Here is a 56,489-nt window from a genome sequence, read left to right on the forward strand (position 1 = left end):
CGCTGAGTTCGGAATAAGACATAGGGCAGCACCGTACCGGAAAGGTCAGGTGTTGCACTCAGTTTTTGCCGCCGCCCAAGATAAAAAACGCACACCACCTCAAACTGATATTCAGTGTTCGCAGTTTTGGCTATCGACTGCGCCGCTCAAGCGTGTGCTGGTAATAATCACGTCTGAACTCGTTACTCATGGTGCAGGCATTCGCCCACTCACTCTTCACGCAGGGAAGCGCTGAAATATGGACACCGCACCAAACCCATTACCTGAACACTGGGTATTCGATTTTACCGCCCGACAACTGCGTGCTGCGCACGTCTGCATTGACCTGACCTCGACCGAATCGCTTCTGATCAAAACGCTGATGCTCAGCCATTCCAGAATTTGCAGTAAACAACAGCTCATTCTGGGTATGGATAAAGATATACACCGCTACAAGGGTCTGGAGATGTGCTTGAGTCGCTTGCAAAATAAATTCAAAGACGCCTTGGGTGAACGTCTATTCAAGTCCGTGCGCAACTGTGGTTACTGCCTGGTGCAAGACCTGAAACCGGTTTTAAATACGCCCGTGTGCTCCATCTAGCCACTCCGGCGTTTAAAACCCCTATGTCTGCTGGAAAAGGCACAAAGCAAAAAACCTCAAGGCCATCTGTGCCCACTGCGATAGCATGGGGCCAACAATCAATGAGTGCCGCGTGATGCGGTGACGATCCATGAACATCCCTGACCTGCCAAGCAAGACATTTTGACAATGCCGAAAAAACCACCTGAAAAGCCTGCTCCAGCGACTGCTGCGGATATAGAGCGCTCAATCCAGGCCTTGAACACGATGGCAGAGCGCCTGTGGGGGGATGGCAGAGAGGCTGAGGCCAAAGCCCTGCTCGATGCGTTGGATGCATTGAATAGAGCACTGGACAGAATCCGGATTGGCGAAAGTCGTCGGGTGAAAACACTTCACTGATGCGCCTTAGCAATCGAGTCAAGGTTCAGTTAGAGATATCGCATAGAGGGATATTTCTATCGCTTGAAGCCTGAGTGCTGACTTTTTTCTCTCGGCGCTGGCTGATCCACTGATCCACCTGAGCAGGAAAATCAGTGGGCGATTTGCGCCCAACCTTTCTGGCCAGATCCAGAATCGTTTGCTGAGCCAAGGCTTCTTCCATGCGTTTTTGCGCGGTTAACATGGCCGCGTGAACCGAGCAATGGCCCTCTAGCGCCCAGTCAGGCGCAGCCCCCTCGAACAGTGCGCAGCGACCGCGAATTTCCTTGCAGTCAAAAATCTTCTTCTGCCCGTCGATGGCATTGACGATGTCCAACAGGCTGATTTCGTCGGCAGGTCTGGCCAATTTAAAGCCGCCGCGCACTCCTTCAGTGGCGACGACCAACGCTGACTTGGCCAGCTTTGTGAAAATCTTCGCCAGATAATCCACCGGCACGCCCTGCAACTCAGCGAGATCCCGCACGCTGGCCTCTCGACTCTCGCCCCGATCCCCCACCAGAAATATCAGGCAGTGAATACCGTACTCAACCCCGGCGCTGTAAAAGGACATGGGAATCTCCGACTAATTTAGTCGCAAATACTAACTGCGATTCGTAGCTTTATCAATTTCCCAATCAGCCTTTCAAGCCTTGAGAGGCCGTGTTTTCGTGCTAAGAGAATGATAATTCTTGCCAATTTTTGTCTTGGCAGCACAGATAAATTACTTGCGCCAAGTAACTACGACAAATATAGTCGCCGTTACTTGGCGTGGATAACACACGCTTTTCACCCTGAACGTGCGCGATCACCGCGTGCGTTCTCCTTATGCGAGACGCACCCAAACATTCGCGGGTGACTCTCTGGAGTGACACATGAAAAAGCAGATTTTGATTCTTGGTGCGGGTTTTGGCGGGCTGTGGGCGGCGTTAAGCGCCACTCGGTTGCTCAGCCTGCATGGCTGCCACGATGTCGAAGTGAGCGTGCTGGCGCCTCAGCCGGAGTTACGCATACGCCCCCGCTTTTATGAGCCGAATGCCCATCAGTTGTTTGCGCCTCTGGGTGAGCTCTTTGATGCGGTTGGCGTCAATTTCATCTCAGGCACCGCTGAACGTATTGATGTTGAGCCTAAAACGGTCGCTTACCGTGATGCCTTGGGCGCCATAAAGACGCTTACGTACGACAAGCTGGTACTGGCGACTGGCAGTCGCCTCGCACTGCCCGATACGCCGGGTGTAGCGCAACACGCCTTCGACGTGGACCAGATTGAGCAAGCCATGCGCCTGGAGCAACACCTCCAGCGCCTGGTTGATTTGCCAGAGAGCAAAGCCCGCAATACCGTCGTGGTCGCGGGTGGCGGCTTTACCGGAATTGAAACCGCGACTGAAATGCCCGCTCGCCTGCGTGCGGTCTTGGGTGAAAACGCGGAAATTGAGGTCATCATCGTCGACCGGGGATCGAAAATTGGCGCCTCTTTAGGGACTGAAATCAGCCAGTCGATTGCTCAGGCGTGTGAAGCGCTGAGTGTGAAATGGCGCTTGCAGACAACCGTGGTCGCCGTTGACGAGCACGGCGTGACACTCAGTGACGGCCAACGTATTGAGGCCAATACCGTTATCTGGACAACCGGAGTACGGGCCAGCTCGTTAACAGCTCAGATTCCTGGCGAGCGCGACGCCTTCGGCCGTTTACATGTCGACGCCAACCTTCAAGTTATTGGCCAGCCGGATATTTTTGCGACGGGCGATGTCGCCTATGCCGCCACCGATGACCTTGGCAATCACGCATTGATGACATGCCAGCACGCCATCGTTTTAGGCCGCCACGCAGGCCATAACGTTGCCGCGCAGATATTGGGCGAACAGCCGATCATGTACCGTCAGCCCAAGTACGTTACCTGTCTGGATTTGGGCGGCTGGGGAGCGGTGTATACCGAGGGCTGGGATCGCCACGTGGTATTGACTGGTCAGGAAGCCAAAGCGCTCAAAACACAGATCAACACCGTATGGATATACCCGCCAGCAGCCAATCGCGAGGCTGCGTGGGCAGCCGCTGACCCTATGATTCCTATTGTGGCTTGAACAAACGATCCGAACACTACACCGGCTAACCCGGATCCAGTAACGGGTTAGCCGATAATCGCAAATCAACATGAACCCTGTGACGCTATCGACTAGGCTCTGTACGAAATGTATCTGCGCTCGATTATGCTGCGTTGAAAACAGGCTCGTGCGCGAGTCCGATCGGAATGCTCATTAACACACGTTAAGTCGTGCGCGACCCCGGCCGTTCCTCGCCTGTTTTCGCCTTGTCTAACCTTCGCTCGAAAACATTTCGTACAGACCCTAAGCTAAATCGAGTTTGTTATTTAACGCGCATTTGTCAGGATGACTTCGTCAATGTCGACACCCTCAACCGCTATAGCGTCACTGGCTAAAACAATAGCGTCAGCATTCACCTTATTAAGTGTTTTGCAACCCGCTCATGCCAGTGAGACCTCACTTGATTCAAACGCCGAAAAGAGCCAGTGGTTAGTCTTGGTGAGTCCCTTTGCGTGGGCGCCATCCATGAAGGGCCACGTAGAGCTAGGAGGCGTTCATACCAAGGCAGACCTCAGTGCTAACGAGATACTTCATAACCTCGACTCTGTATTCATGGGCAATATTGAGGTCACCAATCGTACTGTCGGATTTTTTATCGATGGGGTTCATGCAAAGACCAGCCAGTCCGATAGAGCCTTCGGCCGAAAAGTTGGCCTTGAGATCACGCAAACTACTTTTGCGGCGGGCGCTTACTACCGTGCCTACCAATACGAACTGGGGGGAAACACCGTTTTTAATGAACCTCGAACATGGCGTTTGGAACCCATGCTCGGGGTGCGCTGGACAAAATTGTCGACCTCTGTAGATGTCGCCTCTCTTGGCTTCAGTACCCATAAAAAGACCCATTGGACAGACCCGTTTGTGGGGTTACGCAGTCAAATTGATTTGAACGATAGATGGACGTTGTCCGGCGCTGTCGACACGGGTGGGTTCGATACTTCCTCGAAGAAAACCTATAACGGGCAGGCTTATCTCGGATACAGGCTCTACCTGTTGGAGAATCCAACCATCATTCGTTTTGGTTATCGTGTGTTGGCTCAAGATTATCGAACCAAGGATTTTACAGGCAAGACATTCAAATACGATGTCACTCAGCGCGGGCCTGTATTGGGTGTGTCCATGCGTTTTTAACGCCTGTTAAAGGAGCAAGGGAATGAAAAAAAAACATCTGAAAGTTATGACGTTGGCATTGGCAGGCTTACTGACTTGTGCACAGCTCGCACAGGCCTGCACACGTCTGGTTTACCTTGGGGACAATCAGACGGTGATCACCGCCCGATCCATGGACTGGAAATCTGATGTGGGGACCAACCTGTGGGTTTTCCCCCAGGGCATACAACGCAATGGAGAAGTGGGCCCTGACTCCATTAAATGGACATCCAAATACGGCAGTGTCATTGCCACCGGTTACGATATATCAACAACAGATGGCGTAAACGAAGCGGGGCTTTCTGCAAACTTGCTGTGGCTCGTTGAGTCAGAATACCCGCCCCTCACCAAGGGCAAGCCCGGCTTGAGTATTGCTGCGTGGGCTCAGTATGTACTGGACAACTTCAGCTCGGTTGCTGAAGCCGTAAAGGCTCTGGAAACTGAACCTTTTAACGTGGTGACTGCAGCGGTACCGGGAGAAAGTCGCTTGGCAACCCTGCATCTATCCATGTCGGATGCCTCAGGCGATAGCGCTATTATTGAATACATCGATGGCAAGCAAGTCATTCACCACAACCGCGCCTACCAGGTGATGACCAACTCCCCCGCCTTTGCGGACCAACTGGCGATGAACGCTTATTGGCAATCCATTGGCGGAACGGTGATGCTGCCTGGCACTAATCGTTCAGCTGATCGATTCGCTCGAGCGTCCTTCTATGTAAACGCAGTGCCTCAATCACAGGATCCACGCCTGTCATTAGCCAGTGTGTTCAGTGTTATTCGCAACGTCTCTGTACCCTATGGCATCACCACACCAGGGGAGCCAAACATCTCTTCAACGCGCTGGCGCTCGGTGATTGATCACAAGCAGGGCCTCTACTTTTTTGAGTCAGCTATAACGCCCAACACATTCTGGGTGGATCTTAAAAAATTGGATTTTTCAAAAACCACAGGGACGGTCAAGAAGCTGGATCTAGGTCCCAATCAAAGCACGATTTATTCAGGGGAAGTATCGAGTCAATTTGAAACAGCGCCCGCCTTCAAGTTCGAGGGCGCTTAGGTAAGTTCACCTGGGTTGATACAGGCTCCCCGGCAAAATGAGTCGCCAGATTCTCAAACGTCAGATCCAGCATTGCCTGAACGGTAGCCTCAGTAGAGCTGGCCATATGCGGTGTCAGCACCGCATTGGGCAACGCCAACAATGCCTTCGAGACGTGCGGCTCATCGCAAAACACATCGAGCCCCGCCGCGAAAATCTTGCCGTCGCGCAGAGCCTCGACAAGAGCATCTTCGTCCACGATGGAACCACGCGCGATATTGATCAACACACCACTCTGGCCTAGCGCTGCCAACACAGACGCGTTAACCATGCCGTGAGTGCCAGAGCTAGCACTCGCGCATACCACCAGATAATCGACACTCGCCGCCAATGCGTGCACATCGTTGCACCACCGGTAGGGCACGTCAGCCTTTGGAGCCCTCCCCGTATACGCAATGCTCATGCCGAAAGCCTGGGCCCGTGACGCCACTGCTCTGCCTATACGGCCCAAACCCAGGATACCCATTCGCCCGCCAGACACCCGCGCAGTCATGGGATGACGACCGCCTCTCCATTCACCTCGTCGCACAAACTGATCAGCGCTGATCACTTGGCGTGCAGCACACAACAACAGGGCCATGGCGAAATCCGCAATATCTTCGGTGGATAGACCTGGAGTATGCGTAACACAGATATTGTGGTCGCGAGCAGCCTCAAGATCGATGCCCTCGTAGCCGACACCCAACACCGATATGATTTCGAGCGCAGGCAGTCGAGTGATTTGCTCACGCGTCACGGTCGACTCGCCGGTTGCCACAATGCCACGCACGAGTGGAGCCAAAGACAGGACTTGTTTTTCGTCAAGCTGAGAGTGCACGTAGCACTCAAAATGCTCATGCAGGCGTTCCATCAAGCGATGGGGAAATACTGATAGCAGTAGTAGAGTTGGCTTCATCGCGCGCTCAGCTCCAAGCAGAATAGAAAGTAGGCAGCACAGTGCGATGCCATGCTGCCGTCCAACGAAGAGGTGGGCTTATTCAAGCACGCAGGGATCGCGGCGGATTTCCTCGCGCGCCATGGCTTCCCATAAAAACGGGAACCCATTCCCATCGGTGCGCTTGCCCGTTGCGAGCACAACGTGGTCGGGCAATGGCGAGCCTCCGCCGAGCGCCTCAACGTGCCAGGCCAGACGGCTGCGCCACTCCAGCGTGATCGCACGCAAATGCGCCTGACGTATGCCGTTGGCCACCACCAACACACCATGATTGGCGAGCAACGCCCACTTGTTCGGACCCAGTGCGTCCACCACGGCGCGCCCCAACTCGGTGTCTTCAACCGTGCCACGATACTCGTCATAGAGCACCGGATCGGAGTCAACCAAAGCGGATGTCTGATCGTAAACAGGTGGGATACGCCCTGCCGCAGACCATACCGACCCCCACTGTGGATGATTGTGGATCACTACGTGAACATCACTGCGAGCGGCGTGTAGATCCATATGCAAGTTGATGGCCGGGGTGATATTCCACTCCCCTTCTATCACCTTGCCCTGCTGATCGAGGCGCACAATATCCGAGGCGCTAACCTCCCCCCAGGTCAACTCCCATGGATTGGCCAAGTAAGTGCCGTCGTCCTGGCGCACAGTGATGTGACCGGCAATGTGATCGTTATAGCCCTCGCGAAACAACACGCGGCATAACAACGCTAACGTCTGTTGTGGCGTCAGTTCCGGCAGCAGCGCATGTCGACCCGGCTTGGGTGTGAATCGAGCCAGCAAATCCTGATTCAACTTATCTTGCAACATAGCTATTCCCCTGAGGCACCCACGAATACGGGTGATCCACCCATTTATGAATCACGCGCGGCAAGCCCCGCGAGCGAATACCGAAGCACGCTGCATGCGCCGCTGGTGCGGTTGATAGTCCAGGATGGCGTTGTGGAGCACGCTGCGGTTATCCCAGATCACCATGTCACCGACAGTCCAGCGGTGGCGAAAACCAAATTGGATCTGCTGACAATGGCCGTGCAGGTAGGCAAGAACCGCATCGCTTTCAGGGAGGGCCAGGCCGTCGATATGGGTGGTATAGGTCGGGCTCAAATACAGCGCCTTACGCCCTGATACCGGATGTTTAATCACCAACGGATGCAAATGCCGACGGTTCATGTTGATCACATCGAGATAACGCTCGTGAGTGACAACATTCTGGCGTAGAGCAGCGGTCATGGGGCCATTCATATCGTGCCATGCGCTCAGGCCATTGAGGTATTGCTTCATGCGCTCGGACAGTGCGTCGTAGGCGGTGGTCATACTGATCCAGCACGTGTCGCCACCCACCGGCGGCAAAATTTGAGCGTGAGTCATGGTGACGATTGGCGGGCTGGGTAGAAAACTCTCGTCGTGGTGCCACATATCGGCACGATCACCGAGCTTTGAGTCGATAACGGTTATCTGCTCAAAGCCGTTGCCCAGGTTGGGATAGAACGTGTGAACTTCAGGCTCACCAAAATGCCGTGCGATCGCAAGGTGTTGCTCTGGCTTCAGGTCTGGAACATGCAGCACAAGCGCTTCATGCTCAACCAGTGCCGCCTCAATCGCGGCCAGCGTGACTGGCAAATGGATTGAACTCGGATCCAGATCAAGCACTTCAGCGCCAATGCGGGTGCCTAGAGAATGGACAGTCAAAGATGACGACATAAGCAATCTCCCTTTTTGGGGTAGAAAAGTTGTTCTTTTTATGGCGCAATCACTGCGCGTTTAGTGGTCGCCTAATCGACAGACTGATCATACTGTCGTCAATGCTACTGTTACACTCGCATTTACCTCACCAGTTGCTAACTAATAAGTTACTGATTAATAAAACAAAAATTTAATATTTGGCATGGCGATAGATTCACCCTCGGATTCCCATGAACAAAAAAGACAGTGAACCCGTCATCGACACTTGGCTAACACCCGAGCAACTTCCTGCACTACGCAAGCGGCCAACTCAGTCGCGCTCACGCGCACTTGTCGACGCTGTAGAACAGGCATGCCTGCGTATTTTGGATGAAGGTGGCGAGCAGACGCTGACTGTCGCCCGCATCTCGGAAGTTTCAGGCGTTGCGGTCGGTTCGATATACCAATACTTCCCCAATAAAGACGCCATCATCACCTTGCTCTACGAGCGCGTTCTCGATCAGGAGTCCGAGCATCTACTGGAGATGCGTGAGCGCTTAATTGGCGTGCCGCTGGCGTCGGCATTGCGGAATATTTTCGCCAACATCATTCGTGTCGAAACACGCCTGTTCAAATTGAATAAGGCCTTCCACTTGCGTTACCACTCTGTACTGCACTTGGGAATGTGGCGCGGCTCTTACCGTACAACCGTTGAATTCATCGAAGCGACTTGGCTTCCGCTTCTGCATCTGTACGAGCATGAGATCACCACGAAGCACCCCGCCTTGGCGGCTTATTTGCTTGGTCAGGGGTTACGCAGTGTCATCCAGTCGGTCTTGGAGGATGTTCCAGCGCAACTTGAACATCCGGCCTTGGTCGACAGCTTGGTCGCCATGGCTCTGGGCTGTTTGTGTCCACCGTCACTTGAGTGAAATAGCAGACCGAAAGCCATATCCAGCCATTAATAACCAGATCGACGCCCGGCTTTAACAACGCACGGCCCACTACCAAGCGTGCAAAGCGCCATAACGATAATTATTAGAACAACCTCACGCCTTGCATGTGAAGCTGGCGCATCAGCACATAAATATGACCGATTTATTGTCAGCGGATTTTTTTCAGCCTATCTTGAACAAAACCTATACAAGCTTTTGTACTTGTACAACTCCTTCATCTGTATCCCTCTAGCGCTAAAAACCATAGCGCATCGAGAAACTTCGGTGCCCCTGCTCCGCCGGTGCAAACTCCGAGCGTGCCGCCAAAGTGATGCAGTATCAGTCCTTCACATCTGTGTACTTCAGGGAGTAAGGCAATGACTCGAATTCTGCTGTTACTGGCACTGCTGCTCAGCGTCGCGAGCTGCACCAGTGTGGATGTCGACCGGTATGCGGATCAGCAACCGGCATTCAATCTCGAGCACTTTTTCAGCCAGCCCGTAAAAGCCTGGGGGATGTTTCAGAAGCGCAATGGTGAGGTTGCCAAGCGTTTCGAGGTCAACATCGTCAGCCGTCGCGAAGGCAACAACCTGATTCTTGACGAGCGCTTTGTATACAGTGACGGCTCTCGCCAGCGCCGCGTCTGGACGTTGACACCCGAGGGCCAAGGGCGCTGGAGCGGTCGCGCGGATGATGTGGTGGGTGTCGCAAAAGGCCAAGTCGCTGGCAACACGTTGCACTGGCGTTACCGCCTGAACCTGCCAGTCGGCGACTCTACCTACGAAATGAGCATGGACGACTGGATGTATTTGATGGACGAGGACACGTTGATCAACCGCACACGTATGTCCAAGTTTGGGGTAGAGGTTGGTCAGGTCACGTTGTTCTTCCGGCGCCAAGGCGTGGGAACGAGCCAATGAACCGAATATGCACCATGACTTCGCTAGGCGACGGTTATCGCGCGCTGGTGATCGGCGCCAATGGAGCCCTCGGCACGGCATTTTGCGAACAACTCAAACAGGATCCGCGCTGCACAGGGGTGCGCGAGCTGGGGCGTCATACCATTCCCCAATTGGACCTTGAGCAGCCAGAAACGATTGCCGCCGCAGCCACCGAATTGGCAACCGAGGCGCCGTATCAACTGATCGTACACGCCGCCGGCCTGCTCCATCGCGACCGGATAAAACCAGAAAAAAGCTTCAGCGCAATCGAGCAGGAAGCACTACAGGCCGTGTTCCAAGTGAATACACTGGGGCCAGCATTGGTGTTACGCCACTTTCTGCCGCTGCTCGAACCTCGGGGAGCTATGGCGATGCTGTCTGCAAAGGTCGGGAGTATTGGCGACAACCGTTTGGGCGGCTGGTATGCCTATCGCGCCTCCAAGGCTGCGCTGAACATGCTGATCAAGACCGCTGCCATCGAGCTGGCGCGCACCCGTCCGCAGAGCCGCTTGATCAGCTTGCACCCCGGCACAGTTGTATCGGGGTTGTCGCAGCCTTTTCGCGGTGCTTTCAGCGCCCGGCCGGCAGACGTTGCCGCGGCCCAGTTACTGAACCTGATTGACCAGTTGACGCCAGCCGACAGCGGCCAGTTCTTTGCCTACGATGGAGAACGCCTGCCCTGGTAGGCAAGGAGTAAAGCATGAACCTGCAAACCCTCACCGAACATGCTGTTAACAGCGAAATTCGCGAGCTGGAGCTACTGTCTCTTGAAGGTGGTTTTTATCTGGTACGGATCCGCCTGGATGACGGCCTGTTCACCTTGTTTGATGATAGAGCCAAGCCGATGCACTTGCGTTCGATTACCCAACTGCGTGACTTGCTGCAGACCGTACGGGCATTTCCTTGCGTGCTGGTGCAGCAATGCGCGCACGACGAAATGTGTGGCCGGGATACAGGTTCTGTCGAAGAGATGCGCATTCCTTTTTCACTCACGTAATTCGAAATTACCCCTCAAGCAATTAGACGATCTTGATAACGACCTTGCCGAAAGCGCCCCTCGCCAAGTGTTCATAAGCTTGGCGTGCCTCTGCAAATGGGTAGACCTTGTCGATGACGGGTTTGATTGGGTTCTCGTTGAGAAAGGCGTTCATACGGTCGAATGACGAGCGTGGCACAACTGCGATGCCACGAATAGTCGTCTGCCGAAAAATCAGCGGCATCAGGCCAAGCGCGGTGGTCTGCCCTGTCAGGAAGCCGATTTGTGCGATCTTGCCAGCGGCCTTGGTCGCTGCGATAGACTGGTTCAGGCCATTACCACCGGCAACGTCCAGAAGCAGATCTACCCCTTTGCCGTCGGTAAGCTTCAGCACTTGCTCTTCCCAGTTCGGGTGGGCCCTGTAGTTAACCCCGGCAACTGCGCCCAGTTTCATGGCAGCCTCCAGATTCGCGTCATTGCTGGATGTGACAATGACGTTGGCACCTAACGCGGTAGCCAGTTGAATAGCAAAGATCGACACACCGCCAGTACCCTGCACGAGCACGCTATCTCCAGCTTTGATCTGGCCGTAGTCCACGAGTGAATACCAGGCAGTCAGCGCGGCGATAGGCAGTGTCGATGCTTCTTCGTCCGACATGTTATCGGGCGCGCGCACAGCGCTATCCTCGTGAATGATCATGTACTCGGCCAGCCCGCCTGGCAGCGGCGAACCAAAGCAGTAGTCGGGTTCGTCCGGGCCGGGAGCGCCATCAATCCAGCGCGAATACAAGTGCGAGTTGACCCGGTCGCCTACGCTAAATCGGCTTACGCCTTCACCAACAGCCACTACGGTTCCTGCTGCATCACTCACGGGTATCAGCGGTTTAGGCACCATGTGTGGCTCGTAAATACCGTCGACGATGGCTTTGTCGCGGAAGTTAAGAGAAACGGCGCCCACTTTAACCAGCAACTCCCCGGCCTTGGGTTGCGGCGTGGGGGTTTCACCTAAAACTAAATTATCGAGACCAAAATTATTCAGAAGCCAGGCTTTCATTTCGTTTCTCCTTAGAACCACCGACCACTCCCCTGGCAATTCTCGCAGAGCGGCATCGACACGGGTTATATCAGCCACCAAGGCATCGTCGTCAATGAGTCAAATGCCTACGTGCAATGTGGCGTAGCCGGTTTTGGCATTCTTCAGGCACCGGGGATCACGCTGGAGCGGTATCTGGCTGACGGGTCTTTGGTGGAGGTCCTTGAGGACTTTCGGCCAAGACCGCGCCCGGTATCCGTGTTGTATCCGAGCAGAGCGCATCTTGCTCCGCAGGTACATGCTTTTGTCGACTGGGTGAGTCAGAGGTTTGCGCTTCTTTATCCTATGTGGCTTGAACAAAAAAATATTGGGACATAGGCTCGCAGTGCGCCAACTGCAGCGTCAGGGGGGGCCTACCCTTAATAGAGTGGGCATTTACACAGAGGTACCTGTATCAAGAAGGCTAGCCGTTCGTCGAAGTTTGTAGACGACTGGTCTAATTGATTTTAGACTCCACACACTATGAAGAAACCTGTTAATGAAATGCGTGAACACATCCTTAATGTCGCTCGGGCGCTAATGACCCGCAAAGGCTACACCGCTGTGGGTCTCAACGAAGTCTTGAGCACGGCGGGTGTTCCTAAAGGGTCGTTCTATTACTATTTCAAGTCCAAAGAAGAATTCGGCCAAGCACTACTGCAAGAGTACTTTGAAGAGTATCTGTCACGTATCGAACCGATTCTCAAGCAACAGGCCAGTGGTGCTGAAAGCCTCCTGCAATACTTTCTTTACTGGAGTGAAACCCAGCATGACGACTCCGTCGACAACAAATGTTTAGTCGTGAAGCTCGGTGCTGAAGTCTGCGATCTCTCTGAAGTCATGCGTCAAGTGCTGGAAAAAGGCACTGCCCGGATCGTAAATCTGATAACAGCTACCATCGACCGCGGTGTCGAGGATGGCAGCATCGTTGCCTGCGATAGCGTTGCGCTGGCTGAGTCAATGTACCAACTTTGGCTGGGCGCATCATTGATGGCGAAAGTGAACCGCTCTACTCAGTCATTTTTATCTGCGCTGACCATTACTAAAAGCCTGCTCGGTTGAGCGGCTTTTTTTTACCCAAAAAACTAGACGACTGGTCTACTAAAAGAGTTCGCATATGATTGATAACACTACCCACACTGATCTGTTCAAACCTACTCAATTTGGAGCGATCAAACTCGCCAACCGAATCGCTATGGCACCGGTTACCCGTAGCCGCTATGCCGAAGATGGCATCCCCAATGAGCTCCACGCTACCTACTATGCACAGCGTGCCTCAGCTGGACTGATCATCGCGGAGGCGACCAACATCTCTGCCCAAGGCCGAGGTTATGCAGCTACGCCGGGTATATGGAGTGATGAACAGACTGCTGGTTGGAAGAAAGTCACCGATGCTGTACATGCCGAAGGCGGGAAAATTGTGTTGCAGTTGTGGCACGTAGGCCGTTTCTCCAGCGTTGAATTACAGCCCAACGGCCAAGCGCCCGTGGCACCTTCAGCGATCAAAGCGCAAGGTAATACTTACACCACAGAGGGCTTCGTTCCGGTGTCCATGCCACGGGCGCTGGAAACCGACGAAATTCCCGGCATTATCGAGCAATATCGAGTAGCTGCACGCAATGCCAAGCATGCTGGTTTTGACGGGGTGGAAGTCCATTCGGCCAATAGTTATCTGCTCGACCAGTTTCTGCGTGACTCCACTAACCAGCGCACTGATCAGTACGGAGGTTCGATCGAGAACCGGGCGCGCCTGACGCTTGAGGTCACTCGAGCGGTCATCGAAATCTGGGGCAACGACCGTGTCGGTATACGCCTGTCGCCAGTAACCCCGGACGCGGGCAACACGCCTCCTGACAGCAACGTCATGGGTCTTTTCGGGTATCTGATTCCCGAACTGAACACGCTTGATCTGGCCTACATGCACTTCGTTGAGGGCGCTACGGCGACCAGTCGCGAAGTTCCCGAGGGCATTGATATGGATTCCCTGAGCGGCCTTTTCAAAGGGCCTTACATCGGTAATAACAACTACGACCTGGAAATGGCGATCGAGCGTCGCGCTCAGAACAAGATTGACGCCGTGGCCTTCGGCCGTCTGTTTATCTCCAACCCCGATCTGGTGGAGCGTCTGCGTCGCGGAGCAGCCCTGACAATCGCTCCGAGAGAGAGCTACTACGGCGGCGGTGCCAAGGGCTACATCGACTGGCCGAATGCCAGCTACTGAGGAGCATGGAACAACTCAGCATTGCCAGGATGAATGGAGATATTGAGTGGCTCCATCGGCCTGAGTACGAGTGCCCTGTACTAAGGGGCTCACTTATGATGAGTTCATGACGACGGTCGATGCACTGGTTATGGGCTGCCTGCGTCCACCGGCATTTGACTGACGTGAGGTGCATACAGCCGTGCAAAAGGCAATTCAGTCATCGGAATCGGCTGAGTGCGGAAGTGGTTTTGACCGGATCCGGTACTAGAGCGATTGAAGGATTTTTAACCTTTTGAGCCAACCTGAGGAATCAGAAAGCCACCGAACGCTGACAAACCGACGTCGCCACAATCTTGCCGCGCTTAAGCACCATCAGGCGCGTGGGCAAGTCGAGAATCACATCACTCACCGAACACGTATCCAGCAATACCAAATCAGCAGAGGCTCCTGGCGCCAATCCATAATCCTTCAGCCCCAGCGCTTTCGCAGGATGAGTGGTGAGCATCGACAACACGGTGGCCTGGTCATCCGCGCCGCCCAGGTGGCAAGCCGGTATCGCCAATTGCGCGATGTTGAGCAAATCGCCGGTGCCAAACGGGGTAAACGCGTTTCGGATATTGTTGGTAGCAAGGCACACATTCACCCCGCCGTCACGCAGTGCCCGTACCGGTGTCAGGGTACGGCGCACGTTATGGCCGTCGCCGCGCGCACCGAGGTGCAAGTCGGTGGCGGGCAGGCACATGACGCTGATGCCAGCATCACGAATCAAGGCAATGATCTCCCTCTGTTTGTGCGGCGGCACGGCGCTCAAGCTGGTCAAGTGACCGACACACACGCGACCTTGAAAGTTTTCCTTGATTGTCTTGCGCGCGAGATACTCAATAGTCATATGCTCGGCGTTGTCGGCGAAGTCCTGATGCAAGTCGATGTCCTTACCGTACTGCTTGGCCAGGTTAAATACATAGTCAATGTGTTCATGGGCCGAGTCATCGTTGTAAGGAATACCGCCCACTACATCTGCGCCTTTCTCCATGGCCTCAACCATCATTGCGTGCATGCCCGGTAGTTTCAGGATCCCTTCCTGAGGGAAAGCCACCACTTGAATGTCAATGATGTCACGCAGCTTATCGCGCAGCTCCAGCACCACATCAAAGCCTGTGAAGCCTTGCACCGGGTCGAATTCGGCGTGGGCGCGAACGTGGGTGGTGCCGGACTGCACTAATGCACGTAGTGCTTGAGTCGAACGCTCGAGAATGTCGTCGCGAGTCAACGTGGGTTTGAGTTCGGCGGTAACCGCTATGGCCTCTTTTAATGTGCCGGAGCGATTGGCCTTGCGGTGCATGATATTGGCTTTTTCCAGGTGCAGATGCCCTTCGACAAAACCCGGGATCAGCACGTGGCCGTGGCCTTGGATTTCCTGCACGGCTTGCGCAGAAATTGTCGGCGCGATCTCGACAATTTTGCCGCCAAGCACCGCCACGTCCATCAGCGGTTTTGAATCGTCGATGCGTACATTACGAAAGATTAAATCCATGATGTTGTCTCGCTACATTGCTGCCCTCAGGCGCATCGGTAATAAACAAATCGTTGACAGCTCAACCGTTGGAACAGCCGTTGCCCATCACTCGGTATTCAAGAATGTGTTTCTGTCCCTTGGAGTCTTCGTAGGTCATACGCACGGGTACCACGGCGCAGACGTTCGCGACTTCGCTCATGGAAATGACGTGGGCGATGTCCAGGTGCTGGGAATAGCTGTATTGCTCAACCGGTAGCGGTTCTTCAGCCATCGCCCCAGCACAAAAAAAACTGAATATCAGTACAAGCAGCGCTTTCATGTTCAGATGCCAACTTTCAGGTTTCGAGGAAAGTGAAGCCCGGCAGCTATGCGCGCCGGGCCCATGGGCCGAGTGATTAAAACGGTTTGGTCGGCAGGTACTTGCCATCCAGGGTGATCACCGCGCGTGATCCGCCGTCCGGGTCATCAACCTTCTTGACGTCGAGTTTGAAGTTGATGGCGCTGATGATGCCGTCGCCAAATTTCTCGTGAACCAGGGCCTTGAGCGTGGTGCCGTAGACCTGAATCATTTCGTAGAAACGGTAGATGGTAGGGTCGGTGGGAATACCGTTGCCGATGCTGCCGCGCAACGGGATGCTTTGCAGCAATAACGCGGCATCTGCGTCGAGGCCCAGGGTGTCGGCAACCACTTGGGCAGCATTGGCCGGCAGTGGGTGTTGGCCGAGCAAGGCTGCGGTGACGAAGGCTTCATGCAAGCCAGTACCTTCGGCAATCTGAGCGAACGACAGGTCTTTACGGGCTTTGGCTAAAAGGATGACGTCGGTCAGGGCCAGGCGAGTGTTTTGGCTGATTTGTGAATGGATCATGGTGGTATCTCCGTGGGTTGAAATTAGGGTTAGTGCGAAGCTGCGCAGACGGTCGGGCTTTCGGCCAGCGGCACGAACTTGCCGGTGTCGCTATCGAAGGCCTGGATGCATCCGCTTTCGATGTCGTAGACCCAGCCATGCAGGGTCACGCGCTTTTCTTCAAGTGCGAGGCGTACCGAGGGATGAGTTTGGATATTGGCTAACTGTGCGATGACGTTTTCGCGCACCATCGAGGCGACTTTGGCATGTTGGTCGACATGCTGACGGGCCTCGTTGACCACCCGCCCGGAATCGGCGTAGCGCAACCAGCCGGCCACGGCGGGCATACTATCCAGGCATTTACAGGTAGCGATGGCGGTCATGGCGCCACAGTCCGAATGCCCGCAGATCACGATGTCGCTGACTTTCAAGGCTGCGACCGCGTACTCCACCGAGGCTGACACACCGCCCGGCTCAGGGCCGTAGGACGGCACGATGTTGCCCGCGTTGCGGATGACGAACAGGTCGCCCGGCTCACGCTGTGTGACCAGTTCCGGCACCAGCCGGCTGTCCGAGCAAGAGATGAACAACGCACGTGGGCTCTGCTGGTTGGCCAGATCTTTGAACAGACCGGCACGTTCAGGAAATGCATTACGTTGAAATTTAAGGAAACCGTCGATGATGTCTTGCATGGTGACTCCGTGGGTTCGCGATGCGATAAGGCAAAGGTTACGGAGCTAGTGCTATAAGGTAAAAGTCTGATATATGATCAAAGCCATCAGATAAACTTATAGGCAAACCATGCTAGCGCGCCATATTCAGTATTTCCTTGCGGTCGCGGAAAATCAGGGCTTTACCCGTGCTGCGGCAGCACTGCATGTGTCGCAACCGGCGTTGTCGCAGCAGGTTCGGCAACTGGAGGAAAGCCTCGGCGCACAGTTGTTTGATCGTTCTGGGCGCAAAACGCGCCTGACCGATGCCGGGGAGGTTTACCTGCGTTACGCATTGCGGGCGGCGCAAGAACTGCGCGAAGGCAAGCGTGCCATCCACGATGTGGGTGATCTGAGTAGAGGAACGCTGCGGATAGCGGTGACGCCAACCTTCACAACCTATTTGGTTGGGCCGTTGGTGGAAGCCTTTCACAGCCGTTATCCGAACATTACCTTGAACGTGCATGAACTCGCTCAAGAGCACATGGAGAACCTGTTGCTGACGGACGAACTGGATGTGGGGATTGCGTTTGACGAAGTGCATGCGCCCGACATCGTTGCCTATCCGTTGCTGGTTGAAACGCTTGCTTTGGTTGTTGGTAGTCGACATCCATTGGCCGGGGAGCGAGCCATCGATCTGGAGACGCTAAATGCGCAATCGCTGATTCTGCTCAGTAAAGCATTCGCCACACGCGAGCAGATTGACCGCTACTGCAACCAACACGGCATCCGCCCGCGGGTGGCGATGGAGGCAAATGTAATTGGTGCGTTGATTGAGGTGGTTCGCAGAACCACACTTGCGACCTTGCTACCCGCCGCCATCGCGCGCGAGCACCCAGAATTGGTATCTGTTGAGTTAGGGCCGCATCGGTTAGAGCGCACAGCCGTATTGATGCAGCGTAAGAACGTATACCAATCCTCGGCTGCCCGAGCGTTTGTGGCGCTAGCCAAGGAAATGGCTGGTGATTTGACGAACAGAACAAAGGAATAGCAGGAATACGAAGGGCATTGATTTTGCGCGTAATCCCTACTATGCCGCCGTATCCCCAGCTAGTCCTAAAACATATTTTTATTGAAATCAAAATAATGACCGCTTGGACTTACTCATATCCAATACTTGGGATAGCTACCTGGACTGCATATGTTGCTCAAACACCAGGCCTCCAAAGCGCAAGCCCTGAGGGGCGGCTCCTCGCTGCTAATGGTTTATGGCAAGGAAAGCGCCAAAGCCTGATCGACCCGAGCCGGGTCGATCAGGCGAGTTATCTAGAAACTCCATTCCTCGGCTTGGACGACTCGGCAGAATGGCCCTGCTAACGTTGCATTATGGTGGGCAACGATGGCCTCTGCTTTGAGTCCTTGAGTATCAGAGCAAGTATGTCCGTTTGCGATGAGCACGGCATCAAATCCGCAATCGCGGGCGGCACGGCAGGTACTGTCTACGCAGTATTGAGTTTTCATGCCTGTAACAACGACGCCGTCACACCCGCGCTCGCGTAGCAGAGTTGCCAGGCCAGTCTGAGCGAAGGCATTGGGGCGTTTTTTCTCGAAAATCACTTCGTTACCCATTAGCTGTAACTCTTGGACAAGCTCGGTGAGCGGGCTACCCGGCTCAATCGGAGACCCTGCCGGACCTATATGCCGGGCAAGAAAGATGGGCGCCCCTGATTCCTGCGCACTCCTCATGAGCTCATTCAAGGTATTGATAAGTGCTGGACCTCCCAAAGGTTTGTCCGGGCCGTGAACAAGTCCTACCTGCATGTCGAGAATCAGAAGTGCATACATGTGCGTTTCCTTACGTCGGTGCCAGCAAAAACCGGGGCAAAAAAAAGACCCGGTCCATTACTGGCGGGTCTTTAGGGATTGTGTGCTGGTTTAACTCACATAACCTCCCACGACCCGCGCGTGGCGTACTCATGAGACTGACCTTAACTTTGGGGGGACGGTCTAGCAAGTGAACATGCTCAGAAAAAAAGTCATTTAATACGTTTGGGCTCACCGACCTCTTTGGCCGCAAGCGGACCGAAGCTGTGAAGCCATATAAAACTCTCTCCTGCAAAAGACGATTCTCCCACCGAAAACAGCTAGATTACGGAATCTGATCCTCAAATCGCAGGCACAAAAAAACCCCGTAGACCTTGATCTACGGGGCTTTCGAATGTGGAGGCCGAAGCCGGAATCGAACCGGCGTGGGCGGATTTGCAAGCCACGAGAAAATATTATTGATTTCAGACAGTTACAAGAGTTTTTTGCGGGCTTCGGGTATTGGCTCCACGCTAAAAAGCCTAATCTAGAGCCGTCGAAATTTTGGATGCGGAACAGTTTTGAAGCGCATTAAAAACTAAAAATGACTACCTTGGAAATATAGAATACAGAAAATCAATTCACCGACTCACGCCTGAATCTGTTGACCAATGCATCTATCAAACACTTGTTGCAACGGCTCAAGAACACAGTTGTAAGCAGCGATATTTGCGTAAAGCCACTCGTCATTTTCGACGCCCCACCAACTGATTTCAAAACCTGCGTTCATCACGAGATGTTCAAAAAGGATACGCTGCGTGCGGCCGTTACCTTCACGAAACGGGTGTACCACGTTGAGGTCAGAGTATGCGTCCGCGACTGCGACGATCAGGTCTGAACGACTCATGCCCTCAAACCAATTTGCCGAGGCCATGCCCTTAAAAATCTTGCCTGCTTCCTTCTCCATGTAATCCGGCTGACAGAAGCGCGTGTCTTGCTTCGAAATGCCGACAGTCCGAAGCTCCCCGGCACAGTCATAAAGATCGAAAAACAGAGTACGGTGGATTTTTTGAAGTGAAGCCAAGTTATAAGGTGGGGGGCTGAACTCGAGGGTTGCAGCAGCTACGGCCGAGAGCATCTGCTCAACATCGTTTAATGTTGAGTCATCTCGAATATCGAGCTTATTACAAAGAACTGTCCAGCCAGGATAACAATAGGAATCTTGACCGACTCCGTACTTATCTGAAATTACGCCCGTGTCTTGGCAAAAAACTTCAGTACGTCTTCACGCGAAGGCAGCTTGCGTTCGGTGTCTGCAATAGTCACTTTGAACCCTTCAAGACGAAGGCTGGCCGCGTAGTTGGATTGGCGCGTTTTGACTGCGTAGGCTTTCTTGGCCTCAAGGCTGATGGTTGCCATTGAACTGAGCCTCCTTGAGCTGTGTGTAGGCAGATTGTAGCCCAATTTAGCCGGAAGGTGGACCAACCATGGGCATCAAACAGTGGGCCGAACCCACCTAGCCATATGCTTTGGACTAAACGATCCGCAACCACGGCCAGCGCGATTGATAGCTTGTAGCTTTTTGATGGAACAAGTCAGGCTGGATATTTTTGGGGTTGGGTCGCAAATAACCCATTGCGACATCATCCAACCCATAAGGCGCATACACCTCACCCGTGACTGGGTCCAGGCCGATGCAGGTACCCGCAACGAGATATCGGTCAATCCCGTCCTTGACCGAATCAAGCTGAGGGTAAACCCTGCCAAAGCGTTCGCCGTACCAGAGATGGACACGAGCCTGATTTTTGATATCAACCTTTGCGTCAAGATCCTGGAAAAGCTGATGGATACGGAGAATAACGTCGTTCTCGGCCTCCCAGGACAGATCCGTGTCGAAGTAAAAAATGTCGTAGTCCTTCACACCTGATTCTGGTGGCATATTCGAGTGGTGATTCCACACGGCCTGGAACAAGCAGCCTGCCGTGAGCATGCATTGGCTCAGCCCAAGCGAAGGCAACCGCTCTGCAATCTGCACGTTGATCGGATTGGTCATCGCTATCGTGACCAAGCGCTCAGGAGTCAATTTCACTTAAAGCCCTCGGGTTCAAAATACGGCACGCATTCCACGCTAAGGCATTCAGCATAAAGCAGCCCCCCAGATCGCGGCCCTGCTGAACTTAACCAGGCCTTTGTTGCACTTTTTATAACCTGGCGCTACCCATTTGCTTTCGCTGCAAAATCAGCGAACGGGTTTGACTGCCCGAGCACATACAGGCGCATAGGCGCCCACATAACGAATGCAGGCGCTTTTTTTACGTCCGCATATCCGGTTTGTTCATTTTGGCGATGTCCATTTGCAGAGCATTTTTTAGCAGTGCCATGGTCGTGACTTCATTAATGGGCCCCCATAAACCATCCGGGTAATGGGCCTGTGGCGCCTGCCCTTCCAGGTAGTTGATGATGATTTCTTCCCATGGGTCCTCCACATATCGGGCATCCTGCTCCTCGCGGGCAATTTCCTGCGGGTAGTCCCACCACTGGAAATCGGTTGTGTACAGATGCAGTGCTTCTGCCCATAGCTCTTTACGCCATTGGCGGATGTACTCAACATCGGCCTTGTGGACGAGCACCGGCAGAAAACGTCGAGCTCCGGTTGGATCGCTGAGGTAGGTGTCGGCATTGGTGGTGCCGATAAATACGCACTGGCGCGGGTGACTTTCCCCATGCCGCTCATAGGGCGCACGGTACTTGTCATCGCGACGGGTAATGGCCATTTTTACTTGGTTGATATCAGCCTTAGAAAAACTCTGCATTTCGCCAATTTCAACCACGGTATGGCCCTGCATCGTCACATAAAAGTCCTTGGTGGTCGGCGGTTCGCTGGTTTCCAGATACCAGTCAAAACCGAACAACTCGGCAATACAGGTCGATTTGCCTAGCCCCTGCCCGCCTTCCAGCACCACCATTTCATCGACTTTGCAGCCCGGCGTGAACACTCGCGCCACTGAGGACACCAACAACGATTGACCGATGTGCATGGTGTACTCGTTCTCATCGATACCGACACCGTGGGCAAAAGATTTGATAAGCGAGGCTGCCCATCCCAGGGCGGCAGGCGTTCGAGCCATTCGCGCACGGGATGAAAACGGGCATCCCAAGCCACCAGTCTTGCAGCCTCTTCAGCCACCAGACTGCTTCGCAGGCGCAAACTCCAGACCATCTGCAACCACACCAGAGTTTTGCTCGCATCTACATCCAGCCACGACCCACCTCGCCGCCGAAAACCATGGCTCTTTGAGTTTTTCAATCCGGCTGGAGAACTCATTAAAAGCCAGCACGCCTTGCCATTCAGGCGCGTGCTTGAGGATCAGATAAGCGTTGGTCAGTTCGGCACGCAGAATATTGTCCTCCGTGCGGCGCAGGCAGGATTTCCAGTCAGTGGCGGGTTCCAGGAACGGGCTTGAGTGGCTTGCTCGGCGTGCGGGTTTTGGTGGCTGGCTTTTCGTTAAGCCCAAGCAACCGGGCAGCAGCCTTAACGGCTTTCGACACATCGCCGCCATGTTCCAGCAGGCAATAGACGGCAAAGGCATCATTCTGATGACCATTGGCCAGCGGGTCGGCACCGTGATGGGAATACACCTTGCCATCAGTCACTGAAACGGCGGGCAATCCCGTGCTGCTTTGCGGGCATAGCCAGCGTTGGCCGTGTTGGGTGTAACCGTGGGAGCTGAGCAATGACTCGACATTGTGGGCGTGGTTGAACTGCTCGATCACCGAGGGGCTTGCGCCTTCAACTCGGGATGCTCTGGTCTTGGGAGAAGGTTTGGCCTTTATCGCCCACGGGCACAAGGCTTCGGCATCGCGCTTGAACAGATCCCAGTTTTGCCACGCACTGAGCAATTCAGGCAAAAGCAATGGAAACCCTGCGGCTACAGGTGGCGTTTTCCAGATGTAGGGTTTGCCTGTGCGGGGGTGAATGGAAGGCGGCAGAACGTCCTGTACCGGCCCTGCACGCAACTCAAAAACTGTAAATGGCCGGTATTTGTCGGCCAGAGTCTTCAATACCTGTTCGCTGGCTATATCCCCTGCACTCTTGGCCTCCTTGAGTAATGTAATCGTCGACTTGAACTTCGCCCCGTCAGGATCATTAGCGCTTGACCACGTCAATGCATGTCGTTTCAAAGTCGAATTTTCAGGCGCAAAAAAGAGAATTCTCATACGCGCCGGATTACCTATTACGCACGGAAATTTATCAGCCATCCCTTCAAGCTCAAGCCCCAGAAGTTCTCGGAGGATATGGCGGGTCCATTGTGCGTCATCAACATCCAGTGAGCAGAGCCGGCTCTCGCCCAAGACAACACCCAGATTGTGCGTCGGGTGCTCACCCCAGAAAGCAGCCGCCAGTTCAGCGTCACGGAAAAATCCACCGGGTTTATTCCAGGCATTGCCTTTAGGCGCCTTCTGTCCGGGCTCAATCGGGACCAGGGCCAAACCGGACACTTCGATGTACTTCCTGGCCCAATCAGCCAGTGAGGATAACTCAGCCATTCGTTCTTTCCTCACAGACAAGCGGCTCATCAATCCACTTTTTTATACATATGAAATATGCATAATGAAAACATTCAGGATTCAATACGACGAAGCTAAAAATGCCGCGAACAAGAAGAAGAACAAGGGCGTAAGCCTGGCTGACGCTGAAGCGGTATTTTATGACGACGCAGCTCTGACTATTCAGGATCGGGACCATGATGAGGATAGCTGGGTCACCATGGGAAAAAGCGCAACCGGACAGATTCTGGTGGTTGCCTATACCTACCGGGATCCAAACTTCATACGCATCATCAGCGCTCGCCTCGCATCCAAAGCCGAGTGCCGCCACTATCTGGAGGGTTAAACCATGAAAGACGAATATGACTTCAGAGCGGCCAAACGCGGGGCTGTTGCCAATACCAAAGGCAAAACCCGGATCACCATCATGCTGGATGACGCGGTGATTCAGGTAGCCAGAGAAATGGCCGAAAGTGCCGGGATGGGTTATCAAACGATGATCAACAACATCCTGCGTCAGTATTTGCTGCCCAAGATCACGCATAGCCATAGGGCCATTGCCGAAGATCGCACGAAGGTGCTTGAGGTCATCAATGAAGGCATCAGTACATCGGAGGTACAGGCCCTGGAGAAACAACTCATGGCCGTAGCCAGTGAGCTGAAGCGTGTCTTGGGTAGGGAAACGCCTGATACACACAAAACCAAAGCAGGTCAGTGAGGGCACTAACCTGCTTTGACATCCTGCACAAACGTATAAGCTTTGCATGATGCAGCCCTAGGCCGCCGCTTTCTTTGCACGGCTGCCAATTGGACGAATCTCGATTGCCGAACACCGTCCTTGGGCATCAATTCTGATTCGTACATCGCGCTCAGAATGGAGCATCTGCGATACGGCGCTTTGGGTAATACCTAGTAAGCGCCCAAGCTCCGGCTGAGTGCGGCCTTTAGCAAAATCCCGCAACGGGACACCCATTTCGTCTGCCATGGCTGATTACCATCAGATGAAAAACACTCAAAAATTAGCTCTACTTGTTTTATCTCAAGTGAAAATGTAAAACGTCGAAACAAATAAGAGACTCTTATATTGTTGGCAGCATGACTAAACAAAAAGACGACCTCGTAGAAGAAGCAGCCCGTTTAAAAGCCATCTACAAGCAAAGAAAGAAACTCGACCCCACCCTAAATCAAGCCAGGATTGCCGAAGTGTGCGACTGGGCAGGCCAAAGTGTTGTCAGCCAGTACATGACAGGAAAAATCCCACTCAACCTTACTGCACTTCTGAAGTTTTCAAAGGCACTGCAATTCAAACCGGCGGAAGTCAGTGAGCGATTATTAAAAATCTATCCATTTGAAGATTTAGAAGTTCCCACTGAGCGTCTACTATGCGCACTTCAACGCCTTACTTGTCGTTTGGCCACTCTTTTGGGCTCCACCCTGTTGAGGTCATAGACGATGATCGCCCGCTTGGCGAAGATGAGGTCGGGCTGGAGTCTTTATCCGAGGTAGAGCGCAGGGATGGCAGGGGGACTGAGGTGAAATCAGGGGGGAACGGCTATCGCTTTCCTTTCAGTAAACAGATTCTGGCGCTCAAGAATATCAAGCCTGAAGATGCCCGTGTCCTGGTGGTCGAAGGAAACAGCATGGACCCGGTATTGCGCCATGGATGCATTGCTGTTTTGCACATCCTCCCCGCTCCCATTGAAGAAGGCCAAATCTATGCACTGGACAACGACGGACAAATTGTAGTTCGTTTATTATTTAAACTCGCCAACCATGGCTTACGACTGCGGTGTTACAACACGAATGACTACCCGGACGAACGTTTGAGTGCGGCTTACATCAAGGATCACATCAAAGTACTGGGCAAAGTATTTTGGTATGGCGGGCTAATATAGCCACTCGTCGCCTGTCTATATAAATCGCGCCATGTTTATTGAATTTCAGAAACAGCGATACTAATTTTAGATTTAAATCCTGCAACCTCAAGCAGGGAGGGCTAACAATGAAAACAACACAGCCCCCTGAATGCCTTCTCTATCTGCATCCAGCGGTAGTGGATCGATATCTTATCGAATCGATTCAAAAGTACACCGGTCGCTTTTTGCTCATCAAGGGCAGAAAGACAGCCACAGCCAAAAATCCTCAACCGCGCAGCCCCATGGGGTGGCGATGCTGCGTAACGGTAGCCCTGTAAACCATATGTGGAGGCAGCCATGACCTCGACACTGGATTAACTCCGCCGGGAATGGAGCACCCCCTGCCCTACGCTAACGGCAGTTCGCGAGCGGTATTTTGCGCATATAAAAACTGACCGATATCTGCTGCAAGAGATCAGCAGCGGCCATATCAAGATGCGCTGCACGCGACTGCATGATTCGATCAGGGCTGAGCGCGTGATTTACCTCAACGACCTTGCTGACTACCTGGACTCCCTGGTCCCGACCGGTCATGGAGAGACAGCAAACGTGCCCACTTCCAATCCACGATGATAAAACCATGGATATCCAAAGCGAAATTCTCGCAGAAGACGAGATCAGTGCCATTACGGTCTTCAAGCTGGCCCGCTCGCAAATAAACTGGCTGGAAAAGCATGGCTGGCATTACGAATTGAATGGTGCTCGACGGCCAGTTGTTGGCCGGGTTTATGCGCGATTGAAACTTGCTGGCGTCAAACCCACCGGGGCCAATGCAATAGTGCAGACCTGGACTCTAGACCTCTCAAAGATCAGCTGACATGGCCTTCAAGACTCCAGCTAACCGCGATCTACCCTCACGCATGATCCGTCGCACGCGCAAACGAAAGAACGGGCAACCTTGGATCGGCTATTACTACGATGGCAGAGATGAGCAAGGCAAAAGAAAAGAGATCCCACTAGGGTCAGACCTCAATGAAGCCAAGCTAAAGTGGGCCAAATTTGAATACAAGAATCCACCGATTATTGCGCGGAATATGGGTGAGGTTTTTGACCGCTACGAGGAAAGGATCATCCCCGGCAAAAAACCTCGCACTCAGCAAGACAACCTCAAAGAGCTCAAACAACTGCGCAAGTGCTTTGACAAGGCCCCCATAGATGCAATCACCCCTTAGATCGTTGCTCAATACCGGGATGCCCGGACTGCAAAGGTGAGAGCAAATCGCGAAATTGCCCTGCTCTCTCATGTTTTCACCATTGCACGGGAATGGGGGCTGACTGAAAAGACCAATCCATGCGCCGGTGTGCGGCGCAACAAAGAAACGCCCCGCGATTTTTATGCTGACAGTCAGATCTGGGACGCTGTGTATATGCATGCTACCCAAGAGTTGAAGATGCCATGCAGCTCGCTTACCTCACGGGCCAGCGCCCGGCGGATGTGCTGAAGATATCCATTCACGACCTGACTGATGATTTCTTGCTGGTGGGTCAGGGGAAAACCCAGAATCGTCTGCGCATATCACTTCGGTATGAAGGGATGGAAACCAAGCTGAGTATGTTTATAGATGATCTGATGGAGCGCCGGATGCTGAACGGAATTCGGAACTCCCGACTGATCACAAATTCCGGAGGGTTACGCATGTGTTCACAAATGTTGCGCAACCGCTGGGACGAGGCTCGTTTAAAAGCGGCTAAACAAGCCGTTGCTGATGACAATCATGAACTGGCAGCAAGTATTCGACAGTTTCAATTCAGGGATATTCGGCCTAAAGCCGCCAGTGAGATTGGGTTAGAACATGCCAGCCGACTGTTGGGGCATTCCAAAGAAGAAATAACTCGCAAAGTATATCGGCGGATTGGGGAGGTTGTACGACCCACCCAATAAAAAACCAACAAATCACCTTCACAAGAAAACACGACCACACAAAGTGGAAGCCAGCATTAAAAATGCCAGCTCCATAATTAAGTGATTGGTGACACAAATATATCAGTTGCCTCGCATAGCAAACCCTGAAACTAGCCTCTATTAAGTTGGAAAAGCTTTACATATAGTTTTGCCTTGAGCTCTTTCAAATCAACAAAAGTCAATATACGCTGACTCTGCAAATCAAAGGGAATTTCTTCGAAGCCTGATGAAACCAATACAACAGCCTTTCCAAGGCACTGAGCAATACCTACTTCATAATAAACGTTCGGATTTCGTCCATTCAGGTTGGCTATCACATATCTTGCAGATAATATTTGCTCTACAATATGCTTAAGAATATTCCCCTCTTTAAAAACTTCATCCCCTCTCACGCAAGCCAACCCAAGCATACCGCAGGCTTCTTTAATAGCCAAATGCTCATCCTTGTAAGCATCATGGAATGGGGTTATCAGAAATACCTTATCATCTTTTTCTTGAATAGCTTGAAAGTCTATACCGATATTTTTTATAAATCTGAATTGATCTACACCGTAATTATTTTCAGCAGTTCCAGAGTGCTTAATGTCAGCATCTCCACCATCAACGACTAAATGATTTAACTCTTGCCAACCTGCATGATCCTTCTGGAACTTTTCATTTATTTTATAAATACTCCCCTCTAGAGAGGACCTCACAGCTCCCAGCTCAACCTTCCCAAGAGCATGATTATACTTTGTCTTAGATCGCTTAACTTTAACCAGCAAATATACAAGCGGAAAAGAAAGCACGAAAGCTACAACACCTGCAAAATAAAATGCATCAGACATATACTCAAGGTGCATGAGTCTCTCCCAGCAACAACATCACAGAATAATATCCCATAAAGCTAGTCAGCGTCAGATTAAACACTGTTGTGCAATATATCTTAGCGACCCCTTTAGCACTTTCTGGCTTCCCATCCAGTGCTGAGAGACAGTACCGCCACAACGAAATAGAAAAAACTTTTAATATGAAAGCACCAAACAAGAAAGCAAGTGTAGACGCAACAACCTCTCCTGTCTTTATCGTTATAATCAAACTAATGATTGTCGAAACACAAAAAACTGATATGTCTACAGGGAGCTCTACGACACACTTTAGTAGCTCTATCTCTTTTATAGACTTACCAACCAACAATTTAAGCATGAATGAAGCAAGTATCAACAACAATGGCAGTATCGCCGCATAAGTTGCGGGTGTCATAATTATTATCGCCCAGCGTTAACTATTTCTTAAGGAATTCAACAGTAATCAGACCAACTGTTATCTCCCGCATCAAACATCAAAATAATCTTCAAAGAATTTTCTAAATACAATATACCTAGCACACCTGAACCGTCATATTTTAGATGGCCAAATGCCTCCATGTCCAGAAAATATCCTGACTATGAGCTTTAAAAAAATCACTGAGTAGTAATTTTGCGCTCGCAAAATAAAAGAGAAATTCAGTTTTCGCCGCCAGAAATACCATCCCACCCCATTTGACTTCCCGCCTTCGATACCTACATGCGGAACACCTCAAAAAAATGCGGAACACATCCCCCCATTTTCGCAGGCACAAAAAAACCCCGTAGACCTTGATCTACGGGGCTTTCGAATGTGGAGGCCGAAGCCGGAATCGAACCGGCGTGGGCGGATTTGCAATCCACTATTTTTTGCTTATAAATCATAAGGTTATATTACATTCGATTCCGCAAACACTGTTGATCTATTCGCCTGCACCTCAGATAAATCATGGGTTGCGTTTTTGGATGCGGAACTGATTTACACCTTATCACCCGGATGCCTGAGGATAGGGATTTGAACGTTTTCTGCGTGCATCCCGCGCCGCTACAGGCCGTGAATGCGGAGTATTTGGTGCACTATCTAAAGCCTATACCGGCCTGATGAGGCCTCACATTTGCCCTAAGATTGCCCTAATTAACGGCCTTATCAAAGTTTGTTATCCGCCGGCCTGGACAGCGGTTCATGATCGTCAGAAATCGGCCAACAGGAGTCGTCCGAGCTGTGAAGAAAAGCGTTTTTTTGCGATGTGCGTGAGTTATGTTTCATTCGTTGATCCGCTGGTACCATCAACGTAAATCAGCATTTTCTAGGATTGAGTATGCAGGGCGAACTAAGCTTCACCGATGTGGTACGGGAGATTCTTCGGCCGCATCCTGAGGGACTGACACCCCAGCAGATCCGAGAGTTCGTGAAGATCGGATACCCGCAGTACGTTGGCACGCCAAGCCATTTGAAAAACGTCGCTGCAGGTAACTACAAAGATGTTGACCATGCTGTTCTTGCCCGAATTTACTTAGCCTGCAGAGGCGCCTCAGACATCGCGGCAGATAAAAGTCGTAAGCCTCACCTAATGACTCTCTTGGCAGACGCCACCTCAGTGGAAACCAGGGCTGATGATTTTATTGAGGGGGAGGACCTTGCCAAGCTAGAGGCGGATATCGGGACGCTGTACGTGCTCTCCACCGGCCTCTATACCGCTGAGCAAGTCGAAATTGTAAAGATTGGAATAACCACTGGGTCAGTCGACAAGCGCATTACTCAGCTCTATACGACGGGGGTACCTTTTCGCTTCACGATTTTAAGCCAGCTTGAAACTACAAACTATTCAAAGCTAGAGCAGGCTTTGCACTGTTTGTTTGATAAATATCGGATCAATAAGTCCCGAGAATTTTTTACAGGGAATTGTCTGAAATTCCTTCCTGACCTAATCGCGATTCACCGAAAAATTGAGGAAGCGTGAGCCAGTATGGTGCAGCGAATTAAGCAATGGTACAGGGTTGTTTTCCCTACATTGACTGACAGTTTTCGGCCAATAGCGGTCATCTACGACCAGCAACTATCTATCCCAGTGTCAGATGTTGTATACCGAGTCGATAGCAGTCAGTTGCGTCGCACTGCCGTAGATTCCCTGTGGCGATCTACGACACCTCGCTCACAGTCTTTGCTGCATAGGTGCACTAGCTAGCGCGACTCGTGCTGGACGCCCACTAAGCCGGACGCCCACCGTCATGATGTCAGCCATGCTGCTCAGCAGGAAGGTTTCAACAGCCGCTGGCGAGTTGCCGCTAGCGTACGGTGGTTGTTCTCCTCTCATCACGGACTTAGGTCCACTAGGGCCACAGTTAGGTACAAGCCTAATTAACCTAGGTAAAGCGCGACGACTATGCTGTTCCTTCTGCTACTGATCCGGGTGGACCAAGCCATTGAGCGGCTGGAACTCCACTAAAGGGCTTAATACCTCGGCAGCGTCGACGTGAGAGCACGGTCACGCAAGCCTGTTACCTAGAGGATACGCCACCACTTTTTCTAAAACGTTGTGCCTCGACCATTGATAAACTGCGTGGTGTTCCTACGCGAGTCGCAGATTACGGCCTCTTTTCACTACCCCTTGGCAAAAATTTTGAGAAATATCTATGGTTATGTTGACCCGTGTGCACTCTGCCCCAGAGCCAGGGGCACTGAATGTCGTTTTCGTACACGGACTGGGCGGTCACCCACGCGAGACGTGGATGCACAATGCCACTGATCATACGACTCTATGGCCCACCTGGATTGGTGAGGATACCGACTGCCACGTGTGGATCGCTGGCTACGGCGCGGCGCCCACAAAGTGGGTCGATACGGCTATGCATTTGGCGGACCAAGGGGTCGCATTGGTGTCAGCGCTGCAGGCAGAGGAAAGCCTGAGTGGCGCACGCACTGTCCTTGTTGGCCACAGCCTAGGAGGGTTGGTGATCAAGTCTGGAATGACACAGGCGGAATCACTTGGAGACCCGTCCCATGCTCAAGTTCTCAATACCATTGAAGGTGTCGTTTTCATTGGAACTCCGCATCAAGGGGCGAACTTAGCCAATCTTGCAGATGTGCTGCGGATCCTTGTTCGGCCGAACCCGCAGGTTGGGAACATGCAGACCGATGACGCTTGGCTCAAAACCCTGAACGGGCAGTTTCGCCACCAACAAGCCCGTCGCAAATTCCAAGTCAGGGTATTTTTCGAAACCAAGAAGCTTTTTAAAGGAATTAGAATCCTCGGCATACCTCTGGGTAAAAGCTTCATTATTGTGGACCGCCACAGCAGCGATCCGGGCATTGAGGGAGTGGTACCAACCGGAATCGAAGGCGATCATTTAGAGATTGCCAAGCCAAGATCGAGAACAGTGTTGGCCCACAAGGCGTTAGTAGAAATTATCAAGCGAATAGCGCAGAGCGGTGGCTTTCCACCGGGGCAGGGGCTGACGACACCCTTAGCAACGCGAGAGCCGGTTTTGCCTTCTGCGGAAGAGATTGCCAGAAAACTCAGCAATGCATCCACTCAGATGCTCAACTGGCCCAGCACGCTTCTTGACGGCACTTGGATACAGCGCATGGAGCTAGAGCCCCTTTCGCTAGATTTAAACGGGGGGGATGAGCACACTTTTTTTATCTTAGGCGAGCCAGGCAGCGGTAAATCCTCGCTACTTGTAAAGCTCGCTGAAGAAAAACGCCAAACGGGATGGTCAGTGTTAGCTATAAAAGCTGACCGTCTTCCTGAAGAGGTTCGTGACCGGCAAGACCTCAACGGGTACCTGGACCTCGGCGGGGACAGCATCGCCATTCTCCAGACAGCGGCGGCCCGTGGGCCTGTTCTGGTTGTAATCGACCAAATTGATGCCCTTGCGGAGCTTATAGTGCAGCAGTCAGCGCGCCTGCGGGTATTGCTGGATTTTGTGAACGATCTTGCCTCCATTCCGGGCATCAGAACGGTTATCTCCTGCCGGACATTCGAGCAAAAGCATGATCCGGCACTGAGAAATCTCAGTGCTCAAATCGTGAATTTGGAGCTGCCCGAATGGGGTGATGTGCTCCCAGTCCTTCAAGCACATGGCTTACACGCTGACGTTTGGAATCCGGAGCTTAAACAGATACTCCGATCACCCCATGCACTGGTCGTGTACTTGTCATTACTTCGAGAACATACCGAATTGGGGGCCTTAACCAGTTTTCATGGCTTACAGGAAGCACAGTGGGAGAAGTACGTTTTAAGTGACCCGACTGATGCCAAACGTAAAACGCTCAGGGTGCTAGCCAAGAACATGGCTGAGCGCGAGGTACTAGGCTTACCGCTCGCGATCGTAGAAGAGCATTACATGGTAATTAAGCAGTTGAGCGCAATGGGGTTGCTGCGTATCGACTCAGGCCGCGTAGAGTTCAGGCACCAGACCCTTTATGAATTCGTGCGCGCCAGAATGTTTTTGGAAGATAGTGGCAGCCTGACAGACACTGTATTGCAAAACCAAAGCACCCTGCGCATTCGCCCACAGGTATGGCACGCGCTGAGTTACTTCCGAAGCGCCGCGCCGCTGGACTACGAAAAAGAACTCGAGAAGCTCTGGGAGGCTGAGCTGCGCCCGCACCTGAGAATGTTGCTGATCGAGTTTCTGGGTAAGCAAACCGAGTTGCTCAGTAAAGAACGTACGCTTGTCGAAGCGTGCATCGAGGATACTTGGCTGTTTCCCAGATTTATAAGCGCGATGGTGGGCAGCCCGGGATGGTTTGACGCGCTGAGTACGTCTGCGATTCCTAAATGGATGGCGCAAGGCGAGGTCAGAGCGCAAGCCTTGGTTCCCTTGCTGACCCAAGCGCTTCAGTTTAATGCGTCAGCAGTTGTCAGTTTCATCCACCGCTTCTGGCTGCCGGCCCCTGAATTAGACATTTTAAGTTGGCAGGTACTCGCTTGGAATGACGTATCGCCTATGCCAGGGCTCTGGCTCGATGGTTTGACGACCATTGCTAACCGTACGCCACTCTCCGAGTGGACGATCGCCAGTACAACCAATCTGGTCAGTATAGATCACCCCACTGAAGCGCCCAAATTGTTAAGGGCATGGTTGAACAGAGCCATCGAGCACGCGAAATCTATCGAAAGCCCCTCTTCGCGTACGCCGAACGCTGTCGAGAAAATGATTGATGTGATCAGAAACATCATTCAAAGCAATTACCTTCATGAGATAGAAGCGGTTGCGGAAGCTGCCCCCCAACCCTTCTGCGAAGAAATTTGGCCTCTGCTGGTCGAATGCTTTCAGGTTACTTCGTCGAAGGCGACCGGCTCGGGCGGCGGGTATCGTGACAGTCGGGGATTATCAATTCGTCAGATGGGTGAGGGCGCCTCGCACTGCCCTCCACTATTAGCCTCGATTTTTTTGGCATTGGAAAAATGGGCCACGCTGGATGCTGCCAAATTTCTTGATTTTGCTGACTCCTATTCCTCTTCGGAAAGTCTGCTAGTTCATCGTCTCCTGGCCCTCGGACGGGCTGTGGCAGGACGAACATGGCCCACGCGCATCTTGCACTACATCAGCGACGATCCACGACGCTTGATGTTAGGGCCATATTCCGATGTGCATCACGACAGTATTGCTCTCATCCAAGCGATAGCTCCCCAATTAGATGATCAGCATTACCTACGCCTTGAAGAAATACTCAAACACTGGTCCATGCCAGTGAGTGGCGCAATTACGGAGCCGGTATCGATCCGTCAGCAGCGGACCATTTGGAACCGACAACATCGTCTTAGGCTACTCCGAGCACTACCCGCGCGGCGGCTCACGCCTGCAATTCAGAAATTGATCGAGGAAGAAAATCGGGCATTTCCTAGTCAAAGCCCTCGGGAAGTCACCTTCGGTGAGGCCCAATGGATAGGCAGTCCTGTTACTGCAGAACAGATGGCGAAAGCATCCGACGAAGATGTTTTTGGGATATTCACGGAGCTAACTGACGAATGCGGCTGGGATCATCCTCGCCATCAGATGCAAGGTGGCGCGATTCAGGCTGGCCGTGAACTGGGGCGACTGGCGCATGTAGATTTGCCGAAGACGCTCAGGATCCTCCGTTCACTGGAACCCGCGGTCAATGAAATTCCGGCTGCCTGTATTCTGCGTGAGCTTACATCGGCAAAAATCCCGGCGGCTGAATTGCACGCCCTCGTCCTTGAGCTAGCGGAAAAAGGATTCTCAAGTCCAGGCTTCAGAAGCGACGCGGCTTTCGCCATAGAATCGAGCGTAACCGAAGATCAGCCGATTCCAGAGGCTCTGATTGCAATGCTGGAAAAGTGGCTAACCGCTGATTCTACGGTACATGATTCCGAACCTGAGGATCCGCAAAAGCCAAACCGCTCCTCAGTCCTGTGGGGGGGAGGCTTATCGATGGTGATCCCCGAAGGGAATTATCCGGTGTTATCCGCATTAACAGCGGCGTGTCTAGTCCCCTCCACCAAAAAAAGCGATCGGTGGCTGGATATTCTCGAAAAGCATGCGCAGCGAAACGAAGTACCACAGGTTTGGGAAATGCTGCTGCAGTCAGAGCTTACAAACCTTGGATTGTGTGATCACTTCAGAGCGGAGCGCCTTGTAGAAACTATTATTTCAAAGCTACCCACGCTGCTATGCACAGACGGCTGGATCCGCTTCCTTGCCATGACCAATCGTTGGGCGTCTTCTGCAACCGTGCAGCGATGGATAGAGCTTACCGTCGATCCAGATCGACACCGACAAGGGGCAGGCGAACTGATTGCCTTAAGACACGCCAGATTTCCGGCTGAACGCTGGGCCCGTGATATGGCGTATGCCTTAGCGGAGGGTGGCAGTGAAGCCTCTGTGGGCCTTGCCCACAGCGTGGCGCGGCTGTGGGCCGAGTCCATTACTCGACCTGCCGTGCAGCCGCTCGTAGTGAAAATCATCGCTCGTGGAGAGCCGGAAGTTTTGACAGCTCTTTCAGCTATTTTTACCTGCGATGCGTTCTTACCTGATGCCGACACCTTCGAGGTACTAGATGCCTTCGTTGAACATCCACAGATCTTCCATACCGCCACTGCAGACATGCTGCCCGAGCAACTCGCGAAACTCGTAACGCGGGAGCCGCGGAGAATATTTCTGGTGGCGAATGCGATGCTGGATGTCGTGGGGTCAAAGATGGGCAACATTGCTACATCTTGGTACTTTAGTACGGAGTGGATCGTTGATATTGCATTGAAGCTGCAGGACCTAGACGATTCAGCACGTTCACTGGGTGCGCTGCTTTTCGAGCGTATGCTCGAGTTCAACATTCCCCAAGCGAGGGATATGTCGATCTGTCTCGATAAAAGAACGCCGGCCGGCAGGGCGCCCCAGCCCCAAAGGAGGCGGCCGATATCTCGCTTGAGGAAAAAGGCGACGAATGCCTGACTGTTGCCTCCTGCCGGAGCCTGCCCAAGCTGAATTTGCGTCATTGGAGTGCGGTGTTGCGCACTCCCGGAAGGCGAGAAAAATAGCGAACGATTCTTCAAGCGCGCATGGCTCCTGCGCGACGGAGCTATCAGTCGAGTGTTGCTTTGCTGCATCAACCCAAGCATGTGTGCTTCGAAACCTTGCTGATTTCGCGCATCTTGAACACCGTGACGTACCAATGGTTAGTGCCGAGCGCTGACCTATACAATGGTCCTTGGGATTGTGACTCGGTCCGATATAAAGTTTCAGAAGATTATGGAATCTACTCATGCAATCTTGGTGTCGTCACTACATCGTCAGGTAGGGGAAAAAGCTGCACGCATGAAGGGAGCGGGATTTAGTTTGACGATGCATTCGTGAACGACTTTCTTAACTTGATCATTATGTCACCTTACTGAAAACCGCTGCTGACAGACCGGCTGGCAAAGCTGTAGTCCGAATGAGCATACTACTCAGGGAGTGCGTTTCGGCCACTACCGTTTGCTGCTAGATCGCCGGCCGCTTCGCATTCACTCCGGATTAGTTTGGAGGCAGGAGGTCACTGCCGCGTGCTCGTATTAGGTTGTTTGCATGCTCAGCGGTACGCTGGACTGCTGATGCGTCACATTGGCCTACTGGCCTGTGAGTATCGATTGGAAGAATTGGGTCGATTTCGGCCAGTGCTGATCGGCAGCTATTGGCCGATAGCAGCCTATCGCTAAGGACTGCTATCGGCCCAGGCTGTGTCAAAACGTTTTTCACGTGCGACAGCTACTCAAAGCCAGACTGGAAACCGCTCTTCTACGCAAAATCCACATCTGCTGATGTGCCGATAAATTTCAGATTTAACGGTGAATCGCACACTTCGATTATGGCGACACGTTTTCACACTCTCTGTGCCATATGCAGCCGCTCAAGGAGTCTAGGAAACGAGGGACCATTCAGTGGGCCTTGATCCAGCCATGTATGGCGTACACACAATGAAACTCACTAAGGCATCACTGATCTATCGCAGGACGAAGAACCTGCGGGCGGTTCAGTTGCTGCTCGGCCATACGAAGCTGGAGAGTACTGTTCGATACCTAGAGATTTAGGTCGATGAAGCCCTAGAGATGGCGGAACAGACTGAGGTTTGACCTTACCCAATTTAAGGATTGAAGTGACTACTTGCGGAAGCGATCTTAAAAGTTGCGGAAGTGATCCTCAAATCACAGACATAAAAAAACCCCGCAGACCTTGATCTGCGGGGCTTTCGAATGTGGAGGCCGAAGCCGGAATCGAACCGGCGTGGGCGGATTTGCAATCCGCTGCATAACCATTTTGCTATTCGGCCAAATATTTTTGAAATTCAACATTCAAAATCAAAAATAAAATCTCGCTCGGACGATTCTATCGTCGCAAGCCTATGAATCTTCAGTCATTCAGGTGGTTGCCCTGAGCTGATGGCGCGCATTATGTACGAGAAGAACGATGCTGGCAACCCCCTGAATTCTAATAATTTTTAGTACATCTCTCAGCCCGCGTCCTCACGTCATAACCCTCCGGGTTCTGCTGACTCGCATCGTTCCTGAAGGTTGATTTGCACGTCCTACCAAACGTGTCACTTTTGCCTACAACCTAATTGGACTTTGGCCGACTTCCACTCACTAGGTGCTCACGTAAAGTCTCGCCGCCGTTAACGAACGGACTGACGCACTTTTTTGGAGCTTTGCAATGAACAAATTATGGATGTCTGCAGCTGCTGCTGTAGTGGTATTGGCTACGACTGGATGCATGAGCCACAACGTTAGCCAACCTAACGCTCCGATTGCAGGTACTGTAACTGCCGATCTGAAGGCAAACATTGATGTAGGCGGGGAAATTACTGGCCAGTCAACTTCAAACATTCTGTTTGGCGTGCTGAAAATCTCTGGCGACAGCCAGTTCGCAGACGGTGTGAGCTATGGTGGCCCTGCTCCAGCCTTCAGCCTGCCAGATCCAATCTCGGCTACTAAAGCTGCAGCTGCGTACAAAGCAGTCAAGAGCTCTGGCTCTGATTTGATCGTTGCCCCGCGCTATGCCGTGTCTGTTCAAGACTATTTCATCTTCAAAAAGGTGAATGTGACCGTGACTGGCAACAAAGGCAGCATCAAAAGCATCCGTTAAGTGAATGCATGTCCAGTCTGTCAGGCAATTGGTTCTCGGGCTGATTCCCCAGTCAGTACATACCCTACTTGCGCAGTTTCGCCTAATGAACTGTAAAAGCTAAAGTACCTATTGCCAGTCGGCTGGCCCGGCGGGACTCCTGTCCCGCCACCTACTCTCATATCACTACATTGCGGATAAAACGTACGGCAACATCGCCATCGTTTCGGTAAGCATGAGGCGTGTTACTGGGGTACATGTAAAACTCGTGCGCACCAAAATGCAGTACCTGATCGCCAATGACCAAGGTCAAGCAGCCTTCACATACGTAAAGCTGCTCACTCCAGCCTTCGGCATCTGCTTGAGACTGATACTGCTCCCCCGGCTCCAGCGTCCATTCCCACAACTCCACTTCCCTTTTGGCCTCTGCCTTGGCCAATAACACTGCCTTGCTTCGTGCAGTTGATACTGTCCAGGCCACTTCATTGATACGACTGGTATCTGCGGCCCCCGGCGCTTGTATCAAGTCACTAAATGCAACATCCAGCGCTTCGGCGACACGATCAAGTGTACTCAAGCTGACATTTTTCTCGCCCGCTTCAATGGCCACCAACATGCGACGGCTAACCCCGGACAGCTCAGCCAATGAACTCTGGCTCAAGTGCGCCACCAATCTCAGACGTCGTACGTTCTGACTGACATGTTGTAAAACCGATGCGCGCTGCAAATTTTCTTTGGGCACTATATTGCTCACCTTGTGGGGCTGCGCAGTATACTGCTCAGCTTTGGCGCATTGTGCGTCTCTCCACCGGCAGCGTGCAAGGCAATGACGATATTGAAACGCCCCAAACTGTTATCTCTTACGTCCCGTTTCAGCAAGGCCGAGTGTGTGCTGATCCTCATTACCATGGTCTGGGGTGTCACTTTTCTTCTCGTACAGCATGCGCTGACGTCAAGCGGGCCGATGTTTTTTGTCGGTCTGCGATTTGCCGCTGCAGCGCTGATGGTTGCCCTTTTTTCGATTCGCAACCTGCGCGGCATTACCGCACTGGAAATAAAGGCCGGGGTGTTTATAGGCGTGGCTATCATGTTCGGTTACGGTTTGCAAACCATTGGACTGCAAACAATTCCCAGTAGCCAGTCAGCTTTTATTACAGCCCTCTATGTGCCTTTCGTACCCCTCTTACAATGGTTGGTACTGGGACGCAGGCCCGGCCTGATGCCGAGTATAGGGATCGTTCTGGCATTTTCCGGATTGATGCTGTTGTCCGGCCCTGGCAGCGCATCGCTGAATTTCAGCTCAGGTGAAATTGCTACGCTGATCAGCGCTATTGCCATCGCTGCAGAAATAATCCTTATCAGCGCCTATGCTGGCAAAGTCGATGTTCGCCGAGTCACTGTCATACAACTGAGCACAGCGTCTATATTGGCTTTTTTGATGACAGTCCCCACACAGGAAACCATTCCTGATTTCTCATGGCTTCTATTAGCCAGCGCCCTTGGCTTGGGTGCTGCCAGTGCCGTGATTCAGGTCGCCATGAACTGGGCTCAGAAGAGCGTTTCGCCCACCCGCGCCACGCTAATTTATGCGGGAGAACCCGTCTGGGCCGGGATCGCAGGGCGTTTAGCCGGGGAGCGCTTGCCCGCCATAGCCTTGCTCGGTGCGGTGTTGATTGTTGCGGCAGTGATCGTGAGTGAGTTAAAACTCAAGGGTAAGGCCCTCGGTGATAACGAGGCGAAGCCAAACAATGAAGCCTGTGACTGATGCTCTACGCACTTTCCCACACTCTAATGCGCACATACAGGGAGGTAATTGAGCAGTGCCACTGACTCTTTGCACACATTTTGTAGGATTCATCTCCAGCTTCCTTATTGGTGATCGACCTGCCGCCACGTATGATCGCTCACAAACTCCTGCAGATTAGAAGCCTATGTCCCTGATAGTTCTACTGCTTCTGCCCTTTGTAGGCAGCTGTCTGGCGGCTGTTTTGCCGCACAACGCACGTAACAGTGAATCTCTGCTGGCCGGTCTGATTGCACTGATCGGTACAATCCAGGTTGCCTTGCTCTACCCGCAAATCGCCCACGGTGGCGTGATACGTGAAGAGTTTATGTGGCTGCCCAGTCTTGGGCTGAATTTCGTCCTGCGCATGGACGGGTTCGCATGGCTGTTCTCGATCCTTGTATTGGGGATCGGCACGTTGGTGTCGTTATATGCCCGCTATTACATGTCACCCGATGATCCGGTGCCGCGCTTCTTTGCTTTTTTTCTGGCCTTTATGGGGGCGATGCTCGGCCTGGTCATTTCAGGCAACTTGATCCAGATTGTATTTTTCTGGGAGCTCACCAGCCTTTTTTCTTTCTTGTTGATTGGTTATTGGCACCATCGCTCAGATGCCCGACGCGGCGCCTATATGGCGTTGATGGTCACAGGCGCTGGCGGATTGTGCTTGCTGGCGGGGGTCATGCTGCTTGGCCATGTCGTCGGCAGCTATGATCTGGATGCCGTGCTGGCAGCAGGCGACAAAATTCGCGCGCACAGCCTGTATCCGATTCTGCTCCCTCTCATTCTGATCGGCGCGCTGAGCAAAAGTGCGCAATTTCCTTTTCACTTCTGGTTGCCCCATGCGATGGCGGCCCCCACACCCGTCTCGGCTTATCTGCACTCGGCAACCATGGTCAAGGCCGGGGTGTTTCTGCTCGCCCGCCTCTGGCCTTCCCTTTCGGGCACGGAAGAATGGTTCTGGATCGTTAGCGGGGCTGGCGCCTGCACCCTGGTGCTCGGCGCCTACTGTGCAATGTTTCAAAACGACCTCAAGGGCTTGCTGGCTTATTCGACCATCAGTCACTTGGGTCTGATTACATTGCTGCTTGGCCTTAATAGCCCTTTGGCCGCTGTCGCTGCGGTGTTTCACATCCTTAACCACGCGACCTTCAAGGCTTCACTGTTTATGGCCGCGGGTATCATCGACCATGAATCGGGTACCCGGGACATCCGCAAACTGAGCGGTCTTTTCAAGCTAATGCCCTACACGGCGACGCTGGCCATGGTTGCCAGTGCCTCGATGGCGGGCGTGCCCCTGCTTAACGGCTTCCTGTCCAAAGAGATGTTCTTCGCCGAAACCGTCTTCATCAACTCCACCGCCTGGGTTGAAATCGCCTTGCCGGTGATCGCTACCATCGCCGGTACATTTAGCGTTGCCTACGCCCTGCGCTTTACCGTGGATGTGTTCTTCGGCCCACCGCCCACCGACTTACCGCTTACACCCCATGAGCCGCCGCGCTGGATGCGTGCCCCGGTTGAGCTGCTGGTGTTTACCTGCCTGATGGTCGGTATTTTTCCGGCGCAAACGGTCGGCCCATTGTTGGCCGCTGCGGCGCAACCGGTGGTAGGTGGTGAGTTGCCTGAGTACAGCCTGGCCATCTGGCACGGCTTGAATGCACCGATGATCATGAGCCTGATCGCCATGTCCGGCGGCATCCTGCTGTATGTAGTACTGCGCAAACAACTCAAACTGGGCCGTTATGCGTTGCCCCCACTGATCGGCTTCTTCAATGGCAAACGCTTCTTTGAGCGCAGCGTGGTGATACTGATGCGCTGGGCACGGCGCATTGAGCGGCGCATCAGCACTCAACGCCTGCAAAGTCAGTTGTTCCTGCTCATCGTGGTCGCAGTCATTGCTGGCTTGATTCCCATGTACAACAGCGGCCTTACCTGGGGCGACCGGCCGAAGATACCGGGCTCGATCGTCTTCGTGACTTTGTGGCTGCTGGCGATTGCCTGTGCATTGGGCGCAGCCTGGCAAGCCAAGTATCACCGTCTGGCAGCGCTGACCATGGTCAGTGTCTGCGGCCTTATGACCTGCGTGACCTTTGTATGGTTCTCGGCGCCGGATCTGGCACTGACCCAGTTGGTGGTCGAAGTGGTGACCACGGTGCTGATTCTGCTCGGTCTGCGCTGGCTGCCTCGCCGTATCGAAGAAGTCTCTCCACTGCCCGGCACGTTGCGCAAAGCGCGCATCCGCCGTCTGCGCGACTTGCTGTTGTCCACTGCGGTGGGCGGCGGCATGGCCTTGCTGTCTTACGCCATGCTGACGCGGCAGACCCCAAACGATATTTCCTCGTTTTACCTCAGTCGCGCTTTGCCCGAAGGCGGCGGCAGCAATGTGGTCAACGTCATGCTGGTGGACTTCCGGGGCTTCGATACCCTGGGTGAAATCACCGTACTGGCTGCCGTGGCGCTGACTGTTTTTGCCCTGTTACGTCGCTTCCGCCCTCCCAAAGAGAGCATGGAGTTGCCCGCCCAACAGCGCCTGCTGGCCAAGGACGTCGTGACTGATCTGGTTAATCCGCGCAGCGCCAGCGATACCGCACTGGGCTTTATGATGGTGCCTGCCGTGCTGGTGCGCTTACTGCTGCCGATTGCTTTTGTGGTGTCGATGTATCTGTTTATGCGTGGCCACAATCAGCCGGGTGGCGGTTTTGTCGCCGGTCTGGTGATGAGCGTCGCGTTTATTCTGCAATACATGGTGGCCGGTACGCAGTGGGTCGAAGCACAGATGAGTTTGCGTCCGCTGCGTTGGATGGGCACAGGCCTGCTGTGCGCCACACTGACCGGCATTGGTTCCATTCCGCTGGGCTATCCGTTTCTGACCACCCATACCGCACATTTCAACCTGCCATTGCTGGGCGACATCCACGTAGCCAGCGCACTGTTTTTCGATATAGGCGTGTACGCCGTCGTAGTCGGCGCCACCTTGCTGATCCTCACGGCGCTGGCGCACCAGTCTGTGCGCGCCCATCGTCCAGGCAACCAGCCTGGCGCTCAACCCAAGACGGGAGCCGCCTGATGGAAGAAGTCATTGCTATTGCAATCGGAGTACTCGCGGCGTCCGGCACTTGGCTGGTGCTGCGTCCGCGTACCTTTCAAGTGGTTATGGGCCTGTGTCTGCTGTCCTACGGGGTCAACCTGTTTATCTTCAGCATGGGCAGCCTGTTTATCGGCAAAGAGCCGGTGATCAAGGACGGCGTGCCACAAGACCTGCTCAATTACACAGACCCGTTGCCACAGGCTCTGGTGTTGACCGCCATCGTCATCAGTTTCGCCATGACCGCGCTGTTTCTGGTGGTCTTGCTGGCCTCTCGGGGCTTGACCGGTACCGACCACGTTGATGGCCGGGAGCCTAAAGAATGAATTTGATGCCCCATTTGATTGTCGCTCCCATTCTGCTGCCGCTGCTGACGGCTGCATGCATGCTGTTACTGGGTGAAAAACGTCGCCCGCTCAAGGCCCGAATCAATCTGATATCCACCCTGACGGGTGTGGGCATTGCAGTGCTGTTACTGCTCTGGACTCAGCAACAATCAGCGCCAGCAGCTATTGGCGTGTACCTGCCCAGCAACTGGAGTGTTCCGTTCGGGATTGCGCTGGTGGTGGACCGGTTATCCGCGTTGATGCTGGTGTTGACCTCAATCATGGCCAGCTGCGCACTGTTGTTTGCCATGGCGCGCTGGGACCGTGCCGGCGCCAGCTTTCATGCCCTGTTCCAGATCCAACTGATGGGCCTGTACGGCGCATTCCTGACTGCAGACATTTTCAACTTGTTTGTGTTCTTCGAAGTGCTTCTCGCCGCTTCCTATGGCTTGATGCTTCACGGCTCCGGCAAAGCACGCGTGTCCGCGGGACTGCATTACATCTCCATCAACCTGCTGGCGTCTTCTTTATTTCTGATCGGTGCGGCCTTGATCTACGGCGTCACGGGCACGCTGAACATGGCTGATCTGGCGCTTAAAATTCCACTGGTTCCAGAGGCCGATCGCGGCTTGCTGCACGCTGGCGCGGCCATTTTGGCCATCGCGTTTCTGGCCAAAGCCGGGATGTGGCCCCTTAATTTCTGGTTGGTCCCAGCCTATTCGGCGGCCAGCGCACCGGTCGCCGCCTTATTCGCGATCATGACCAAAGTCGGCGTGTACACCCTGCTGCGGTTATGGACACTGCTGTTTTCAGGTCAGGCCGGCGCATCGGCCTACTTTGGCAGTGACTGGCTAATTTACGGCGGCATGGCCACCATCGTCTGCGCCGCGATTGCCATTCTCGCGGCTCAACGCCTGGAACGCATGGCCAGCCTGAGCATTCTGGTGTCTGCCGGCATCCTGCTGTCTGCGATCGGTTTCGCCCAACCCAATCTGACCGCTGCTGCACTGTTTTATCTGATCAGTTCTTCATTGGCTTTGTGCGCTTTGTTCTTGCTGGCCGAGTTGATTGAGCGCTCACGCTCTTCCAACGAAATGATGCTGGAGGATGATGTCGGTCAACTGCCCGGCCTGATGGAATCATTGAACCCACCCAGAGGCACTAACCTGGATGACGAGCAAAAAGCTGTCGTCGGGCAGATCATCCCCTGGACCATGGCTTTTCTGGGGCTGAGTTTTATCGCATGCGCACTGCTGATCATTGGCATGCCGCCCCTCTCGGGCTTTATCGGCAAGCTCAGCCTGCTCAACGCATTGCTTAATCCTTCAGGGTTGGGAAATGCTTCCGACGCACCGATCTCGACGGCGGCATGGTGCCTTGTGGCCTTGTTGATACTCTCAGGTCTGGCGTCCTTGATTGCGTTCTCGCGAATGGGTATTCAGCGTTTCTGGACCCCACTTGAGCGGCCCTCCCCCTTACTGCGCCGCTATGAGTACATCCCCATTGTGGTGCTGCTGGGTTTGACCGTGATGCTCACCTTCAAAGCCGAGCCCGTGTTGAATTACGCATACGCCGCTGCCGACAGCCTGAATAATCCCGAGCATTACGTCATGTCGGTGATAGGCACGCGCCCCATTCCGAGCCCGGAAGCCAAGGCGGCGATGCTGGAGGTACAGCCATGAAGCGTCTTTTCCCTGCGCCATGGTTGTCGTTGTCGCTATGGGCGTTGTGGTTGCTGCTCAATCTCTCACTGAGTGCCGGCAACTTGTTACTCGGTGCAGCGCTGGGTTTTCTTGCGCCAATGATGTTCGCGCCCCTGCGGCCTCTGCCTATTCGTATTCGCCGACCGGGCGTGATCCTCAAACTGTTCTTTTTGGTGGGCCACGACGTTGTAGTCTCCAATATTGCTGTCGCCTGGGGCGTGCTCACGGCGGGCAAGAAACCACCACGCTCGCGGTTCATCAAAATTCCGCTGGATTTGCGCGATGCCAACGGGTTGGCTGCCTTGTCGATGATCACTACGGTGGTGCCGGGGACTATCTGGTCAGAACTGGCGCTGGATCGCAGCGTACTGCTGTTGCATGTGTTCGACCTGGATGACGAAGCGACGTTTATCGAGCATTTCAAAACGGCCTACGAACGCCCCCTCATGGAGATCTTTGAATGAGTGCTCTGCTCTCCAATGCCATCTTGCTCAGCCTGTTTATCTTCAGCGTGGCCATGGTGCTGACCGTGATCCGGCTGTTCAAAGGGCCGTCTGCTCAGGATCGGGTACTGGCGCTCGACTACTTGTACATCCTGGCGATGCTGATGATGCTCGTGCTGGGCATCCGTTACGCCAGTGACACCTATTTTGAAGGCGCACTGCTGATTGCCCTGTTTGGCTTTGTCGGGTCGTTTGCGCTGGCCAAATTCCTCTTGCGAGGCGAGGTAATCGAATGAATTCAATCAGCGAGTTGTCACTGTGGATTGAAATACCCGTGGCCGTGTTGTTGGTGCTGAGCAGTCTGTTTGCTTTGTGCGGCGCTATCGGGCTGTTGCGTCTTAAAGACTTTTTTCAGCGCATGCACCCACCCGCACTGGCCTCTACCTTAGGCGCCTGGTGCGTGGCACTGGCCTCAATCCTGTATTTCTCGGCGCTCAAGTCGACGCCGGTGCTGCACGCCTGGCTGATCCCGATACTCTTGGCGATCACGGTACCCGTAACGACGTTGCTACTGGCTCGCACGTCTTTGTTTCGCAAGCGCATGGCCGGCGAAGATGTGCCCCCGGAAGTCAGCAGTGGCGGGCGCAATGAAGGCGGGAGCTAATCCTTTTAGCTCCCACCCGGGTTTACATCCAGCCCAACCAGCTCCAATACGTCGCGCCAAACAGCAGCATCAGTAAGTAACCCACGGCTGTGACAATCAATCCCACCTTGGCGAACTGTTTGGCGGTGAAGGTCTGCGTGCCCAGACAGACCATGTTTTGCGGCGCGTTGATGGGCAGAATAAAGCCGTAACTGACCACAAAGCCGAGCAACATGGTCATGCCCAACCGATTGAATTCCCCCGGCAAGGTTTGCAGCACGGCGATCAAAATCGGCAACAGCGCTGAGGTCAAAGCCGTGGCACTGGCAAAGCCCAAGTGAATCAGAATCAGAAACGCGCCCAGAATGGCGAAAATCCCCAATGGTCCCACCTGATCCAGCCCGGTGTTCTCCACCACCTGGGCACCTAGCCATTGTCCGGCTTGGGTGGTCAGCAACGCGGTGCCCAAGCTGATTCCGACCCCGAACACAATGACCGTGCCCCACGGGATACGCGACTGAACATCTTTCCAGGTCATGACGCCGTAGCGCGGCAACAGTAAAAACACCAACCCGGCATACGTGGTCGAGGTGGTGTCAAAGCTGTGCAGTTTGCCCTCAGTGGCCCATGCCAGCAGCAAAGCAATAGAGACCGCCATCAAGCGTTTCTGCGGCGCCGTCATCGGGCCCAACTCGGCCAGCGATTGTTCAACCGCTTCCTTGCCACCGGGAATGCTGTCGCTTTCCGGTGGCAGCAGCTTCAGCACCACAAACAGCAGCACCGCCGACATGATGATGGCCCACGGCGCACCTGCAATCAGCCAGTCGAGCCAGTTCACCCGCTCGCCGAGCATTTTGTCCATAAAGCCCACGGTCAGCAGGTTCTGCGCCGCGGCGGTTTGAATACCGACGTTCCAGATACTGGTGCCCTGAGCCACGACGATCATGATGCCAGCGGCGATATTGGAGCGTTTATCCACGCCAAAGGCGAGGATCACACCCATCATGATCGGCACCACACACGCACTGCGAGCGGTGGCGCTGGGCACCACCAGACTGAGCAGGATGGTCACTGCAATGGCGCCCAGCAAAATGCGCCGGGTGCTGGTGCCAATACGCGACAGCGTCACCAGCGCGATACGCCGGTCCAGTCCGGTGTGGGTCATGGCAGCGGCAATAAACAAGGCGCCAGCTACCAGCGCCAGCGCCGCGTTGGAGAACCCGGTCAACGCCATGGTGATGCCGGCATTGGTGCCATACAGCTTGCTCGGGTCTTGCAGCGTGGGGGCCATGCCAATCAAGAACGCCATCAACGACGTGATCATGATTGCACTGGCTTCGTAAGACACCGCCTCGGTGATCCACACCACTACAGCAAACGCCAGAATGGCCAGCATGCGATGCCCGGCGACGGGCAAGTCGGCGGGTAATGGCAACAACAACACGCCCACCATTACCAGCACGGCAATCACCAAGCCTAACGGCAGTTTCATTTTTGCCGTGGATGGCTGCGGGGTGGTTGCGGGTGCGCTCATGGCCTTCTCCTTATGCTTGAAAACGCATGGAGCATAGGCCAAGACTGACAGGCAGGCCTTGATAAGGGTCAAGCGCCCTCACCCGGCATCGGTTACTTGACCAGGCGCACTTCCTTGGAAGGCCTGTAGCCAAAATACGCGCTGTAACACTTACTGAAGTGACTGGGAGACACAAACCCGCAGGCCACCAACACGTCAACCTGCGACAGCTCAGTGTGTTGCAACAGTCGGCGCGCTTCGGTGATGCGCAGCTCCAGGTAATAGCGTTGTGGCGTGGTGCCCAACTGCTCTTTGAACAAGCGTTCGAGCTGACGCCGGGAACGCCCCACGTAGACTGCCAACTGCTCCAGCTCCAACGGCTCTTCCAGGTTGGCGTCCATCAACTTGACGACTTCACGCAGCGGCGCGCTCACGCAAATGTTTTCGGCAGGCTTGATGCGCCGATAGCGTGACTCTTCAAACGCGAGAATGTCCTCAATCCCTTCGATCAACGCCTTGTCGTGCAGCCCCTTGATCCAGCCCAGTGCCATCTGAAAGACACCGGTCGGGCTGGAAGCGGTCAGTCGATCACGGTCAATCACAAAAGGCTCACTGGTGACCTGCGCGGTTTTGGCCACTTCAGCCAGTGCGGGTCGATGCTCGGGGTGAATAGCACAGCGGTAGCCATCCAGCAGCCCGGCGCTGGCGAGAAACCAGGCACCGTTCCATAAACCGCCCAAGGTAATACCCGCCTGAGCAGCCGCCCTGAGCAGGTGAGTCAGTTCGTCGTGGGCGTTCAATTCAGTGCGGTAGCCACCGCAAATAACCAGCAAGTCCAGCTCGTGAACGATCGCCGGGGTAATCCGGGCATCCGGCCTGATCACCAGCCCCAAATCACTCACCACCTCGCCATCACTCAACCCATACGTGCGCGATGAAAATAGACCGGCGCGCAGCAGATTGGCCGTGATGATCGTGTCCAGTGCCTGGGTAAATGCGGGCAGCGAGAAATGTTCAAGCAGCACAAAGCCGGTGCGCACCAGTGGGCCCGTTGTGCTGGGTGTGTCTTTCACAAAGCGCAGGTTTTTACCCTGCATGCCGCCGCTGAATTGACGTCGTTCGATCAAGGCTCGATCCATTTACTGAGGTGGGCGATCACGCATTTCAATGCGTTTATTTGTGGACGCAATGCTAACCGCCAACAGCCTAAAAAGCTTGCGCTGAAGGCGCCGCAAAACCCGTCGAGCTCAACCCAGCGTGCGTGGCGAATGACGTTGCAACACGCCGCGCGACAACCGATCGAGCAACAGCGCAACTGCCACAATCGCCAGCCCTGCACGCAAGCCCAACCCCATCTCCATTCGGGTCAACCCCCGAGTCACTTCCGCCCCCAGTCCGCCTGCGCCCACCAACCCTGCCAGCACCACCATCGCCAGTGACATCAAGATGCACTGGTTCAACCCTACCAACAGCGTTGGCGCGGCGGTCGGCAGTTCGATCTTGAACAAAATCGCCCTCGGCGATGCGCCCATGGCCTGCCCCAATTCAAGCAAGTCCTTGGGCAGTTGCTTGAACGCCAACGTGGTCAGCCTGAGCATGGGCGGAATGCCATAGACGATGGTGGCAATAATCGCTGGCACCTGCCCAAGGCTGAACAGCATCACGGCGGGAATCAGGTACACCCACGGCGGCACGGTTTGCATGATGTTAAGCAGCGGCAGCAGGATGTCGTCTACCCGCTTGACCCGCGCAGCCAGCACGCCGAGGGGAAAAGCGATGGCCACCGACAGCAGTACCGACACTGAAACCAGCGCGATGGTCTGCATGGACGCCACCCAAAGCCCTGAGAACAGACAAAACGCCAGCATCAAGACGGAAAAAATCGTCACGTTACGATGGGTGAAGACCCAGGCCAGTACACCCACCAGCGCAATCAGCACATAAGGATGAGGCGCCAGCAACGCACCTTCTACTACACCCAGTACCGCTTCAATCACCTGCCCGATGCCTTTGAATACGCCATGAAAATGGGTGTTGAGCCAATCGACCCCCGGCGCCAGGTATTCGCCCGGGGAGAAATACACACTTGATGTACTCATTGAGCTGCTCCCGTGCGAGTCAGTGCTGCACTTTGTGCCAAGCGATCAAGGATCAGGGTCAAAATGACAATGGCGATGGCCGCGTTGATTGACTGGGCAATATTGAGCGTACGAATGGCGCCGTAGATGGCCTCACCCAGCCCGCCTGAGCCGACAATCCCGGCGATCACCACCATGCCGAAGGCCATCATCAAACTTTGGTTGATGCCGGTCATGATGCTGGGCATGGCAAACGGCAAACGAATCTTGAAAAACATCTGCCAGCCGGTAACGCCGCTGGCTTCGCCCAATTCGATAAATTCACGCGGGGTCATGCGGATACCCAACGAGGTCAGGCGTAGGGCCGGGGGCAAAGCGACAATAAACGTCGCCAACAATGCCGTGGCCGAGCCATACCCAAGCAAGGCAATCGCCGGTAGCAAGTAGATATAGGGTGGCAAGGTTTGCACCAGATCCAGACACGGATCGACGACGCGGTCAAAACGCGGGGTCAACCCCGCCAGCACACCCAGCGGCACAGCCACCAGCAGTGCCAGCAACGTGGCAGTGAGCACCAGCGCAAGGGTGCTCACTGTCTGCGGCCACAAGCCCATAAGGTTGCAAAACACTAACGCCCCCCCTGCCAGAATGGCAAAACGCAGCCCGACTATGCGCCAACCAATCAACGCCACCATCAGTGCGATGACGTAATACGGTGCAAATGCAATGCACCACTGCACCGCTTCGTAGGCACTTTTAAGTCCGGAGTTAAGGGCGCTAAACAACCACTCGCCGTTATCCATCAGCCATTCGAGGGCTGAATCGACTGTGCTATCGAAGGGTTTGGCAAAGTCCGGGATGCTCATAGGGAAGGCTCCAGCTCATGGGCCGCAGGGCTTGCCACACCCTCATTGGGAATGCCTTGCACGCCACGCAACAGGTCGCGTGGCGTAATGATGCCGACGACCGTCCGGTTATCGACCACCGCGAGCGCATCACGATCGGACTTCATGGTCAGCTCGATCAATTCGTCGATATCGGCTTCAGGTGTGGTTTTGCTCAGGCGGGCAATATCGCACCCGGGATGTGCGGCCTTATAGGCGTCCACCGGGGTCATCACCGAATGAGCCTTGACCAGATGCAGCCGGGAAATCCCTGCCACAAATTCGGCCACATAATCGTCGGCCGGGTTGAGCACAATCTCTTCGGCCGTGCCGACTTGAATGATTGCACCGTCTTTCATGATGGCGATGCGATCTCCAATGCGGATGGCCTCGTCCAGATCGTGGGTGATAAAGACGGCCGACTTGCCCAACTCCTTGGTCAACTGCCGGAACTCGTCCTGCAACTGCCGACGAATCAACGGATCAAGCGCGCTGAAAGGTTCATCCATCAATATCACTTCCGGATCAGCGGTCAGTGCTCGCGCCAGTCCGACCCGCTGCTGCATACCGCCCGACAGCTCGTTGGGGTAGCGCGATGCCCAATCGCTCAAGCCGACTTTTGCCAGCGATTGCTCGGCCACCAGATTGCGCTGAGTCTTGCCGACGCCCTGCACTTCCAGGCCAAAGGCGGTGTTTTCCAGCACGGTGCGGTTGGGCAGCAAGGCCACACTCTGGAACACCATGCTGATGTGTTTGGCCCGCACCTCCCGTAGCTGTGCAGGACTGAGCGAGGTTAAATCCTTGCCCTTGACCAGAATCTTTCCGGCGCTGGGTTCAATCAACTTGTTAAGCAGCCTGATCAACGTGGATTTGCCACTGCCGGACAACCCCATAATGCAAAAAATCTCGCCTCGTCGAACGTGAAGACTGACGTCGGACACGCCGACCACACACCCGTAGTTTTGCAAGATCTGGGTTTTTGACAGCCCCTGATTAACCACCGCATCCATGGCAGCAGGCGCTTGTTTACCAAAAATTTTCCAGACCGACTGGCAATCCACCAGTACTTCGTTAGTGTCAATTTTAGCCGTAGTCATATCGTAACCCGTCGAACCAGTTTGACCTGATTTCTCTAATTAATCGTAGGGCGGCAGTGGCAACAAACAGGGCGAATCAGTTTTTTATATTGCCCCAGCGTTTTAAAAGATCCGGGTGTTTATCAGCCCACGACTGCACGGCCTGATCGACCGTCTGACCGTCTTTCATCGCACCATTAATGGCGGTTATATCAGCCAGCGGCACATACACACTGGCCATGACTTCACGCGCATGCGGATAGGCCTGGGCGAAACCTTTATGAGCGACCCAGTAATAACCTTGAGGGGGAGAGAAAGAACCCTTGGGGTCTTTGAGGAACTTCAGATCAAACTTTTGTGCCATCCAGGACGGTTCCCAAATAGTCACTGCAACCCACTCTTTACGGTCCGTCGCGGACTTCAACGCTGCGGTCATCGCTGCGGTACTGCCATCAAGCAATTTGAGCTTCAAGCCATAGTCATTAACCGCTTTGGCCGCATCGTTCATGACCCCAGAACCGGGTTCAATGCCGATGACCTTGCCACCAAACTTGTCAGCGTTGGCATTCAACTCATCCATTGAGTCGATGGTTACATACTGAGGGACTGCAATGGCCTGATACAGCCCAAATGAAACAGGCGACAACTTTTCAAGGCGATTTTTATTTTTGTTCCAATAATCCTGGGCGGCATAATCGGTTTGTGCAGCCAACACTTGAATATCGCCTTTACTTAACGCGGCAAAGGCAATACCCAGCTCTGAGAAGTTAATCACGTTGACGGTATATCCGGCGTCCTCCAACACCTTTTTGGTAATACCGGTGATGGGGGTCAAGTCCTCCCATGACAACGTGCCCATGGTGATGGTTTTTTCTTCAGCCTGAACGGGCAAACTTAATAGACCGGCCACAGTGAGTGCGCAGAGTGCTTTCCAAATTCTGTTCATAAGGAGCCTCGATAGACGGATACAACAGTGAAGTGGCTTTTATTTAAAAGAGCCGCTATTAAAACGTATTAACCCTCTCGCCCTACTCTTAACGCTTGCCAACGAATAACCGAGTTAACCCCCAACCTGGTTAAGAAGCGCGGCGGTAATTTGCTCGGCCCAGGTGCCCGGCTGAAAAGATCCAAAGCACTGGACACGGCGCCGCTGGCCAATTCGGCGGCCATGACTCCCGCCAGTGTGCTTTTGACCGTGCCCAAGCCATTCTCACAACACGCCGAATACAGGTTGTCATCAATCTCACCAAAGGCAGCAGCGCTGTTGCGGCTTAAACACAAGCGACCCGCCCAGCTGAACTCCAACGGCGTGGACTTCAACTCCGGGAACCGTGCATCCATTGACAGCCGCTGCTCACGTGCGACTTCAGCCACACGCTTTGCTGTCACCTGAATGCTGGGGTCATAGGTAAAACGGGTGCGGATCACAATGCGCGAACAACCATCAACCGTGATTTTTCGAAGGGTGGCGCCCATAGGGTCTGCGGGCAGAATGGCCCACCGATCATGCCCCGCCGGCTGCCCGGCCAGAGCATCCGGGCGGTAAGCCGCCGTCATGGACGCGTAAGTGAAGACATGCAAAAGCCGTCCTTGAAAGTGACCGAAGTCTTCAATGTGGCCATTGACCGCCAGAATGACTTTGGGCGCATGCACTGCACCGCCCGTCGATGTTGCCGTCCAGCCATTTCCCGATTTCGACAACCCAATGATCGGCGACTGTTCATACAAACTGATGAGGTTGCTCAACCCACCGGCCAGATCCTTGATGTACTGCGCCGGTTGAATCATCACCGCACCGGGCGTGTACAAACCGCCGCGATAATACGTCGAGCCGGTAATGGCACGCATCTGCGCGGCATCCAGCATCTCGTAGTGTTCGCCGATACCTTTGAGTGATTTGGCATAGTTAACATTGAGCTTCAGCCCGCGTTCACTGGCAGCGGCGTTGATCTTGCCACAAGGATCAAAGGTGGCAGCCGACATGCCATATTCACGCGCAGCGTCGGCGGCGAACGCGATAGCCAGGCGATTCTCAGCAATTTCCCGCGCCGTTGCGCTGTCACCTGCTACGGAATATTCACCGGTCGACAGGCTATGCGGCACGTCAATCATAAAACCGGAGTTGCGCCCCGCAGGGCCTTTCGCCACTTCATGGGCATCAACCACCACGATGCTGTCGCCCGGATGCAACTGCGCCAACCGACGTGCAGCTGACAGCCCGGCAAAACCCGCGCCGATAATCAGCCAGTCAGCCAACACCGTGCCATCAAGACGACGCACAGCAACCGTGCGGGTGGAGATGGCCTCCCAACCTGAAACCCCGGTGTCTACCGGCAAGCGCTTGATGGCATGAAGGCTCATATCAGGGACTCGTCTGCCGATCGATCAGACACATCGATCCAGATGGTTTTGATTTCGGTGTATTGGTCGTGGGCAAACACAGACTTGTCGCGACCGCCGAAGCCCGATTGTTTGTAACCGCCAAACGGTGTCGAGGCATCGCCCTCGCCAAAGCAGTTGACCGTGACGATACCTGCGCGAATTTCACGGGACAGTTTGATCGCCCGGCGCAGGCTGGCGGTGTAAACCGAAGCGGCGAGGCCATACACCGTGTCATTGGCCAGAGCGATTGCTTCAGTCAATGTGCTGAACGTACGCACCGACAGAATAGGACCGAAGATTTCCTCCTGAAACAGGCGGCTATCACGGTCAACGCCATCAATGACGGTGGGCTGGACGAAGACGCCATCAACCGTATCGCCGCCGTACACCACGTCCAGTTTTGCCGCAATGGCTTGCTCCAGATACCCCTTCACCTTGGCGAAATGCTCCGGACTGACCAACGCGCCCACGCGATTTTGCGGGTCCAGCGGATCGCCCATTTTCCATTCGCGGATATAAGCGCCCATGCGTTTGAGCAGGTCGTCCTTGATCGACTCGTGCACCAGCAAGCGAGAGGTTGCCGAGCAATTTTCGCCCATGTTCCAAAAGGCGCCGTTGACCACCTGTTCAGCCACATGGTCGAGGTCTTCGGCATCATCCATCACCACCGCCGGGTTCTTGCCACCACACTCCAGCACGATGCGCTTGAGGTTGGAGTCTGCCGAATAGTGTAAAAAGCGGCGCCCGGTGGCGGTGGAGCCGGTGAAGCTGACCATATCAATCTCGTTGTGCAAACCGATCGGCTCACCGACGTCCTTGCCGGTGCCCGTCACAATATTCAACACCCCTGCCGGTACGCCCGCCTCAAAGGCCAGCTCGGCCACACGCAACGTGGTGAGGGTGGTTTGCTCGGCTGGTTTGACGATGACTGAACAGCCAGCGGCAAGGGCCGGGCCGATTTTCCAGGCCAGCATCAGCAAAGGGAAGTTCCACGGCAATACACAGCCCACCACGCCAATTGGCTCGCGCACCACCAGCGTCAGCGCATCATTGCTGACCGGCGCCGTGCTGTCGTATAGCTTGTCGATCAGTTCGGCATGCCAGCGCAGGGTGTGAATAGTGTCGGGAATATCCACCAACTGGCATTCACTGACCGGCTTGCCGCTGTCCAGGCTTTCGAGCACGGCCAATTCGTGACGATTACGCTCGATCAGGCGGGCAAACTTGAGCAACACTGCTTTGCGTTCACCGGGAGATAACAAGCGCCAGCGCCCGTCTTCAAACGCTTCCTTGGCTTTGCTCACCGCATAATCGACGTCTTCGGCCGAACAGGCGGCAATATCGGTTAAAAATGCACCGGTTGCCGGGTTGTGCGTGGCCAGCGTATTACCGGAAATCGCCGGTTTAAATGCCCCATTGATAAACGCATGGGACGGGAATGAAATCGATTGCGCGAGGGCCGCGTATTCAGCCTTGGTCAGTAAATCAGTCATGGTTGGCCCCCGAAGTGATGTGCGCAACGGTGCGCTTTACAGTGGCAATGATGGTTTGCAAGGCGTGTTTTTCTTCCGGATCCAGCGCTAGCAACGGCAGGCGCACATCGCCAACTTTCAAGCCACTCACCTCACACCCGAACTTGATCGACTGCACGAATTTGCCAGCATCGAGCGCATTCATCAGCGGCATCATTGCCGACATGATCTGACGGCCTTTATCGAAGTTTTTTTCAATCACGCAGGCTTGATAGAGGGCCACGTGTTCTTTGGGCAGAAAGTTGGAACCCGCGCACACCCAACTTCTGGCCCCCCAGGCAAAGAACTCCAGCGCTTGATCATCCCAGCCGCACGACAGGGCAATATGCGGGAACTCACGGGCCAGCAGATGGACACGCGCCATGTCGCCAGAGCTTTCCTTGATTGCGACCACGTTTTTTGATTTGCTGACCCGCGCCAGGTAATCCTCATCCATCGAAACGCTCATGCGGCCCGGGTAGTTGTAAAGCATGATCGGCAGATCGGCGGCGCGATCAATTGCCAGTGCATGGTGAGCGTTTTCTTGAGACGTCGGCAATGCGTAAGGCGGTGACGTGACCAAAATCGCGTCCGCCTTGATCGCTTTGGCTTCTTTGGCATAGTGCACGGCATCTTCGGTACGTATCGCCCCGGTACTGACAATCAGTTGTACACGGTTGCCAATCACGTCCTTGGCATAGGCGGCCAGTTCGGTGCGCTCTTCGCCAGTTTGCGCATAATATTCGCCGGTCGAGCCGCCGATAATAATGCCGTGTACGTTGGCTTCAATCAGCGACTCCAGAACTTCTGAATAAACACTCCAGTCAATCTCACCGTCTGGCGTATAAGGCGTTACCGCGGGCGTATAAATACCTTCAAATTTCAAGATTATTTCTCCGGATATACATGACCTGAAAGATCGACAAGTGCGTCGGCTTTAATGCCCTGGGGCGCTATAAAAATTTCCATGTTCTGACGCGACAACTCCCAGTGTTCAAACACAAGATCAACCACCCCCGCTTCATCGCGGCGTTCAATGGCTTCGATAAACAAATCATGGTGTTCGGCTGAGCGTTCCAGACGCTCTTCCATGTCTTCGTTGTGCGGACGAAAGAAGGTATTGCCAATGCGTGAGTGATCTATCAGCAACCGTTCCAGGCTGGGCATCAGGTAGGGGTTGCCGGCCATTTCGCCCATGATGGCGTGAAAGCGGTTGTTCTCGACCACCATGCCCAACGCATCATTCGCCGTTGTGGCCATGCGAAACCGTGACTGTGTGTCTTTTAAATCGGTGAGTTGCCGGGGTTTGAAGTTCTGTACGGCCAAGCGGCCAATGGCCGCGTACATCATCGGCGCCACCAGAAAGAAATTGCGCAGGGTGGAGTGGTTCATCGGAATAACCCGGGCACCGCGGTTCTCACGAATATCCACATAGCCTTCACCTGCC

At 53.9% G+C, this 56,489-nt stretch carries 56 protein-coding genes, 2 tRNA genes and 4 pseudogenes (1 of these 62 running past the window's edge); 32 read left to right on the forward strand and 30 right to left on the reverse strand.

Going from position 1 to position 56,489, the window contains the following annotated elements; all coding sequences use genetic code 11:
* The 3 genes from GHN86_RS23670 to GHN86_RS13685 all read left to right on the forward strand — a co-directional run.
* Window positions 1–235: hypothetical protein (locus GHN86_RS23670; RefSeq protein WP_228389618.1), on the forward strand; the 235-nt coding region annotated here is incomplete at its 5' end.
* A gap of 3 nt (window positions 236–238) precedes the next feature.
* On the forward strand, window positions 239–580 hold the full coding sequence (locus tag GHN86_RS13680) for a winged helix-turn-helix domain-containing protein (protein WP_153378842.1): 342 nt from the start codon (window positions 239–241) through the stop codon (window positions 578–580).
* A 168-nt stretch (window positions 581–748) separates the two neighbouring features.
* Window positions 749–958, forward strand: a complete 210-nt coding sequence (locus tag GHN86_RS13685; RefSeq protein ID WP_153378843.1) for a hypothetical protein — start codon at window positions 749–751, stop codon at window positions 956–958.
* A 25-nt stretch (window positions 959–983) separates the two neighbouring features.
* On the opposite strand, the gene GHN86_RS13690 is transcribed toward GHN86_RS13685, so the two are convergent.
* Window positions 984–1,547, reverse strand: a complete 564-nt coding sequence (locus GHN86_RS13690) for an RrF2 family transcriptional regulator (protein ID WP_153378844.1) — start codon at window positions 1,545–1,547, stop codon at window positions 984–986.
* A gap of 301 nt (window positions 1,548–1,848) precedes the next feature.
* Between GHN86_RS13690 and GHN86_RS13695 the strand changes: the two genes are divergently transcribed.
* The 3 genes from GHN86_RS13695 (at window position 1,849) to GHN86_RS13705 (ending at window position 5,284) form a co-directional block, all read left to right on the forward strand.
* Window positions 1,849–3,054, forward strand: coding sequence for an NAD(P)/FAD-dependent oxidoreductase (locus GHN86_RS13695; protein WP_153378845.1), 1,206 nt, complete (start codon window positions 1,849–1,851; stop codon window positions 3,052–3,054).
* A 318-nt stretch (window positions 3,055–3,372) separates the two neighbouring features.
* Entirely contained in the window at window positions 3,373–4,206 is an 834-nt protein-coding gene (locus GHN86_RS13700; protein ID WP_153378846.1) for a hypothetical protein, read from the forward strand.
* 22 nt (window positions 4,207–4,228) lie between these two features.
* Window positions 4,229–5,284: a linear amide C-N hydrolase gene (locus GHN86_RS13705; protein WP_153378847.1), complete on the forward strand. Its 1,056-nt coding sequence runs from the start codon at window positions 4,229–4,231 to the stop codon at window positions 5,282–5,284.
* On the opposite strand, the gene GHN86_RS13710 is transcribed toward GHN86_RS13705, so the two are convergent.
* The 3 genes from GHN86_RS13710 to GHN86_RS13720 all read right to left on the reverse strand — a co-directional run bounded on the left by GHN86_RS13710 (window position 5,265) and on the right by GHN86_RS13720 (window position 7,958).
* Window positions 5,265–6,218 (reverse strand): 2-hydroxyacid dehydrogenase, encoded by a 954-nt coding sequence (locus GHN86_RS13710; RefSeq protein ID WP_153378848.1) that lies wholly within the window; start codon window positions 6,216–6,218, stop codon window positions 5,265–5,267. The two genes, GHN86_RS13705 and GHN86_RS13710, sit on opposite strands and share 20 nt — an antisense overlap.
* Window positions 6,219–6,296: 78 nt before the next feature.
* Window positions 6,297–7,067, reverse strand: coding sequence for a class II aldolase/adducin family protein (locus GHN86_RS13715; RefSeq protein WP_153386743.1), 771 nt, complete (start codon window positions 7,065–7,067; stop codon window positions 6,297–6,299).
* Window positions 7,068–7,118: 51 nt separating this feature from the next.
* Window positions 7,119–7,958: a TauD/TfdA dioxygenase family protein gene (locus tag GHN86_RS13720; RefSeq protein ID WP_153378850.1), complete on the reverse strand. Its 840-nt coding sequence runs from the start codon at window positions 7,956–7,958 to the stop codon at window positions 7,119–7,121.
* Window positions 7,959–8,170: 212 nt separating this feature from the next.
* Here GHN86_RS13720 and GHN86_RS13725 point away from each other — a divergent pair, with 212 nt between their 5' ends.
* From GHN86_RS13725 to GHN86_RS13740, 4 genes are all read left to right on the forward strand, one after another.
* Window positions 8,171–8,851 carry a TetR/AcrR family transcriptional regulator gene (locus GHN86_RS13725; RefSeq protein WP_153378851.1) on the forward strand — a complete coding sequence of 227 codons (681 nt, stop codon included), beginning with the start codon at window positions 8,171–8,173 and terminating at the stop codon, window positions 8,849–8,851.
* 380 nt (window positions 8,852–9,231) lie between these two features.
* The gene (locus GHN86_RS13730) at window positions 9,232–9,774 is read left to right on the forward strand and encodes a DUF3833 domain-containing protein (protein ID WP_153378852.1); all 543 of its coding nucleotides are present in this window, start codon (window positions 9,232–9,234) and stop codon (window positions 9,772–9,774) included.
* The gene (locus tag GHN86_RS13735; RefSeq protein WP_153378853.1) at window positions 9,771–10,481 is read left to right on the forward strand and encodes an SDR family NAD(P)-dependent oxidoreductase; all 711 of its coding nucleotides are present in this window, start codon (window positions 9,771–9,773) and stop codon (window positions 10,479–10,481) included. Before GHN86_RS13730 ends, GHN86_RS13735 begins: the two co-directional genes overlap by 4 nt.
* A gap of 14 nt (window positions 10,482–10,495) precedes the next feature.
* Window positions 10,496–10,792, forward strand: a complete 297-nt coding sequence (locus tag GHN86_RS13740) for a DUF6482 family protein (RefSeq protein ID WP_153378854.1) — start codon at window positions 10,496–10,498, stop codon at window positions 10,790–10,792.
* A gap of 22 nt (window positions 10,793–10,814) precedes the next feature.
* On the opposite strand, the gene GHN86_RS13745 is transcribed toward GHN86_RS13740, so the two are convergent.
* Window positions 10,815–11,825 (reverse strand): zinc-dependent alcohol dehydrogenase family protein, encoded by a 1,011-nt coding sequence (locus GHN86_RS13745; RefSeq protein WP_153386745.1) that lies wholly within the window; start codon window positions 11,823–11,825, stop codon window positions 10,815–10,817.
* A gap of 15 nt (window positions 11,826–11,840) precedes the next feature.
* On the opposite strand from GHN86_RS13745, the pseudogene GHN86_RS13750 reads away from it, so the two are divergent.
* From GHN86_RS13750 to GHN86_RS13760, 3 genes and pseudogenes are all read left to right on the forward strand, one after another.
* Window positions 11,841–12,182: pseudogene (locus tag GHN86_RS13750) on the forward strand (LysR substrate-binding domain-containing protein); the annotation flags it as partial.
* A gap of 144 nt (window positions 12,183–12,326) precedes the next feature.
* A complete protein-coding gene (locus tag GHN86_RS13755) occupies window positions 12,327–12,905 on the forward strand; it encodes a TetR/AcrR family transcriptional regulator (RefSeq protein ID WP_153378856.1) in 579 nt (192 codons plus the stop codon).
* A 55-nt stretch (window positions 12,906–12,960) separates the two neighbouring features.
* Window positions 12,961–14,064, forward strand: a complete 1,104-nt coding sequence (locus GHN86_RS13760) for an alkene reductase (RefSeq protein WP_153378857.1) — start codon at window positions 12,961–12,963, stop codon at window positions 14,062–14,064.
* 292 nt (window positions 14,065–14,356) lie between these two features.
* Here GHN86_RS13760 and GHN86_RS13765 read toward each other — a convergent pair whose 3' ends face one another.
* The 4 genes from GHN86_RS13765 to GHN86_RS13780 all read right to left on the reverse strand — a co-directional run bounded on the left by GHN86_RS13765 (window position 14,357) and on the right by GHN86_RS13780 (window position 17,099).
* Window positions 14,357–15,580 carry an amidohydrolase family protein gene (locus GHN86_RS13765; RefSeq protein ID WP_153378858.1) on the reverse strand — a complete coding sequence of 408 codons (1,224 nt, stop codon included), beginning with the start codon at window positions 15,578–15,580 and terminating at the stop codon, window positions 14,357–14,359.
* 61 nt (window positions 15,581–15,641) lie between these two features.
* A complete protein-coding gene (locus GHN86_RS13770; RefSeq protein WP_153378859.1) occupies window positions 15,642–15,881 on the reverse strand; it encodes a DUF2790 domain-containing protein in 240 nt (79 codons plus the stop codon).
* A 76-nt stretch (window positions 15,882–15,957) separates the two neighbouring features.
* Window positions 15,958–16,428, reverse strand: a complete 471-nt coding sequence (gene cynS / locus GHN86_RS13775) for a cyanase (protein WP_153378860.1) — start codon at window positions 16,426–16,428, stop codon at window positions 15,958–15,960.
* Between the two features lie 29 nt (window positions 16,429–16,457).
* Entirely contained in the window at window positions 16,458–17,099 is a 642-nt protein-coding gene (locus tag GHN86_RS13780) for a carbonic anhydrase (RefSeq protein WP_153378861.1), read from the reverse strand.
* 109 nt (window positions 17,100–17,208) lie between these two features.
* On the opposite strand from GHN86_RS13780, the gene cynR reads away from it, so the two are divergent.
* Entirely contained in the window at window positions 17,209–18,108 is a 900-nt protein-coding gene (cynR, locus tag GHN86_RS13785; RefSeq protein WP_153386747.1) for a transcriptional regulator CynR, read from the forward strand.
* Window positions 18,109–18,383: 275 nt separating this feature from the next.
* On the opposite strand, the gene GHN86_RS13790 is transcribed toward cynR, so the two are convergent.
* The 6 genes from GHN86_RS13790 to GHN86_RS13815 form a co-directional block, all read right to left on the reverse strand.
* Entirely contained in the window at window positions 18,384–18,902 is a 519-nt protein-coding gene (locus GHN86_RS13790) for a cysteine hydrolase family protein (protein ID WP_153378863.1), read from the reverse strand.
* Window positions 18,903–19,509: 607 nt separating this feature from the next.
* Window positions 19,510–20,109 carry a Fic/DOC family protein gene (locus GHN86_RS13795; protein WP_323369306.1) on the reverse strand — a complete coding sequence of 200 codons (600 nt, stop codon included), beginning with the start codon at window positions 20,107–20,109 and terminating at the stop codon, window positions 19,510–19,512.
* Complete coding sequence (locus tag GHN86_RS13800; RefSeq protein WP_153378864.1) at window positions 20,109–20,279, reverse strand: YhfG family protein; 171 nt, start codon at window positions 20,277–20,279, stop codon at window positions 20,109–20,111. The genes GHN86_RS13795 and GHN86_RS13800 overlap by 1 nt, the downstream gene beginning before the upstream one ends.
* 115 nt (window positions 20,280–20,394) lie before the next feature.
* Entirely contained in the window at window positions 20,395–20,949 is a 555-nt protein-coding gene (locus GHN86_RS13805; RefSeq protein ID WP_323369302.1) for a nucleotidyltransferase family protein, read from the reverse strand.
* Between the two features lie 223 nt (window positions 20,950–21,172).
* Window positions 21,173–21,988 (reverse strand): virulence-associated E family protein, encoded by an 816-nt coding sequence (locus GHN86_RS13810; RefSeq protein ID WP_153378865.1) that lies wholly within the window; start codon window positions 21,986–21,988, stop codon window positions 21,173–21,175.
* Window positions 21,989–22,295: 307 nt separating this feature from the next.
* Window positions 22,296–23,408 carry a bifunctional DNA primase/polymerase gene (locus tag GHN86_RS13815; protein WP_153378866.1) on the reverse strand — a complete coding sequence of 371 codons (1,113 nt, stop codon included), beginning with the start codon at window positions 23,406–23,408 and terminating at the stop codon, window positions 22,296–22,298.
* Between the two features lie 64 nt (window positions 23,409–23,472).
* On the opposite strand from GHN86_RS13815, the gene GHN86_RS13820 reads away from it, so the two are divergent.
* Together GHN86_RS13820 and GHN86_RS13825 are read left to right on the forward strand one after the other, a co-directional pair.
* On the forward strand, window positions 23,473–23,754 hold the full coding sequence (locus GHN86_RS13820; protein WP_153378867.1) for a BrnT family toxin: 282 nt from the start codon (window positions 23,473–23,475) through the stop codon (window positions 23,752–23,754).
* 3 nt (window positions 23,755–23,757) lie between these two features.
* Window positions 23,758–24,126 (forward strand): BrnA antitoxin family protein, encoded by a 369-nt coding sequence (locus tag GHN86_RS13825; protein ID WP_153386749.1) that lies wholly within the window; start codon window positions 23,758–23,760, stop codon window positions 24,124–24,126.
* Between the two features lie 57 nt (window positions 24,127–24,183).
* Here GHN86_RS13825 and GHN86_RS13830 read toward each other — a convergent pair whose 3' ends face one another.
* Window positions 24,184–24,393, reverse strand: coding sequence for a Cro/CI family transcriptional regulator (locus GHN86_RS13830; RefSeq protein WP_153378869.1), 210 nt, complete (start codon window positions 24,391–24,393; stop codon window positions 24,184–24,186).
* Between the two features lie 110 nt (window positions 24,394–24,503).
* Here GHN86_RS13830 and GHN86_RS13835 point away from each other — a divergent pair, with 110 nt between their 5' ends.
* The 5 genes and pseudogenes from GHN86_RS13835 (at window position 24,504) to GHN86_RS13855 (ending at window position 27,206) form a co-directional block, all read left to right on the forward strand.
* On the forward strand, window positions 24,504–24,857 hold the full coding sequence (locus GHN86_RS13835; RefSeq protein ID WP_153378870.1) for a hypothetical protein: 354 nt from the start codon (window positions 24,504–24,506) through the stop codon (window positions 24,855–24,857).
* On the forward strand, window positions 24,791–25,303 hold the full coding sequence (locus GHN86_RS13840; protein WP_153378871.1) for a S24 family peptidase: 513 nt from the start codon (window positions 24,791–24,793) through the stop codon (window positions 25,301–25,303). Before GHN86_RS13835 ends, GHN86_RS13840 begins: the two co-directional genes overlap by 67 nt.
* A 318-nt stretch (window positions 25,304–25,621) precedes the next feature.
* A pseudogene (locus tag GHN86_RS13845) lies at window positions 25,622–25,897 on the forward strand (pyocin activator PrtN family protein).
* Between the two features lie 7 nt (window positions 25,898–25,904).
* Window positions 25,905–26,141, forward strand: a complete 237-nt coding sequence (locus GHN86_RS13850) for a DUF4224 domain-containing protein (RefSeq protein ID WP_153378872.1) — start codon at window positions 25,905–25,907, stop codon at window positions 26,139–26,141.
* Between the two features lies 1 nt (window position 26,142).
* A pseudogene (locus GHN86_RS13855) lies at window positions 26,143–27,206 on the forward strand (tyrosine-type recombinase/integrase).
* A 131-nt stretch (window positions 27,207–27,337) separates the two neighbouring features.
* Here the strand turns inward: GHN86_RS13855 and GHN86_RS13860 are convergent.
* Both GHN86_RS13860 and GHN86_RS13865 read right to left on the reverse strand, forming a co-directional pair.
* The gene (locus GHN86_RS13860; RefSeq protein WP_153378873.1) at window positions 27,338–28,069 is read right to left on the reverse strand and encodes a hypothetical protein; all 732 of its coding nucleotides are present in this window, start codon (window positions 28,067–28,069) and stop codon (window positions 27,338–27,340) included.
* A gap of 797 nt (window positions 28,070–28,866) precedes the next feature.
* Window positions 28,867–28,983, reverse strand: a tRNA-Cys gene (locus GHN86_RS13865).
* A gap of 387 nt (window positions 28,984–29,370) precedes the next feature.
* Between GHN86_RS13865 and GHN86_RS23675 the strand changes: the two genes are divergently transcribed.
* The 3 genes and pseudogenes from GHN86_RS23675 to GHN86_RS13880 form a co-directional block, all read left to right on the forward strand.
* The gene (locus GHN86_RS23675) at window positions 29,371–30,012 is read left to right on the forward strand and encodes a GIY-YIG nuclease family protein (protein WP_153386751.1); all 642 of its coding nucleotides are present in this window, start codon (window positions 29,371–29,373) and stop codon (window positions 30,010–30,012) included.
* Window positions 30,013–30,691: 679 nt separating this feature from the next.
* Window positions 30,692–35,470, forward strand: a complete 4,779-nt coding sequence (locus GHN86_RS13875) for an alpha/beta fold hydrolase (RefSeq protein ID WP_228389620.1) — start codon at window positions 30,692–30,694, stop codon at window positions 35,468–35,470.
* A gap of 962 nt (window positions 35,471–36,432) precedes the next feature.
* Window positions 36,433–36,585, forward strand: a pseudogene (locus GHN86_RS13880) (integrase); the annotation flags it as partial.
* Window positions 36,586–36,750: 165 nt separating this feature from the next.
* Here the strand turns inward: GHN86_RS13880 and GHN86_RS13885 are convergent.
* Window positions 36,751–36,824: transfer RNA gene (locus GHN86_RS13885), tRNA-Cys, on the reverse strand.
* A gap of 380 nt (window positions 36,825–37,204) precedes the next feature.
* Between GHN86_RS13885 and GHN86_RS13890 the strand changes: the two genes are divergently transcribed.
* Complete coding sequence (locus GHN86_RS13890; protein WP_153380507.1) at window positions 37,205–37,636, forward strand: hypothetical protein; 432 nt, start codon at window positions 37,205–37,207, stop codon at window positions 37,634–37,636.
* Window positions 37,637–37,793: 157 nt separating this feature from the next.
* On the opposite strand, the gene GHN86_RS13895 is transcribed toward GHN86_RS13890, so the two are convergent.
* Entirely contained in the window at window positions 37,794–38,357 is a 564-nt protein-coding gene (locus tag GHN86_RS13895; protein ID WP_323369979.1) for an XRE family transcriptional regulator, read from the reverse strand.
* Window positions 38,358–38,450: 93 nt separating this feature from the next.
* Between GHN86_RS13895 and GHN86_RS13900 the strand changes: the two genes are divergently transcribed.
* From GHN86_RS13900 to GHN86_RS13930, 7 genes are all read left to right on the forward strand, one after another.
* On the forward strand, window positions 38,451–39,380 hold the full coding sequence (locus GHN86_RS13900) for a DMT family transporter (RefSeq protein WP_397462598.1): 930 nt from the start codon (window positions 38,451–38,453) through the stop codon (window positions 39,378–39,380).
* 166 nt (window positions 39,381–39,546) lie between these two features.
* Complete coding sequence (locus GHN86_RS13905) at window positions 39,547–42,465, forward strand: monovalent cation/H+ antiporter subunit A (protein WP_153380503.1); 2,919 nt, start codon at window positions 39,547–39,549, stop codon at window positions 42,463–42,465.
* On the forward strand, window positions 42,465–42,809 hold the full coding sequence (locus tag GHN86_RS13910; protein ID WP_003446102.1) for a Na+/H+ antiporter subunit C: 345 nt from the start codon (window positions 42,465–42,467) through the stop codon (window positions 42,807–42,809). The genes GHN86_RS13905 and GHN86_RS13910 overlap by 1 nt, the downstream gene beginning before the upstream one ends.
* Window positions 42,806–44,491, forward strand: a complete 1,686-nt coding sequence (locus GHN86_RS13915) for a monovalent cation/H+ antiporter subunit D (RefSeq protein WP_153380501.1) — start codon at window positions 42,806–42,808, stop codon at window positions 44,489–44,491. Before GHN86_RS13910 ends, GHN86_RS13915 begins: the two co-directional genes overlap by 4 nt.
* Complete coding sequence (locus GHN86_RS13920) at window positions 44,488–44,976, forward strand: Na+/H+ antiporter subunit E (RefSeq protein ID WP_153380499.1); 489 nt, start codon at window positions 44,488–44,490, stop codon at window positions 44,974–44,976. The genes GHN86_RS13915 and GHN86_RS13920 overlap by 4 nt, the downstream gene beginning before the upstream one ends.
* Window positions 44,973–45,251, forward strand: a complete 279-nt coding sequence (locus GHN86_RS13925; protein ID WP_122782357.1) for a K+/H+ antiporter subunit F — start codon at window positions 44,973–44,975, stop codon at window positions 45,249–45,251. Before GHN86_RS13920 ends, GHN86_RS13925 begins: the two co-directional genes overlap by 4 nt.
* Entirely contained in the window at window positions 45,248–45,619 is a 372-nt protein-coding gene (locus tag GHN86_RS13930) for a Na+/H+ antiporter subunit G (RefSeq protein ID WP_153380496.1), read from the forward strand. Before GHN86_RS13925 ends, GHN86_RS13930 begins: the two co-directional genes overlap by 4 nt.
* Window positions 45,620–45,641: 22 nt before the next feature.
* Here GHN86_RS13930 and GHN86_RS13935 read toward each other — a convergent pair whose 3' ends face one another.
* The 10 genes from GHN86_RS13935 to GHN86_RS13980 form a co-directional block, all read right to left on the reverse strand.
* Entirely contained in the window at window positions 45,642–47,132 is a 1,491-nt protein-coding gene (locus tag GHN86_RS13935; RefSeq protein WP_153386755.1) for a DASS family sodium-coupled anion symporter, read from the reverse strand.
* Between the two features lie 92 nt (window positions 47,133–47,224).
* On the reverse strand, window positions 47,225–48,250 hold the full coding sequence (locus GHN86_RS13940) for a GlxA family transcriptional regulator (RefSeq protein ID WP_153386757.1): 1,026 nt from the start codon (window positions 48,248–48,250) through the stop codon (window positions 47,225–47,227).
* Between the two features lie 108 nt (window positions 48,251–48,358).
* A complete protein-coding gene (locus GHN86_RS13945; RefSeq protein WP_153380490.1) occupies window positions 48,359–49,210 on the reverse strand; it encodes an ABC transporter permease in 852 nt (283 codons plus the stop codon).
* Window positions 49,207–50,055 carry an ABC transporter permease gene (locus GHN86_RS13950; RefSeq protein ID WP_153380488.1) on the reverse strand — a complete coding sequence of 283 codons (849 nt, stop codon included), beginning with the start codon at window positions 50,053–50,055 and terminating at the stop codon, window positions 49,207–49,209. Before GHN86_RS13950 ends, GHN86_RS13945 begins: the two co-directional genes overlap by 4 nt.
* A complete protein-coding gene (locus GHN86_RS13955) occupies window positions 50,052–51,170 on the reverse strand; it encodes a quaternary amine ABC transporter ATP-binding protein (RefSeq protein ID WP_153386759.1) in 1,119 nt (372 codons plus the stop codon). The genes GHN86_RS13950 and GHN86_RS13955 overlap by 4 nt, the downstream gene beginning before the upstream one ends.
* 76 nt (window positions 51,171–51,246) lie before the next feature.
* Window positions 51,247–52,095, reverse strand: a complete 849-nt coding sequence (locus tag GHN86_RS13960) for a glycine betaine ABC transporter substrate-binding protein (RefSeq protein ID WP_153386761.1) — start codon at window positions 52,093–52,095, stop codon at window positions 51,247–51,249.
* A 68-nt stretch (window positions 52,096–52,163) separates the two neighbouring features.
* Complete coding sequence (locus tag GHN86_RS13965; RefSeq protein ID WP_153380482.1) at window positions 52,164–53,510, reverse strand: NAD(P)/FAD-dependent oxidoreductase; 1,347 nt, start codon at window positions 53,508–53,510, stop codon at window positions 52,164–52,166.
* Window positions 53,507–55,024, reverse strand: a complete 1,518-nt coding sequence (locus GHN86_RS13970; protein ID WP_153380480.1) for an aldehyde dehydrogenase — start codon at window positions 55,022–55,024, stop codon at window positions 53,507–53,509. Before GHN86_RS13970 ends, GHN86_RS13965 begins: the two co-directional genes overlap by 4 nt.
* Window positions 55,017–55,928: a dihydrodipicolinate synthase family protein gene (locus GHN86_RS13975; RefSeq protein WP_153380478.1), complete on the reverse strand. Its 912-nt coding sequence runs from the start codon at window positions 55,926–55,928 to the stop codon at window positions 55,017–55,019. Before GHN86_RS13975 ends, GHN86_RS13970 begins: the two co-directional genes overlap by 8 nt.
* A 2-nt stretch (window positions 55,929–55,930) precedes the next feature.
* Window positions 55,931–56,489 carry the 3' portion of a GntR family transcriptional regulator gene (locus tag GHN86_RS13980; RefSeq protein WP_323369428.1) on the reverse strand. The gene runs 149 nt beyond the window's last position, so 559 of the gene's 708 nt are visible here — the last part of the coding sequence; its start codon lies off the right edge, out of view; its stop codon occupies window positions 55,931–55,933.

The sequence above is a fragment of the Pseudomonas helleri genome (assembly GCF_009600315.1).
Classification (GTDB): Bacteria; Pseudomonadota; Gammaproteobacteria; order Pseudomonadales; family Pseudomonadaceae; genus Aquipseudomonas; species Aquipseudomonas helleri_A.

Bases quoted from the DNA above. Each gene is read 5' to 3' on its own strand.
- GHN86_RS13680 (WP_153378842.1), top strand. From the start codon at position 239: ATGGACACCGCACCAAACCCATTACCTGAACACTGGGTATTCGATTTT.
- GHN86_RS13685 (WP_153378843.1), top strand. From the start codon at position 749: ATGCCGAAAAAACCACCTGAAAAGCCTGCTCCAGCGACTGCTGCGGAT.
- GHN86_RS13690 (WP_153378844.1), bottom strand. From the start codon at position 1,547: ATGTCCTTTTACAGCGCCGGGGTTGAGTACGGTATTCACTGCCTGATA.
- GHN86_RS13695 (WP_153378845.1), top strand. From the start codon at position 1,849: ATGAAAAAGCAGATTTTGATTCTTGGTGCGGGTTTTGGCGGGCTGTGG.
- GHN86_RS13700 (WP_153378846.1), top strand. From the start codon at position 3,373: ATGTCGACACCCTCAACCGCTATAGCGTCACTGGCTAAAACAATAGCG.
- GHN86_RS13705 (WP_153378847.1), top strand. From the start codon at position 4,229: ATGAAAAAAAAACATCTGAAAGTTATGACGTTGGCATTGGCAGGCTTA.
- GHN86_RS13710 (WP_153378848.1), bottom strand. From the start codon at position 6,218: ATGAAGCCAACTCTACTACTGCTATCAGTATTTCCCCATCGCTTGATG.
- GHN86_RS13715 (WP_153386743.1), bottom strand. From the start codon at position 7,067: ATGTTGCAAGATAAGTTGAATCAGGATTTGCTGGCTCGATTCACACCC.
- GHN86_RS13720 (WP_153378850.1), bottom strand. From the start codon at position 7,958: ATGTCGTCATCTTTGACTGTCCATTCTCTAGGCACCCGCATTGGCGCT.
- GHN86_RS13725 (WP_153378851.1), top strand. From the start codon at position 8,171: ATGAACAAAAAAGACAGTGAACCCGTCATCGACACTTGGCTAACACCC.
- GHN86_RS13730 (WP_153378852.1), top strand. From the start codon at position 9,232: ATGACTCGAATTCTGCTGTTACTGGCACTGCTGCTCAGCGTCGCGAGC.
- GHN86_RS13735 (WP_153378853.1), top strand. From the start codon at position 9,771: ATGAACCGAATATGCACCATGACTTCGCTAGGCGACGGTTATCGCGCG.
- GHN86_RS13740 (WP_153378854.1), top strand. From the start codon at position 10,496: ATGAACCTGCAAACCCTCACCGAACATGCTGTTAACAGCGAAATTCGC.
- GHN86_RS13745 (WP_153386745.1), bottom strand. From the start codon at position 11,825: ATGAAAGCCTGGCTTCTGAATAATTTTGGTCTCGATAATTTAGTTTTA.
- GHN86_RS13755 (WP_153378856.1), top strand. From the start codon at position 12,327: ATGAAGAAACCTGTTAATGAAATGCGTGAACACATCCTTAATGTCGCT.
- GHN86_RS13760 (WP_153378857.1), top strand. From the start codon at position 12,961: ATGATTGATAACACTACCCACACTGATCTGTTCAAACCTACTCAATTT.
- GHN86_RS13765 (WP_153378858.1), bottom strand. From the start codon at position 15,580: ATGGATTTAATCTTTCGTAATGTACGCATCGACGATTCAAAACCGCTG.
- GHN86_RS13770 (WP_153378859.1), bottom strand. From the start codon at position 15,881: ATGAAAGCGCTGCTTGTACTGATATTCAGTTTTTTTTGTGCTGGGGCG.
- cynS (WP_153378860.1), bottom strand. From the start codon at position 16,428: ATGATCCATTCACAAATCAGCCAAAACACTCGCCTGGCCCTGACCGAC.
- GHN86_RS13780 (WP_153378861.1), bottom strand. From the start codon at position 17,099: ATGCAAGACATCATCGACGGTTTCCTTAAATTTCAACGTAATGCATTT.
- cynR (WP_153386747.1), top strand. From the start codon at position 17,209: ATGCTAGCGCGCCATATTCAGTATTTCCTTGCGGTCGCGGAAAATCAG.
- GHN86_RS13790 (WP_153378863.1), bottom strand. From the start codon at position 18,902: ATGTATGCACTTCTGATTCTCGACATGCAGGTAGGACTTGTTCACGGC.
- GHN86_RS13800 (WP_153378864.1), bottom strand. From the start codon at position 20,279: ATGGCAACCATCAGCCTTGAGGCCAAGAAAGCCTACGCAGTCAAAACG.
- GHN86_RS13810 (WP_153378865.1), bottom strand. From the start codon at position 21,988: ATGGCTCGAACGCCTGCCGCCCTGGGATGGGCAGCCTCGCTTATCAAA.
- GHN86_RS13815 (WP_153378866.1), bottom strand. From the start codon at position 23,408: ATGGCTGAGTTATCCTCACTGGCTGATTGGGCCAGGAAGTACATCGAA.
- GHN86_RS13820 (WP_153378867.1), top strand. From the start codon at position 23,473: ATGAAAACATTCAGGATTCAATACGACGAAGCTAAAAATGCCGCGAAC.
- GHN86_RS13825 (WP_153386749.1), top strand. From the start codon at position 23,758: ATGAAAGACGAATATGACTTCAGAGCGGCCAAACGCGGGGCTGTTGCC.
- GHN86_RS13830 (WP_153378869.1), bottom strand. From the start codon at position 24,393: ATGGCAGACGAAATGGGTGTCCCGTTGCGGGATTTTGCTAAAGGCCGC.
- GHN86_RS13835 (WP_153378870.1), top strand. From the start codon at position 24,504: ATGACTAAACAAAAAGACGACCTCGTAGAAGAAGCAGCCCGTTTAAAA.
- GHN86_RS13840 (WP_153378871.1), top strand. From the start codon at position 24,791: ATGCGCACTTCAACGCCTTACTTGTCGTTTGGCCACTCTTTTGGGCTC.
- GHN86_RS13850 (WP_153378872.1), top strand. From the start codon at position 25,905: ATGGATATCCAAAGCGAAATTCTCGCAGAAGACGAGATCAGTGCCATT.
- GHN86_RS13860 (WP_153378873.1), bottom strand. From the start codon at position 28,069: ATGCACCTTGAGTATATGTCTGATGCATTTTATTTTGCAGGTGTTGTA.
- GHN86_RS23675 (WP_153386751.1), top strand. From the start codon at position 29,371: ATGCAGGGCGAACTAAGCTTCACCGATGTGGTACGGGAGATTCTTCGG.
- GHN86_RS13875 (WP_228389620.1), top strand. From the start codon at position 30,692: ATGTTGACCCGTGTGCACTCTGCCCCAGAGCCAGGGGCACTGAATGTC.
- GHN86_RS13890 (WP_153380507.1), top strand. From the start codon at position 37,205: ATGAACAAATTATGGATGTCTGCAGCTGCTGCTGTAGTGGTATTGGCT.
- GHN86_RS13905 (WP_153380503.1), top strand. From the start codon at position 39,547: ATGTCCCTGATAGTTCTACTGCTTCTGCCCTTTGTAGGCAGCTGTCTG.
- GHN86_RS13910 (WP_003446102.1), top strand. From the start codon at position 42,465: ATGGAAGAAGTCATTGCTATTGCAATCGGAGTACTCGCGGCGTCCGGC.
- GHN86_RS13915 (WP_153380501.1), top strand. From the start codon at position 42,806: ATGAATTTGATGCCCCATTTGATTGTCGCTCCCATTCTGCTGCCGCTG.
- GHN86_RS13920 (WP_153380499.1), top strand. From the start codon at position 44,488: ATGAAGCGTCTTTTCCCTGCGCCATGGTTGTCGTTGTCGCTATGGGCG.
- GHN86_RS13925 (WP_122782357.1), top strand. From the start codon at position 44,973: ATGAGTGCTCTGCTCTCCAATGCCATCTTGCTCAGCCTGTTTATCTTC.
- GHN86_RS13930 (WP_153380496.1), top strand. From the start codon at position 45,248: ATGAATTCAATCAGCGAGTTGTCACTGTGGATTGAAATACCCGTGGCC.
- GHN86_RS13935 (WP_153386755.1), bottom strand. From the start codon at position 47,132: ATGAGCGCACCCGCAACCACCCCGCAGCCATCCACGGCAAAAATGAAA.
- GHN86_RS13940 (WP_153386757.1), bottom strand. From the start codon at position 48,250: ATGGATCGAGCCTTGATCGAACGACGTCAATTCAGCGGCGGCATGCAG.
- GHN86_RS13945 (WP_153380490.1), bottom strand. From the start codon at position 49,210: ATGAGTACATCAAGTGTGTATTTCTCCCCGGGCGAATACCTGGCGCCG.
- GHN86_RS13950 (WP_153380488.1), bottom strand. From the start codon at position 50,055: ATGAGCATCCCGGACTTTGCCAAACCCTTCGATAGCACAGTCGATTCA.
- GHN86_RS13955 (WP_153386759.1), bottom strand. From the start codon at position 51,170: ATGACTACGGCTAAAATTGACACTAACGAAGTACTGGTGGATTGCCAG.
- GHN86_RS13960 (WP_153386761.1), bottom strand. From the start codon at position 52,095: ATGAACAGAATTTGGAAAGCACTCTGCGCACTCACTGTGGCCGGTCTA.
- GHN86_RS13965 (WP_153380482.1), bottom strand. From the start codon at position 53,510: ATGAGCCTTCATGCCATCAAGCGCTTGCCGGTAGACACCGGGGTTTCA.
- GHN86_RS13970 (WP_153380480.1), bottom strand. From the start codon at position 55,024: ATGACTGATTTACTGACCAAGGCTGAATACGCGGCCCTCGCGCAATCG.